The sequence below is a fragment of the Nodosilinea nodulosa PCC 7104 genome, assembly GCF_000309385.1.
Lineage (GTDB): Bacteria > Cyanobacteriota > Cyanobacteriia > Phormidesmidales > Phormidesmidaceae > Nodosilinea > Nodosilinea nodulosa.
The window spans coordinates 3,518,498-3,576,168 of the sequence record NZ_JH976537.1; the positions used below are offsets into that span (position 1 = coordinate 3,518,498).

General features: G+C 53.0%; 45 protein-coding genes, 1 tRNA gene and 4 pseudogenes (1 of these 50 cut by a window edge). 28 read left to right on the forward strand and 22 right to left on the reverse strand.

What is annotated here, in order from left to right:
- Positions 1-584: pseudogene (locus tag LEPTO7104_RS41705) on the forward strand (transposase); the annotation flags it as partial.
- A 249-nt stretch (positions 585-833) separates the two neighbouring features.
- Here LEPTO7104_RS41705 and LEPTO7104_RS34135 read toward each other — a convergent pair.
- Together LEPTO7104_RS34135 and LEPTO7104_RS0116200 are read right to left on the reverse strand one after the other, a co-directional pair.
- Positions 834-1,259, reverse strand: a pseudogene (locus tag LEPTO7104_RS34135) (Y-family DNA polymerase); the annotation flags it as partial.
- Positions 1,256-1,675, reverse strand: a complete 420-nt coding sequence (locus tag LEPTO7104_RS0116200; RefSeq protein ID WP_017299630.1) for a LexA family protein — start codon at positions 1,673-1,675, stop codon at positions 1,256-1,258. The gene LEPTO7104_RS0116200 and the pseudogene LEPTO7104_RS34135, both read right to left, overlap by 4 nt.
- Positions 1,676-2,761: 1,086 nt before the next feature.
- On the opposite strand from LEPTO7104_RS0116200, the gene LEPTO7104_RS0116205 reads away from it, so the two are divergent.
- The 3 genes and pseudogenes from LEPTO7104_RS0116205 to LEPTO7104_RS34140 all read left to right on the forward strand — a co-directional run bounded on the left by LEPTO7104_RS0116205 (position 2,762) and on the right by LEPTO7104_RS34140 (position 8,350).
- A complete protein-coding gene (locus LEPTO7104_RS0116205; RefSeq protein ID WP_155523661.1) occupies positions 2,762-3,640 on the forward strand; it encodes a hypothetical protein in 879 nt (292 codons plus the stop codon).
- Positions 3,641-4,591: 951 nt separating this feature from the next.
- Positions 4,592-7,204: a hypothetical protein gene (locus tag LEPTO7104_RS0116210; protein ID WP_017299632.1), complete on the forward strand. Its 2,613-nt coding sequence runs from the start codon at positions 4,592-4,594 to the stop codon at positions 7,202-7,204.
- Between the two features lie 47 nt (positions 7,205-7,251).
- A pseudogene (locus LEPTO7104_RS34140) lies at positions 7,252-8,350 on the forward strand (IS4 family transposase).
- Between the two features lie 421 nt (positions 8,351-8,771).
- On the opposite strand, the gene LEPTO7104_RS38355 reads toward LEPTO7104_RS34140, so the two are convergent.
- The 3 genes from LEPTO7104_RS38355 to LEPTO7104_RS0116245 are packed head-to-tail and all read right to left on the reverse strand — an operon-like array spanning position 8,772 to position 13,815.
- Entirely contained in the window at positions 8,772-9,791 is a 1,020-nt protein-coding gene (locus tag LEPTO7104_RS38355; RefSeq protein ID WP_071527256.1) for a hypothetical protein, read from the reverse strand.
- 10 nt (positions 9,792-9,801) lie between these two features.
- The gene (locus LEPTO7104_RS38360) at positions 9,802-11,973 is read right to left on the reverse strand and encodes a DUF1156 domain-containing protein (RefSeq protein ID WP_071527257.1); all 2,172 of its coding nucleotides are present in this window, start codon (positions 11,971-11,973) and stop codon (positions 9,802-9,804) included.
- A 42-nt stretch (positions 11,974-12,015) separates the two neighbouring features.
- Complete coding sequence (locus tag LEPTO7104_RS0116245; RefSeq protein WP_026072770.1) at positions 12,016-13,815, reverse strand: GmrSD restriction endonuclease domain-containing protein; 1,800 nt, start codon at positions 13,813-13,815, stop codon at positions 12,016-12,018.
- 405 nt (positions 13,816-14,220) lie between these two features.
- On the opposite strand from LEPTO7104_RS0116245, the pseudogene LEPTO7104_RS39410 reads away from it, so the two are divergent.
- A pseudogene (locus LEPTO7104_RS39410) lies at positions 14,221-14,973 on the forward strand (IS1 family transposase).
- A gap of 1,119 nt (positions 14,974-16,092) precedes the next feature.
- On the opposite strand, the gene LEPTO7104_RS38375 reads toward LEPTO7104_RS39410, so the two are convergent.
- A complete protein-coding gene (locus LEPTO7104_RS38375) occupies positions 16,093-16,338 on the reverse strand; it encodes a helix-turn-helix domain-containing protein (RefSeq protein WP_026072771.1) in 246 nt (81 codons plus the stop codon).
- A gap of 90 nt (positions 16,339-16,428) precedes the next feature.
- Positions 16,429-16,743 carry a hypothetical protein gene (locus tag LEPTO7104_RS40170; protein WP_155523662.1) on the reverse strand — a complete coding sequence of 105 codons (315 nt, stop codon included), beginning with the start codon at positions 16,741-16,743 and terminating at the stop codon, positions 16,429-16,431.
- 116 nt (positions 16,744-16,859) lie between these two features.
- Between LEPTO7104_RS40170 and LEPTO7104_RS40175 the strand changes: the two genes are divergently transcribed.
- From LEPTO7104_RS40175 to cas12k, 5 genes are all read left to right on the forward strand, one after another.
- Positions 16,860-17,228: a hypothetical protein gene (locus LEPTO7104_RS40175; RefSeq protein ID WP_155523663.1), complete on the forward strand. Its 369-nt coding sequence runs from the start codon at positions 16,860-16,862 to the stop codon at positions 17,226-17,228.
- A 1,048-nt stretch (positions 17,229-18,276) separates the two neighbouring features.
- A complete protein-coding gene (locus LEPTO7104_RS0116275) occupies positions 18,277-18,924 on the forward strand; it encodes a hypothetical protein (RefSeq protein ID WP_017299644.1) in 648 nt (215 codons plus the stop codon).
- Positions 18,925-19,500: 576 nt separating this feature from the next.
- Positions 19,501-19,899, forward strand: coding sequence for a Mu transposase C-terminal domain-containing protein (locus tag LEPTO7104_RS40180; RefSeq protein ID WP_155523664.1), 399 nt, complete (start codon positions 19,501-19,503; stop codon positions 19,897-19,899).
- A gap of 312 nt (positions 19,900-20,211) precedes the next feature.
- Complete coding sequence (locus LEPTO7104_RS0116280; RefSeq protein WP_017299645.1) at positions 20,212-20,730, forward strand: hypothetical protein; 519 nt, start codon at positions 20,212-20,214, stop codon at positions 20,728-20,730.
- A gap of 24 nt (positions 20,731-20,754) precedes the next feature.
- A complete protein-coding gene (cas12k, locus tag LEPTO7104_RS0116285) occupies positions 20,755-22,086 on the forward strand; it encodes a type V CRISPR-associated protein Cas12k (RefSeq protein ID WP_017299646.1) in 1,332 nt (443 codons plus the stop codon).
- Positions 22,087-23,221: 1,135 nt separating this feature from the next.
- On the opposite strand, the gene LEPTO7104_RS0116290 is transcribed toward cas12k, so the two are convergent.
- Positions 23,222-23,294 (reverse strand) — tRNA-Ala (locus LEPTO7104_RS0116290).
- A gap of 159 nt (positions 23,295-23,453) precedes the next feature.
- Here LEPTO7104_RS0116290 and LEPTO7104_RS0116295 point away from each other — a divergent pair.
- The 5 genes from LEPTO7104_RS0116295 (at position 23,454) to LEPTO7104_RS0116315 (ending at position 29,479) form a co-directional block, all read left to right on the forward strand.
- A complete protein-coding gene (locus LEPTO7104_RS0116295; protein ID WP_017299647.1) occupies positions 23,454-24,530 on the forward strand; it encodes a RuBisCO accumulation factor 1 in 1,077 nt (358 codons plus the stop codon).
- A gap of 9 nt (positions 24,531-24,539) precedes the next feature.
- Positions 24,540-24,749, forward strand: coding sequence for a hypothetical protein (locus LEPTO7104_RS0116300; RefSeq protein ID WP_017299648.1), 210 nt, complete (start codon positions 24,540-24,542; stop codon positions 24,747-24,749).
- A 210-nt stretch (positions 24,750-24,959) separates the two neighbouring features.
- Positions 24,960-26,696, forward strand: coding sequence for a potassium channel family protein (locus LEPTO7104_RS0116305; protein ID WP_017299649.1), 1,737 nt, complete (start codon positions 24,960-24,962; stop codon positions 26,694-26,696).
- A 94-nt stretch (positions 26,697-26,790) separates the two neighbouring features.
- Positions 26,791-28,296, forward strand: a complete 1,506-nt coding sequence (locus LEPTO7104_RS0116310) for a DEAD/DEAH box helicase (protein ID WP_017299650.1) — start codon at positions 26,791-26,793, stop codon at positions 28,294-28,296.
- A 481-nt stretch (positions 28,297-28,777) separates the two neighbouring features.
- Entirely contained in the window at positions 28,778-29,479 is a 702-nt protein-coding gene (locus tag LEPTO7104_RS0116315; RefSeq protein ID WP_017299651.1) for a hypothetical protein, read from the forward strand.
- Positions 29,480-29,633: 154 nt separating this feature from the next.
- Here LEPTO7104_RS0116315 and secG read toward each other — a convergent pair whose 3' ends face one another.
- The 4 genes from secG to LEPTO7104_RS0116335 all read right to left on the reverse strand — a co-directional run bounded on the left by secG (position 29,634) and on the right by LEPTO7104_RS0116335 (position 34,292).
- Complete coding sequence (gene secG / locus LEPTO7104_RS0116320) at positions 29,634-29,888, reverse strand: preprotein translocase subunit SecG (RefSeq protein WP_017299652.1); 255 nt, start codon at positions 29,886-29,888, stop codon at positions 29,634-29,636.
- A gap of 147 nt (positions 29,889-30,035) precedes the next feature.
- Positions 30,036-31,634, reverse strand: coding sequence for a 2,3-bisphosphoglycerate-independent phosphoglycerate mutase (gene gpmI, locus LEPTO7104_RS0116325; RefSeq protein WP_026072772.1), 1,599 nt, complete (start codon positions 31,632-31,634; stop codon positions 30,036-30,038).
- A 280-nt stretch (positions 31,635-31,914) separates the two neighbouring features.
- Positions 31,915-33,624, reverse strand: coding sequence for an ABC-F family ATP-binding cassette domain-containing protein (locus LEPTO7104_RS0116330; RefSeq protein ID WP_017299654.1), 1,710 nt, complete (start codon positions 33,622-33,624; stop codon positions 31,915-31,917).
- 251 nt (positions 33,625-33,875) lie between these two features.
- Entirely contained in the window at positions 33,876-34,292 is a 417-nt protein-coding gene (locus LEPTO7104_RS0116335; protein WP_017299655.1) for a hypothetical protein, read from the reverse strand.
- A 297-nt stretch (positions 34,293-34,589) separates the two neighbouring features.
- Between LEPTO7104_RS0116335 and hisIE the strand changes: the two genes are divergently transcribed.
- Positions 34,590-35,240 carry a bifunctional phosphoribosyl-AMP cyclohydrolase/phosphoribosyl-ATP diphosphatase HisIE gene (hisIE, locus tag LEPTO7104_RS0116340; protein ID WP_040695501.1) on the forward strand — a complete coding sequence of 217 codons (651 nt, stop codon included), beginning with the start codon at positions 34,590-34,592 and terminating at the stop codon, positions 35,238-35,240.
- A 98-nt stretch (positions 35,241-35,338) separates the two neighbouring features.
- Here the strand turns inward: hisIE and rsmG are convergent, their stop codons facing one another.
- Entirely contained in the window at positions 35,339-36,085 is a 747-nt protein-coding gene (gene rsmG / locus LEPTO7104_RS0116345; RefSeq protein ID WP_017299657.1) for a 16S rRNA (guanine(527)-N(7))-methyltransferase RsmG, read from the reverse strand.
- 9 nt (positions 36,086-36,094) lie between these two features.
- The gene (locus LEPTO7104_RS0116350; protein WP_017299658.1) at positions 36,095-36,751 is read right to left on the reverse strand and encodes an ABC transporter ATP-binding protein; all 657 of its coding nucleotides are present in this window, start codon (positions 36,749-36,751) and stop codon (positions 36,095-36,097) included.
- Between the two features lie 311 nt (positions 36,752-37,062).
- Between LEPTO7104_RS0116350 and LEPTO7104_RS34155 the strand changes: the two genes are divergently transcribed.
- On the forward strand, positions 37,063-37,998 hold the full coding sequence (locus LEPTO7104_RS34155; RefSeq protein WP_155523665.1) for a Sll0314/Alr1548 family TPR repeat-containing protein: 936 nt from the start codon (positions 37,063-37,065) through the stop codon (positions 37,996-37,998).
- A gap of 59 nt (positions 37,999-38,057) precedes the next feature.
- On the forward strand, positions 38,058-38,510 hold the full coding sequence (locus tag LEPTO7104_RS0116360) for a DUF3531 family protein (RefSeq protein WP_017299660.1): 453 nt from the start codon (positions 38,058-38,060) through the stop codon (positions 38,508-38,510).
- 237 nt (positions 38,511-38,747) lie between these two features.
- Here LEPTO7104_RS0116360 and LEPTO7104_RS0116365 read toward each other — a convergent pair whose 3' ends face one another.
- Entirely contained in the window at positions 38,748-39,767 is a 1,020-nt protein-coding gene (locus LEPTO7104_RS0116365; RefSeq protein ID WP_071527262.1) for a ribose-phosphate pyrophosphokinase, read from the reverse strand.
- Positions 39,768-39,942: 175 nt separating this feature from the next.
- Here LEPTO7104_RS0116365 and gloA2 point away from each other — a divergent pair, with 175 nt between their 5' ends.
- A complete protein-coding gene (gene gloA2, locus LEPTO7104_RS0116370) occupies positions 39,943-40,332 on the forward strand; it encodes an SMU1112c/YaeR family gloxylase I-like metalloprotein (RefSeq protein WP_017299662.1) in 390 nt (129 codons plus the stop codon).
- A 6-nt stretch (positions 40,333-40,338) separates the two neighbouring features.
- Here the strand turns inward: gloA2 and LEPTO7104_RS0116375 are convergent, their stop codons facing one another.
- Positions 40,339-40,656: a DUF3067 family protein gene (locus tag LEPTO7104_RS0116375; RefSeq protein WP_017299663.1), complete on the reverse strand. Its 318-nt coding sequence runs from the start codon at positions 40,654-40,656 to the stop codon at positions 40,339-40,341.
- Between the two features lie 452 nt (positions 40,657-41,108).
- On the opposite strand from LEPTO7104_RS0116375, the gene petC reads away from it, so the two are divergent.
- From petC to LEPTO7104_RS40185, 5 genes are all read left to right on the forward strand, one after another.
- The gene (petC, locus tag LEPTO7104_RS0116380) at positions 41,109-41,651 is read left to right on the forward strand and encodes a cytochrome b6-f complex iron-sulfur subunit (RefSeq protein ID WP_026072774.1); all 543 of its coding nucleotides are present in this window, start codon (positions 41,109-41,111) and stop codon (positions 41,649-41,651) included.
- A 75-nt stretch (positions 41,652-41,726) separates the two neighbouring features.
- Positions 41,727-42,692, forward strand: coding sequence for a cytochrome f (petA, locus tag LEPTO7104_RS0116385; RefSeq protein WP_017299665.1), 966 nt, complete (start codon positions 41,727-41,729; stop codon positions 42,690-42,692).
- Positions 42,693-42,964: 272 nt separating this feature from the next.
- Positions 42,965-44,755, forward strand: coding sequence for a translational GTPase TypA (typA, locus tag LEPTO7104_RS0116390; protein WP_017299666.1), 1,791 nt, complete (start codon positions 42,965-42,967; stop codon positions 44,753-44,755).
- A 234-nt stretch (positions 44,756-44,989) separates the two neighbouring features.
- Positions 44,990-46,165, forward strand: a complete 1,176-nt coding sequence (locus LEPTO7104_RS0116395) for a DUF58 domain-containing protein (protein WP_017299667.1) — start codon at positions 44,990-44,992, stop codon at positions 46,163-46,165.
- 70 nt (positions 46,166-46,235) lie between these two features.
- The gene (locus LEPTO7104_RS40185; RefSeq protein ID WP_017299668.1) at positions 46,236-46,388 is read left to right on the forward strand and encodes a hypothetical protein; all 153 of its coding nucleotides are present in this window, start codon (positions 46,236-46,238) and stop codon (positions 46,386-46,388) included.
- A 132-nt stretch (positions 46,389-46,520) separates the two neighbouring features.
- Here the strand turns inward: LEPTO7104_RS40185 and gatB are convergent, their stop codons facing one another.
- The 3 genes from gatB to LEPTO7104_RS0116415 all read right to left on the reverse strand — a co-directional run bounded on the left by gatB (position 46,521) and on the right by LEPTO7104_RS0116415 (position 50,202).
- Positions 46,521-48,008: an Asp-tRNA(Asn)/Glu-tRNA(Gln) amidotransferase subunit GatB gene (gene gatB / locus LEPTO7104_RS0116405; protein ID WP_017299669.1), complete on the reverse strand. Its 1,488-nt coding sequence runs from the start codon at positions 48,006-48,008 to the stop codon at positions 46,521-46,523.
- A gap of 245 nt (positions 48,009-48,253) precedes the next feature.
- Complete coding sequence (locus tag LEPTO7104_RS0116410) at positions 48,254-49,138, reverse strand: 4-hydroxybenzoate solanesyltransferase (RefSeq protein ID WP_026072775.1); 885 nt, start codon at positions 49,136-49,138, stop codon at positions 48,254-48,256.
- A 107-nt stretch (positions 49,139-49,245) separates the two neighbouring features.
- On the reverse strand, positions 49,246-50,202 hold the full coding sequence (locus tag LEPTO7104_RS0116415) for an RsmB/NOP family class I SAM-dependent RNA methyltransferase (protein ID WP_017299671.1): 957 nt from the start codon (positions 50,200-50,202) through the stop codon (positions 49,246-49,248).
- A gap of 476 nt (positions 50,203-50,678) precedes the next feature.
- Here LEPTO7104_RS0116415 and LEPTO7104_RS40195 point away from each other — a divergent pair, with 476 nt between their 5' ends.
- Positions 50,679-51,002 carry a hypothetical protein gene (locus LEPTO7104_RS40195; RefSeq protein WP_071527264.1) on the forward strand — a complete coding sequence of 108 codons (324 nt, stop codon included), beginning with the start codon at positions 50,679-50,681 and terminating at the stop codon, positions 51,000-51,002.
- 130 nt (positions 51,003-51,132) lie between these two features.
- Positions 51,133-52,119, forward strand: coding sequence for a putative 2-dehydropantoate 2-reductase (locus tag LEPTO7104_RS0116425; RefSeq protein WP_017299673.1), 987 nt, complete (start codon positions 51,133-51,135; stop codon positions 52,117-52,119).
- Positions 52,120-52,158: 39 nt separating this feature from the next.
- On the opposite strand, the gene LEPTO7104_RS0116430 is transcribed toward LEPTO7104_RS0116425, so the two are convergent.
- Positions 52,159-53,880 (reverse strand): IS1634 family transposase, encoded by a 1,722-nt coding sequence (locus tag LEPTO7104_RS0116430; RefSeq protein ID WP_017299674.1) that lies wholly within the window; start codon positions 53,878-53,880, stop codon positions 52,159-52,161.
- A 144-nt stretch (positions 53,881-54,024) separates the two neighbouring features.
- Here LEPTO7104_RS0116430 and LEPTO7104_RS0116435 point away from each other — a divergent pair, with 144 nt between their 5' ends.
- The gene (locus LEPTO7104_RS0116435) at positions 54,025-54,924 is read left to right on the forward strand and encodes a methylated-DNA--[protein]-cysteine S-methyltransferase (protein ID WP_040696855.1); all 900 of its coding nucleotides are present in this window, start codon (positions 54,025-54,027) and stop codon (positions 54,922-54,924) included.
- Entirely contained in the window at positions 54,921-55,805 is an 885-nt protein-coding gene (locus tag LEPTO7104_RS0116440) for a DMT family transporter (RefSeq protein WP_026072776.1), read from the forward strand. Before LEPTO7104_RS0116435 ends, LEPTO7104_RS0116440 begins: the two co-directional genes overlap by 4 nt.
- Positions 55,806-55,859: 54 nt before the next feature.
- Here LEPTO7104_RS0116440 and psb29 read toward each other — a convergent pair whose 3' ends face one another.
- A complete protein-coding gene (gene psb29, locus LEPTO7104_RS0116445; RefSeq protein WP_017299677.1) occupies positions 55,860-56,612 on the reverse strand; it encodes a photosystem II biogenesis protein Psp29 in 753 nt (250 codons plus the stop codon).
- A gap of 142 nt (positions 56,613-56,754) precedes the next feature.
- Positions 56,755-57,671: the 3' portion of a glycosyltransferase gene (locus LEPTO7104_RS0116450; protein WP_017299678.1), read on the reverse strand. Its footprint extends 79 nt past the window's final position; only the last 917 of its 996 coding nucleotides appear in the window; its start codon lies beyond the right edge, outside the window; the stop codon is at positions 56,755-56,757.

Genomic DNA, 57,671 nt, shown 5'->3' on the forward strand with positions numbered 1-57,671 from the left:
TTTCAGCTCTATGTGATTCTCGATGTCTTCAGTCGCTATGTCGTCGGCTGGATGGTGGCGCATCGCGAATCGGGCGCGTTGGCCGAGCGCTTGATTCGACTCACCTGTCAGAAGCAGGCCATTGAGCCGGGGCAGTTGACGCTCCATGCTGACCGGGGTACGTCAATGACCTCGAAGACGGTCGCGTTCCTGCTCTCTGATCTGGGCGTGACCAAGAGCCATAGCGTCCCCAGGTGTCCAATGACAATCCGTTTTCGGAGGCGCAATTCAAAACCTTGAAATATCAGCCCACGTTTCCCACACAGTTTGGCTGTATCGAAGATGCCAGGGCCTTTTGCCAACACTTCTTTGCCTGGTATAACCAAGTCCATCATCATGGGGGCATTGGTCTATTGACCCCTGAGGTGATGCATTCAGGCCAAGCTGACGTCGTCACTCAGCAACGACAAGCCGTTTTAAACACGGCTTATCTCGCCCATCCTGAGCGCTTTGTCCATCATCCGCCCACTCCACCCGTGGTGCCCAATGCCGTTTGGATCAATCCACCGATAGCAGCTCCTAACAGCCAGGCGGTTCCACACTAATTTGTTTTTAGTTTCTGTCTCATTTTTGTTGACACATTCCGCTCCGACCACACCCAGGATCTGCTTGATCAGGGGAATATCAGCTTCCCGCAGCTGCAACGCTGTCGTGATGCCCTGAGCCTCCAAGCGCTTGGTCAACTGTCGCCCAATGCCCCAGACTTCTGATACCGGCAACTGGGCTAAAACGGGCTCAGGCTCTCTCAGCACAAAGATCCCGTCCTGCTGTTTGGCAATATAGTTGGCGACTTTGGCCAAAGTCTTAGTGGCAGCCACCCCAATAGAGACTGGAATACCTGTCCACTTTTTAACCGTCCGCCTGATCTCCTGTGAGACTGCCTGAAAGCCCCGACCCGAGAGGTTCAGAAACGCCTCATCAATTGAATAGACTTCGATATCTGGGGTAAACATCCCCAGAGTCTCCATCACCCGCCGCGAGAGGTCGCCATACAGGGCATAGTTGCTGGAGAACACCTCGATAGGGTGCTCCTGAATCAAAGGACGCAGCTCAAAGGCGGGGGTACCCATCTTCACACCCAAAGCTTTGACCTCGTTCGACCGGGCCACCACACAGCTGTCGTTATTGGAGAGCACCACCACGGGCTTACCCTCCAGCATTGGGTTAAAGACCCGCTCACAGGACACATAGAAATTGTTGGCGTCTACTAAGGCGATCATGCGCCCTCCAGAAAGCGAATGGCTTTGGTAACAACGCCCCAGATCGCAAAATCGGTGTCGTGGTCAATCTCAATCGGATCGTAGGCTGGGTTCTCAGGCAGCAGCGCGAACCGCCCATGCGACATGTGAAACCGCTTTACTGTCAGGTCGCCATTGACGACGGCGATCACAATGCTGCCGTTAGTCGGGTCCAAGGCCCTATCCACAATCAGTAAGTCACCGGCAAAAATACCTACGCCAGTCATGGAGTTCCCTTTGACCCGCACGAAGAACGTAGCGGTCGGGTGAGGAACAAGATAACGATTTAAGTCAAGCGGCCCCTCAGCATAATCTTCTGCTGGCGAGGGGAAGCCAGCAGCAACAGTGACGATAAACAATTCAAAGATGTCCTTCAGCGCAACTGCGGTAGATAGCACCTGGGAATTGAAAGCCGCGTGTGCTGAGGGTTTGAACCTCTCTCGGAACTCGTTAGAGCAGTATAGTACAAGTGAACTGTATAGGCGAAAGGATTTGGTGCTCACAAAACCACCAAGGCCGAAGCGTTGGCCTGGTGGTTGGCTTCAAAGGGCATCTACAGTAAGGACGTTCAAGGAACTCGCTACTGGGCCTATAGTGCCCGCCACTCTGGGGTCAACTAAGAGGGCAGTGGCGCGATCCGCTAGATGGCTGAGTCGATAGCCTCCGCTTCAGCACCGACTGGAACATTGCCACACAGGCCGACAGTCTCCCTGATTGGTTGCACCGTTCTGAAGCTATTCAGCCCACAAGCCTCAGGCTAAGGCCATTGAACACAACAAGTAGGCTTTGCCGATGATGGACAAAGCGCTCAGGATGGGCAAGATGAGCAGTCTTTAGAACATGAGCCTTAGTCGTTAGCAAAAAAAGGTCTTTACAAATTCTAGAACTGCCACTCCAACTCAACCTACTGAATCAAAAAACTAAGTTCCCGATCATTAATTGAATATGAAATTTACGATGCATTTTTAAATTTTAAAATAAAATTAGAACAGAACCTTGTGCCGAAACAAAAAAGATAGCAAACAAAGAAACCTAAGAATTTTGTTGGCAGTTTCCCAAAGCCTAACAAGATGAGAAGATTTTGAGATTAAAAGAGGTATTATGCTGATATTGGCAGAAACACTGGCCGATAGACGTTATTATTTTTGTTGGGATAGCTCTTTCTGTAAAGTCATTTCTTGAATACTGCTGATCATGTTTCCGGTATTTTTCTTCTTCGTTGCAAGGATATATACATCGTATCGCAGCAGACAAGCCCAATGCTATCGGAATAATCAATGGTTATCTGGAGCTGCCAAAAATCTTTTATTTGTAAAAGAGCTATTGAATTTGCTAAAGACTACCGCTCATCGGCTAGATTAATCAAAGAAATATATGATTGTGATGTTAAAAGTATCCGAAGAAACTAAATCTTCAATGAAAACATTCCAAGAACTCAGATTCCTTGAAAATACTATTACTTGTAAAAATTCTGCAAAAGAATTTTGAAAATCAAAAGAAAAGAAAAATTTAGCCCTAAACATTTAGATCAAATGGACGTCTACAGAAAATTTGCACTCGAGATTATTAGTTTCTTATTTACGCTAGGTTTTTCCTATGTTGCTTATGTTATTGCTACACCGAGCGATGCCTATTTGGTCGGATCGTTAGGTGTGCTAAACACTCTGACTGTTGCGGGTCTGAAGAAGGAAGTCAAGGATTCTCTAGACAAAACATCAAAGGAGATTCATCACAAGCTAAAGGACTCTGAGAGACTTCTTACTGAACACATAGAGCTGTATAGAAAGTTTGGCGAAATAGATGATCCTGATTTAAAGAGGGAGGTTCTGTGGTTTATAGACGATATTTATGAAGGCAGATTGCCTGAACATATTGCAAGAAATAGAAGGATTCAACTTCTAGAAAGAACTAATCTGATTCGTGCTTCTGCCTATCATGAAACTCTCGAGAGTCTATACGACTGGAACAAAACCTGGCTCTCTCCTTGGTATAAGAATACCTTAGAGCTACTGGCTCGAGGAGGGAAAGTAGAACGAAATTTTATCATTAGCAAACATAGTGTTTTATCTAACGGAAAGTGGGATGGAGAAGCATATTTAATACTAAAGCGCCAATTCGAAGATGGAGTGGATATCAGAATTGTGTGGACTGAAGATATTGCACAAGAAATTCAACATCTCCATAGAGATATAATGAGAAACTTCACAATTTTTGACGATTGTGAGGTATTGGAAACTGATAGGACAGGTCAGCGTATGTATAGGCGACCGTCTAGACAAGTTGATCTTTGCCAAGAATTGTTCGATAAGCAAAGACGCTTTTCTAAAACTTTTAAAGAAGTATTTCCTGATGTAGAAACTTGAGTGCTTGTAATTGAATTATTAGCTATCAAAGGTCGTTGGTAGATTGAGTCATTATGGCTTCAGAGAAAAAGAAAAAATTATTGCTATGGGGTGCATTGACCTCGAGAATGCATCCCAGCCATGAAATAAGTCCTAATACTTAATCTTAACTGGCTCATGAACGTTCAGCTTTGAGCAGTTCAGTATAGGAACGTCACTTCCATAGATGCATCCAAAGAAGCCCATCTTAAAGCCCTGAGGCGGGAGCTAGCTGAATTGCTCCCCAAGAAACTGCCCCGAGACGTCAAGACCCTAGAAGGGATTGAGAACACCGTGCAGGGCTATTTGCTTGAGCACGTAGGCTCAGAACTCGGTTCATTTTTATCTGCACAAGCAACGGCACAACGCGAGTCCGCCAGCAAGGTGTTATCAGCATCATCGGCCATTTGAGCATCAGCGAACAGCAATAGCAGCGGCTAGGCCTGGAAGCCCCCACCCGTAGAGTCCGTAGTTAGAATAGTGTTGCTTGCTGTTAAGTGCTAATTGGTCCTAGAAAGATACAACCCAGAATATTGTAATGGCATCATCATGACCCTCGTCGGCAGGAGCAGAATTTGCGCGCGCTCTAATTTGGGGGCCGACAGAGTACCTTGACGCGTTAGGTAGTCGAGGTCATGACGTTCTACGGCAGTTAGGTTAACGGTGTAGTTGGTGGGAATAAGTAGATGAGCCTAATTAAACGTAGCTTTGGATCGATGGAAGCCTTGCTATGTCGTGATTGGGATGCTGATTACTTAGATCTATCTACTTAGGGCTATTGAGGTTTTTCTCAGTCTCTCATCCCTATCTCACCTGTCAATATCAGCTTGGCAAAGTACTAGGATGTACTTTAAGTTAGGCTAGAAAAACTGGTTTGTATTTTATATCAGCTTTACTTGTTCTCAAACCTCTCTACTATTGTTTGGAGAATTTATGGACATTCAGAACTCTAATGAATTTGACAACGGATTAGAAGATTATGAAGGGCAGCAAGTTCGCTATTGGCACAATCTTAAAAGTATGCTTGAACTTTATTGTCAAGACTACGGTGCTAGTGTAACTGAAATTGCTGAGGGTTTATGTATAAGCCGACAAAGGCTGTATGACTTTCTCAAGAAGCCAGAAGAAGGTCTTGCGGTAAACTGGTCAACTCTAATGAACTTATGGAAGAAAATAGCTCAGCCAAAAAATGAAATTTTGAAAAAGCTTAAATCAGAATACAAAACCAATAGAGAAAGCCTAATGAAATTGGGGCCTGATTCACTTCTTTCCACGGTTGGCTTCTCTGCAAAGATCCAGCCTGACATCAATAATGATGCCCGAAAAGACTCTTTAGAAATCAAAAACTTACAGGTTCGCAGGGCGATCATGCGATTGACTAGCGATTGGGTGCAAGACGACATAGTTAGAACCTATATAGCCAATGAAATTATTGATTCTGTTCTTACCAAAGGCAGGCCTGATCAATCATTTTATGTTGAGCTACTTTCTGATAGTGAGAAAATTAAAAATTGGCCAAGAGAAGCTCCGATTAGCAGTAGACATTCTGAAAGTCTAATAAAATACTCGGAAGAAATTCAAAAGCTGACGAGCTTTGGGAAAAAAGAGTTTGTTCCTTCTGAGCTCTATGAAATTTATCAAAGCATTTATGAGCATGAAGCATTGAATTCACGAATTCCTAACCATATTAATATTATTGACTGCCAATTTAGAATATTATCTAATTCAATTGGAAATATTGATGATGAAACAAGTTCTCAATTCATAAAAGCAGAGGAAGCCATGCTTTCTTTTTTGAGGGGTGATGGCTCGCATACAGGTAGTTCAACCAAAAATAATGGCAATAAATCTAGGCCTAGGCTTATAAACTTTAATTTAAATCCAGTCATTGAGGTTGCAGTAAAGGTGAATTTCTCTTATGGTGAAAGGGAGCACCCTGACATTATTTGGCGTTATAGTTCAACTGCTCCACACATCAGAAATATGTTTTCTGCTGTTAAGAATGGTTTGGGTTACCCTTTTCACATTATTGACTTTTCTAATCGTCAAATAGGTAGACTAGAAAGAAGTCTAGTCAGAAGTGAAGTAGTTTTAGCTGACCCTGAGCAGAAAGAGAAAATCTATCAGGGATGGTGGGTTGAATATAGTACAATTATAGGCTGTTTGCATGCAACGGTTGATGCAGTTAAAAGATGGCTTAATGATCAAAATATCGACATTTTGAGATACTATGAATCTTTTCAAAAACTAGCTGAGATTGATGAACAGCTCTTTATAAGTCGAGCCTCATTCTATTCTCACATCCCTGATCTTAATTATAAAATTGCAGATGGATGTGTTGAAGACATACAGCATGTAAAAAAACAGTTTTCTCAAGAGGAAAGGGAGGATAGATATTTTCAACGACACATAGAACTTCTAACTCAAAAAGCTCAGATTGCTCGTCTTACTCAGATGCATATTGCTTTATTAGAGGGTGACACAAAGCGAGCCAGTACATTCGTTTTTGAAGCAGAAGAAATTGCGCTCAGAGTACATGAAGGTCCCCTTGCCCTCAATGCATCTTCATGTGTAATGTTTTACAAGCTGATGATAGGAGAATTTAGCTTCTTGACTGAAAAAGCTTGGAGGAAGGGAGCCGCTTACAGTTTAGAATCTAATGCTGACAAGCTAGGAAGATATATAAAAGCAAATTGTTGCATTGACATTGATGCGTATCTATATGCTTCTCAATTCTGGGGTACTGTTAGTTATCTTGAGTTTTATACAGCTTCAGATCTGAAAGATATCTATTACTTGAACGAGGCAGCAAACAATTTTTTGGCTGCTGCCTATTATGCCTGCCGTATTGATCATATGAAGAGGGCGATTCACTGGCTAGCTTATGCTAGTCGTACATATTGCCGTTTAGGCAATATAGAAAGAGCAGCATATTATGCAGATTTAGCACAGCGCGAATCAGATATCAGATCGTCTCTAACTCAATTAGGTGATGTCGAGCCGTTAATGACTTATTCGGCCTTTGCAGACAAAGTTTATGACGTTGGTTTTGATTTAACTAGGAATTCGGATAATTGGATGGAATCTGTCACTCGCCATGAACATTGGGCAATGAGTAATTTATACCTTGCGCAGGGAGAAATAGCTTTCTATTTAGGAGATTATGAGAAAGCAGCTAGTGATTTTAGCCGCTCTCTAGAGATATCAATTTATACTGGGTTTGCAAGACTTGCTGCTGATAGCTTGTATAACCTTTCTAGAGTGGCCGAAAAGTTTTTATCTACAACCGAAAATCCTTTTATTCGACAATATACCAACTATGATGCATGGACTAGAAATTCATTTACTGAAGATTTATACAAATTTGTCAAAGGCTTGGGCAAAGACATAAATTGGCATCAGGCCTCGATAGGAATGGCTGAGTATTCTGCTTTAATTTGGGATAGATGGTCGTTGACAGCAACGAAGAATAGTAAAGACAGGCATCCTTTTAGTATTTCTATTGAGAACAAAGCTTTTATAAAATTGATTCAGGATCGATTATGATCATGTTAAATCTGCCATCTCAAGGCAAATCCGAGCACTTAAGGACAATAGCTTGTCGACTCCTCGAAGATTTCTCATGGTCAGTTTTTCTTCATTGTACAGTTCAAACCCATCTACCCTGACCCGGTGCCCGACTGAGGTTTCTAGCACTGCTCCTGGTGGCATTGTTTCGCGTCGAGCAGGTGAACCTGGATAAGTTAAGCGACAGGCTTTGCCAATCAGGCGCAAAGTGCGTCGAGCTATAAACCCCTGACCCACTTCCATCGCGGCTTCGCTGTGAATTTCAACGCCATCGCACGAGCGGTAGTGAGTTTGGAGTCAGAAATCTGACTCCAAGATGTTGAGTCAGAGCGCAAGAACTGGTGCTTCAGGATACTCAATATCAATATTTTGATGCTAGGCATTGTCCATGAAAGGGTAACCTTTCCGGTGATGTGGACGATGCTCGACAAACGCGGCAACAGCGATAGCGATAGTGACGAGCGAATAGAGCTGATGGACCGCTTTGAGCGAGTCTTTCCCGATGCCGAGATCCATTGTCTGACCGGCGACCGAGAGTTTGTGGGCAAGGAACGGTGTAGTTTCTTGCTGCTGCCAGAGGCGATCCCCTTTCGGCTGAGGCTCAGGCACAGTGACCGCATCACCTCTCACTGGGGCAAGCATCGACAGCGGGGCGAGCAAGTCTTTGCCAGTTTGAGGGTGGGTGAACAGCTTGTCCTCTCAAGCAAACGCTGGGTATGGGGCCGTCGGGTCTACGTCGTCGCCACTCGGCTTGAGGATGGCCAACTCCTGATTTTGGCCACCAACCACAGCCCCAAGACAGCTTTGGCAGATTACCGCTTGCGGTAGGGTATTGAAACCCTCTTTGCAGCACTGAAAAGCCAAGGCTTCAACCTCGAATCGACCCATTTCTGCCACGCCGAACGCCTCAGTAAGCTCATTGCGCTGCTGGCCTTAGCGTTTTGCTGGGCCATGCTCACCGGACTTTGGCAGCACCAGCAGCATGCGATTCCCCCAAAGGCGCATGGACGTCCAGCCAAAAGTCTGTTCCGCTTTGGCTGTGACTTCCTGCGCCGCTCCTGCTGCGACCTTACTTTGCGCCACTCTGAATTCAATCAGGCGCTTCAACTTTTGTTCTTGTACTGAGCTAGCAGTTATATTTATTGACATTTTAGTGGGACAGGACGCCTCAGCTTTCCACTGATTACTATTATTTCATCGATGCAACGGCTTGTTAAGCCTCTGTTAAATTAACAAGTCTCTATAAAAATTAAAAATGGCCTAAGCTTAGTAAGCTGTTAGGCATTCAAACTGCGCTAGCAAAATCTCCCCAAAAGCCCTGCCATAAGGGCTTCGCAGAAGTCACCATGCAATTTAAATGCTCGACAGCTTATCCTTAGTGGTGCTGAAAACTTTTTTGAGTCTCATGCTGGATGATCTGGACGGCCAAATCAGCGGCTGAAACCCATTGCCTTCGTTCGTTTGCCTGAAAAACTCCAAGATTGCTGTCTCGATGAGAATCCTTTATACATAAGGGTTTCAGGAGTTTTCTGCACCACCAAGCAGCTTATCTGACACGATACTCTCGGATACGAGTATTTTCGATCAATAAATGCATAGTAGAAAGCGTAAAAACTTTTCCATCAGTTGCTTGCAGTAATCTCCGCATATCCTCTCGTCGAACCTTGAAACCTCGACCAGCAATACATGCAATCACATCATAGTTTTGACCACTTTCGTCACGCAAGGTGCGGAGCCGCTGAACACGTGTTACTTTGTCACGGGCAGTACCGTCGTCTTCAGTAAGCTTTGCCTCTATCAGAGCTACCGGGTTAAATTCGTCCGGAATAATGAAATCGGGAGCTTGGTCAAAACCATTGATTCTCTCTGCACGCTTAGTTTCGCGGAAGCTAACCTTTGCAGCGTTAAGAACATCCTTAATAGCGCTTTCAACCACTTCACCAACCAGTTCACTGACAGAATCACGGTGAGATGCAAACGGACGACCAAGAAAGCGTTCATAGAGTACTACTGGGTAAGGTACACCTAGATCCGCGATAGGCTGAAGACTCTGCAAACCTTCTCGAGTATCGACCTTGTCCAGTCGGTGAAAAATAGTGGGCACTTCAGTATCAGCCCCTGTCACAAGGGTTTGAACCCCTGCACTAATAAGGGCACGAATTCGCTGGTCTGTTAGAGAATTGGTTAAGGGTCTTGAGGTTAAAGGTTGTAGACGAACTTTCCGATCAATGGAACGGGCTGCACCTTGACTTACAATGACGTCCGTCATTTCTGTAGTGATGTAAGCCCATTCTGGTGGTGTGAAGCCAAGAATAGCCCGAAATACAATTAACGAAATAGGGGTTGTGACAACAGCCAGCTCTACTGTTTCAGCAGTCACATCTTCAAAAGCATTAGTTGATCGCTTTAATGTTTGGTAGCCCTGCTCAAAAACACTGTAATCAATAAATCCGTTACCGCGCGGCATCTCTAAAAAACTAGATGTTAGCTCAGAGAAAACTTCATCAATTAACGGATCGTAGATAATAGTAGGGACTCGGTAGTTCACCTCAAAACGTGATGGCATCGAGGTCCTCCTAGGTATTTGGCACTACAAATAAGTTAGGGTTGAGTGCTAGCCGAGTTTGGTTAAGTAACTCTAGGGCAGCCTCCACATCCTTAATAGTTGAGACCTCATCCATCATTACCTGAATAAGTTCTAGTTTTCGACTCGTCGGTTGGCTGGTATTCCAGTCAGAGTGTAAGTTCCAGATGGTCATCCGAGTGAGATGCCCAAAGGCAATGCAGCGGATGTCTCCAGCGGTAGGCCTCATACCTGCAGCAACGAGTTCTACCAACTCATGATGAATGATTTGAGCTAAATCAGTAGCGTCTTTAAATGGCTTAGAACAGGGAGTTATACCCCGATTACGACAGACAAATACCGTATCTACGATGGATGAACCGGTACCATGAATATGTATAGAGCCACTCATTTCTGCAGGGCATGGTAGAGAAGCCGAACACGTTAACCCTGCATCTAGGATAGCCATCGCTACAGCTAGATAGGCTTCTTGACGATTATGGTGGTAGGTAAACACCAGAGGAGCACTTGGTTTAAGAGCTACAGCCATACGGCTATAGACCTCGGCTAGACCCTCAGCAAAATGCACAATACCCCTTTCTGCGGTATCATTACCAGTTAGCTCATCACGATGAAGTGTAGTTTTTAAGTCAAGTCCTGGAAAGTCATGTCCCATCAGCTTTCGGAGCCACACATAACAAAAGTGCATTAGCTCTCCATATTGCACCATGCCATAATAGGGCGGATCGGTGAAGACAGCATCGAGGCTATGTTTTGGTAGATTTAGTGTAGTTGCCGAACCACATCGCAAATCTAAAACACGAGCATGGGTTTGAGATTTTTGGGGAGGGTGTACCCCAATCCATTCGCCATCAATCAGCACAGTGCGTTTTTTCTTACCCTTAAAATAAACCTCAAAGGGAGCCGTACAGTAATGTTTGGCTTTGGTGTACTTCTCAATGATATTTACCCAACCACCAGAGCCCACTGGTAAGCCGTTATCTTTTCTAATACCCAGAAAATTAGATTCGACCTGAATATACCCAACCGGGAATCCGTGAACTGAAAAGATATCAAGAGACTTCAATGCCATAGTGTCATAGCGACACAGCAGATTTTGGTACCGTAGTAAGTCAGAAAAATTAGTTGCAAAAGCACGACGTAGTCTATGGTCTTGAATTTGGTCAATAAAGCCTGCAACTGTTTCTAGTGCTAATAACTGCCGAGGGTTAAACAGCTGATTGAACAGCTTATACCCCCAGCGATGTAACCGATTAGTTTCATCTCCTGCAGGAATATCGTCCTCAGGCAGGTATGAAGGAGAAAGGCTGAACCATTCATCCCGAGCTTTTTCAACCCTAGCGAGGTCATCGGCATCAGGCTTTTTAAACAGACGCCCTGATTGCCCCTTTATGTCAGAGTTATAGTACTCAATGGCAAAGAGGCGATGGGAGGGTGGCCCATTATCGTGGGAAGTAGCCTTGTTGATATGCCCACAGTGGGGACATGGACACTGGCTACGCTGGACGGGACCTTTAGCAGTTAAATTTTTTCCACAAGTACAAAAGCCTGGATGTTTAAGATCGGCAACTTCATTGAGATCACCACAAGCCGGACATATTAATACATATGTTGGATGTCGTACATCCCTAGCCAAAACATACCCAGGAAAAAGATCAAAACTTTGATGACATGCAGTACAGACTTTAGTCTTGACCCAAAGAAAGTACTTAACGTCTGCATTCTTACGGCCTGTAATAGGGCATCGCGTTTTGTAAAGTTCGCCAATCTCGTTGCTTAGATGTGCCAAAAGATAATCTGCTGTTTGCATGTAAGCCGTGAGATCAATCTCAGCTATTTCTTCTTGGACGATCCAGGTGGCCATAGGATTGATATCTGTACCAATTACGTTGCAGCCTAAGCGGTTGGCTTCGATTAAGGGAGTGCCACCACCCATAAAAGGATCAGCAATAATAAGCCCTTCGAGATTATGGGAATTATAGTAAGTTTGCTCAACAGGTTTATCAATGAATTCAGCGAGTATGAGGCTACGAAAAAGTGTGCCAGGTCGCCGGGCAAACCATTTATGAACGGCAATGATTGGTCGATAATTTTGCTGAACTTGCTTTTCACGCAATGCCAGTCTAGCGGTGAATTCAATATCAAAGTTCGTTTCTATTGGCATATCTAGATAGGTATAAGAGCTCGTATATAAAAAATCAAAAGATTACGAGCGATTAAATAACTCATGCACAGACATTATCTTTTTGCCTTTCGCTAATTCTGTAGACGAGCCATTTCGGTAAAAGGCATCATCTCCCACATAAGAAATTCCAGTTTGAGCAGGTATAGTTATTCGGACAACTGAGAAAACTTGATGAGCTTTTGCTATCTTGACAGTATCAAACTTTGTTAATACCTGGGTTTTAACAGGTTCAGAAAGCCCTGAATTTCTGATTGAATTAAGCAAAATGTCGATATATTGCTCAATACTAACACTAAGTGACTTAGCTTCTCTATCAATACCAACAATGTATCTGCCATTTATTTCATATGGTTCAATCTGGTCAAGCACCTTGACTCTCTCAGCGTCTTTTTTATTATCTGCAACGCCAACGAATAGATATCCATCTCCGTCAGGACCAACATTGGCAATACCACATATTGTTTGTAGAATTCTCTGTAAAAGGTCCTGATCTAAGTCTCTTTCGTTTGAAAGGCGTAATAAGCCCTGCTTACACTCGTAACGGGACGTTTCTATTAAGGATCGCCTAATAGAGTTTTCTAAGTCTAAAGCCAAGCTCGGTCCATGCCTGAGAATGGATGGCTCTTTTTTGACAAAGAATTCATCTACCAAGCCTTTGACCTTGTTGATGTTATTTTTCCTGTCTCTAACATTAACGGCTTTTGAAGTCTGCTTGAGGCTGGTATGCACATTATTTAGCGCTTCCATAATTCCTTGTGGATCAATAGGGGTTCTCTCCTGGTGAACAATTAAGTCGAAGAAGGCCATGAAAATAGCATAAAAAGCAGTTTTTATAGGGTTTCCTCCAGCATTAGGATGGACTACTCGACGCAAAATATTTGATTGATCGCTATATGTTTCTATGACTTCTCTCAGCACGGAAAAAGTTGCCTTTATGTCATACAGAAGACGATCGGATGTGTAGCGAGCAAGAGCATTCTCTAAATTTTTGAATTCAGCCGTGCTTAAGTCATATAGTTTATCTAATCGTTCACGACTATATGCTAAAGGCTCACCGAGTAAAATAGATGCACAAATATCAGCAATCATTTGCTCATCCTCACTGTCCCTTAACTGTGAGACAGTAAGAATTCCTTGTTTACACCACAAGATATCTTCTGCATTTAATCCGTATCCATGGTGTCTCTGCTTTGAGTCAATGCTAATCTCAGGCATGTTGACTAATAGCATTAATTCTTTGGAGGAATCACCTCGTAACTCAGAGGCAATTTTCCTTACAGTATCAGCGAAGGGCGCTACAACACCCGCCTGTCGTTTTTCCTGGAAACTCAACTGCTTGCCATTGGAATTAATTCTTCCAAAAACATCTGTGATTTCCTCTTCCGTTGTTGCCGGATAAATAGTAACAGCTAACTGATAATCAATTATCTTTGCACATTCGGCCAGAGATAGTAGTTTTTTCTCGCCATCCAATTCTTCTATAACGCCTGTTTCCAACAATTCTTTTGCATAAGAGAAGTGCTGAATGTCAAAGTAACGATCGTCATCTAGCGGGAAGAAATTTTCAATAAAAGTGAATATAGCATTAAACCTTTGCATCCCATCCATTATTTCGTAGACACCAGATTTATGAATCTGAGATCTTGAAGCGAGAAGAATCAATGGAATCGGATACCCTTTTAATATACTATCTAGAAGCTTCACTTTCTCGGCTTGAGTCCAGACCAGCTTTCTTTGATATCGGCGATTTACGAGAAGCTTCTGACTTCTGTAAAGACGATATGCTTCGCTGATCGGCATACCTCTTGGAGTAATGCTCATTAGTTGTACCTTTGAGAAAATATATCAAACTAAATAAACAGTCTAGAACAGTACAATGTTGGGCAACTATTCTCGCAGTATTTTGGTTTCGCCACAAGGTACTGGTACCGTTCAGACTCAAAACTCTAATTGTTTAATATAGCGGTTTACCCGAATTAGGTGTGGGTCATTTACCCAAATTATGGTTCTTAAGGCTTTTCATATCTACGGTATAACCATCTAGAGCTACGGACCTAACCGCCTGACAGAAGTGGGTGAAAGGCTTGAAACCTTGCGAAACGAGGGGGAAAAGGAGAGCTGGCATAAGACGCTGAAATGTGCGTCGGTAGTGCATTGGTGTGCGGGACAGAGGAACATTAGGCAGTGTCATGCGATGAACCGGGAGTCAAACCCATGACGATTGAGATGACCTGCCCGACCTGTGGGGCTCATGACGTCTCCAAGAACGGCACCACCCACCGGGGGGAGCAAAATTACAAGTGTCGGGACTGTGGGCGTCAATTCGTTGAAGATCCGCAATGGCAGGCGAAACCGAAGGAGACCAAGGCGCTGGTGAAGCGACTACTCCACGAGAAGATCTTGCTGGCGGGCATTGCCCGGGCCACGGGGGTATCGGAGAGTTGGCTACAAGGTCAGGCCAATGCCACCTATGAGGCGGTTTCTCCAACGGCGGAGGTCATCCCCAAGCCAAAAGGTCCGTTGAAGGTGCAGATGGATGAACTGTGGTCGTTCGTTGAACACAAAGGGAATAAACAATGGGTCTGGCTGGCCATGGATGCCGAGACCCGAGAAATCATTGGCTGTTACGTGGGAGACCGTTCTCGGGAATCCGCCATCGCCCTATGGTAATCCATCTCGGCGGTCTATCGCCAATGCGCCAAGGTCTACACAGACTTCTGGGAAGCTTATGTCACAGTCATTCCGCGCAAACGACATGAGGCGGTGGGCAAAGACAGCGGCTTGACCAGTACCATCGAGCGCCTGAACAACACCTTGAGACAGCGGGTTGCGCGGCTAGTCCGGAAGACCCTATCGTTCTCCAAAAAGATCGAGAACCACATCGGGGCGATCTGGCTATTCATCCATGACTACAATTGCGGCATCCGGCAGAAGTGGGCCGAGCCAGGCAACCCTGTCTTTCCCTCTAGCCTGCACTAAAATGCACTACCGAAGATTTTTCGTTGAATCGAAACCCTCTTGTCATAAGCGCACTGACTGCTGCTCCTGATCGCACTCTCCCGCTCTCCGGGCTCGACGTTTTGGCTCGCTTATAGCAGCTTGATACGCTTTAGCCTTAAATGCACCAGCTGAAGCCCTGACTTGCCCGTGGCACCCTTGCTTGCCACAAGAAAACACTCGCCCCTTTCGCAGAAATGCTAAGCACACGCTGGTCTCGCGGCCACACTTACACCTGGCACCAGCGCGAAACTCCCCAGACTCATCTCGCCACATCGACGTTACTCTTAGTAGACCAACCGGACTGACCGATTTCCAGTAGGCAAGTTTCTCCTGTAGACGTTGCTCTAGGGCCACCTTGTGCTTTTCAGCTCGCTGTTCGGCTCGAAGCGTCAGCGCCACTGGGTCTCGCTGCCGAACAGCCTCTTCCAGCGCAGATGCTGCCACTCGCATACTCTTAGCAATCTCTCTCAGGTCTTCAAAGTCATATAGACGACAAATCGCGTCAACAAGCTGCTTGTCCGCTACTGTACGGGACGCGCTTTTTACGCTTTTCAGGCCGTAGAAACTCAATACCTGCCGCACCCGCTCACGGGACACATCCATAGCGTCGGCAATCTCGCCATTGTTCCAGCCTTGCTGGTGCAGTTCGATATAGCGCTTGTGACCTGACAGCGCTTCTTCGATGGGCCTAACTCTACTGGGCATCACCACGAACTCACGCTCCTCCTTTTGTACTCTTTCCGTTACCGGATCATAGCTGCTGGCAACGAGGCCGATTTCTGAGTACCTGTTGTTTTATCGACTTGGCGTAGATTTCCCGTCACGAGCAGCGTGTGAGAGTGCAGGAATTTTTACACTACTTGTAGGATGGGCTTGAAAGCACTAAGCCCGGAATGGGGATCTCAGTGGTACTGCGCCTCTGCTGCTGAGACTCTTTAGGCAGCGGCTTAAGATCCTTCAGCGTCTACATGCGCCTTCAAAGCATCGTTACTAAGAACCGAGGCTGCGCCAATCCCTATCTTCCTTGACTGGAGCAACAATTCTCCTGACCCTGACCACTTGTAGATATGGGATCAGCTTGTCGCTTCAGAAGTGGGTTTACTCCGCATCCTCAATTCCATAATCAACAAACAGTCTTGAGACGGTAATATTCAAGGCTTTGGCAAATTGGTCAATCGATTCAAGCGTCGGATTGCGCTCTCCTCGCTCGACACTCGAAACATAGGTTCGATTCATACCAGCCCTTTCGGCCAGCGCTTCTTGAGAAATATCTAACTCTCTTCGGCGACGGCGAACGGCTTTGCCGAAAAGGATTTTGATGTCGGCTCGATTGCTGTTTTCCACAACTCAATGTTCATGAGTTGTATCTCATAAGTCTACATACATCTAGGTACATAATGTATCTTATGAGATACATTCGAAGTATAGTGTTGTCTATGCGAGGATTTTTAGCGTATCAAGAGGCGCTGGATGGGCTGCTGGAGCCATTTCCAGAGTCCTGGCGCGAAACGTATCCCAAGGAATGGCCTCAACAGCGGTTTGATCAAGGTGACAAGGTTTGTTGGAAAGCGCGGGATTCTGATGGGAGAGAAGTCCTTGACCACGGTGTTGTAAGGGGATACGGCATTCGTCCGGTGGAGCATTGTGGGCAATGGCGTTGGAATTACCTGATTGAGCTGGATGAAGCCAGTCCTTCATTTGAACGAATGCGGTACGTACTGCTATGGCAGGACGACATTCTTGGGCCATGGAGTGTCCTTGCCAGTGTTGAAGAGAGGAACTGTCTTCTCTGACTGTCCCCCTGAGCCTGTGCCAGTTACCTGAGTTATGACGATTAATCTTGGTAAATCACTCAAACCCAGACTATGACTGTATTTCGTGATTATGAAGCCGCAATTATTGCCTTTAGGCATCCTGCTGACTACCTGCCGCAAAGCGGAAAGACATCCAATTGTGATCAAAGGAAATTTGATGTGGGTGATCAGGTGTGCTGGTATACGGCTCAGCCACAGTCTGGAAGAGGAAGAAAGTGGGGACGGGTCATCCATTGGGGTTATATCCCTGAAAGCGAGGGGGGACAGGGTGATTGGTGCTACATCGTTGCGGTGCCGGAGAACAAGCCCTTCCAAAGGCAGGAGCGATACGCTGTCGTTTGGCAGGCTGATTTAGTCGATCCTCGGTTGATACGGCTCTCCAACTGGCGTGTTCGTCACCTGAAAGCAGCCGAGTCATGAGGCATCCACGGAGCCTTGGGGAGCAGGAACTCGCTTTACTGAAGTTCTACTCGAAATGCACGTTGAGAATGTCTCCTCAGGAGTTCTATAGCCGCTGGGCTGTCACTCATGCCCAAATGGCTCAGATTTGCGGATGTTCACTGCCGACTGTAGACAGGTGGTTTGCTCAGGGAGAAGGACGTAGGCAGGCAGAACCGTTATATCAGCGTCGGTTAGCGGAAATGCACTTCTTGTGGAAGCACTACGACAAACTGCCTCCTGGGTTCAGGCGGTACAAAGAGTTCCTATGTCCGCCAGTGGACCAGGGTGATGATCTATCACGGTGATAGTTAAAGGGGTTCAGATGCTGTAGACCTCAGTAACTTGAGGCTAATTCTATAGGGTCACTCCTGGTGATTAGCCTTTCAATTTCACGGCGACAGATTTCGCTATCTCCCACCCTGCAAGCCATTGCTAAAGCCTCCGCTAGTCGGCGGGGATTACAGTTACGCTTCCAGCAGCAACTCAGTCAATGCCTAGTAGACTACAGAGCCTCGGAGACCCTAGAGCTTCACGAGGATGTGTTGCGATGGTGTGTTTGGCGGTACTCCGAACAGGTTGTATTTGACCCGTTGGAGGAACTCAACATCTGGTTTAGCTATCGCGGCGGGCAATTCTTGGCACCGGGTTACCAGCCTCTTTTCTACAGTCGTAGTGAAAATCATTCTGTATCCCCAAGCAAGACAGCCGTGGCGGGCATTGGAGAAGGGGTTTCTGGATTTCTGGCTCAGCGGCTGTATCGCTGCCGTAAGTTAGCCCGGCCCATCCAAGACTATCCAGACATCGTGATGAACGCGACCGGTAGCGGCGCGATCTACCTGGTGGAGTCCAAAGCCTCTACAGGCTCTCCAGTGGCTCTCCATCGAACCATAGACGAAGAGGTAATCCGCTTGGCTTCTTACGCTTCTGCCTGCTCAGAGCTAAATACGCGCCCTATCAGGGGGCTTTTGGTGGCGACAGCGTGTCGGAGCACTAATGAGTATCAAGCCTACCTGACGGAGATTTTGTTATGAAATTTCTGTACTCCCCCAGTGGGGCTTACTTGTTCGAAAACTTGATTGACTTGCTACGCAACCAGGAGCGGCATAACAACTTGGTCGTTGATGCCACCTTCAACGAGCTAGTCAAAGAGACCATGCTGGAGAAGGCCCAGTTTGAGCGGCTGACAGATGTAGCGCTGCTCAGTACGTCCTTAGATCTGGTAATTCAGAGTCTAGACTCAGAGCTGAAGGCAAGGGGGGTAGATGTCGATTTCAGCTCTTACAGGAAGGATGCTCAGAATCGGCTAAAGTTTGCGGCTAAGGAGATGGCAAGCCTAGCTGCTGCTGCACATGAAGGCGAGAACCAGCGGCAGGTGCCTGAGCCCCTGGTAACGGCTCAGGGAATTCCGTTTCAGCTTACCTCCCTGAGAATGGGAAGCCAGTTTAATGGGCTGTATGCTTTTGCTGTAGAGACAGCGACATTCGACTTGGAAGCTCTTCAGAAGAAGTATCCAGTCGAAGGAGACTGGTTCCCCGTAACAATTTCTGAGAATGACTTCCTGTTTATCGTGGACTACAGCTCGGTTATGGTGAACCTGAGTCATTTATCGCATGACCACTGGGCTAGAGCGAAAAGTGAGTTGGTTGAAATGATGAACTGCTTAAGGCCTGCTTGATTGATGTTGAAGAGAGCTCTTCTGGGCTTGTGGCAGAGACTACACGCAAGAAACGCTTTCCTTCTGTCCAGAAACTAAAACTTTGCTACGCCTTGCCATAAGTTTTGCCTATCAGCGCATATCCATAAGAGCTGCCAAGAGTTGATTGTGGGTATCTGGCAAAGCGGCACCCTCAACTGTCGCTCAAACAAGCTCCTGCTCTCGATCTTAGGCCATCATGCCTACCTTAATTTCTTTAGCCAGTTATCCGATCTTGCCTGCCGATGGATGGTTAAAAGAGGCAGTTGGCTTAAGCCAGAATATACACTTCTATACAAACAAAGAAGCTAGCTTATATCAGAAGAATAGGCCCATTTAGACAGGTTCAATAGTCTTTTAATTTTGCTTACTTATCTATAGTCAATATCCTCTATTTATAGGCTTTTCAGGCTTTGGCTCAGGATAATTAAAGCAAATTGCTTAAGCCACTTCTCCTAAGAATTCTCCCCTAAGAATATCTTATGATTCCTGTAATTTCTGAGAATCGCTTGTTCAGCTAGTGTAGAATCCAGCAAAACTGCTGATTTAGGTTTTGCCATGAGTGAGCTACCGTCCGAGCCAACTCCAGATGAATTTGATAATGAATCTCAAGACGAAGTCCAACCCGACGTACCTAATAAGCAAAAGCTTGATTTATGCCTCCTGAAGCAACTATTGTGTAGAAAGATACAAAGATTTGGTACTGTGCAAGTTTTTCATCAAATTTATCAAGGAGATTGTCTATTGGATCCCCAAATAGACAGGGTAAGTATTCGCTACGACTCAAGCAACATAATCTATATTCTTGCTTACACAGAAGAAAAAGTAGATACACCTTCCCAGTTTTTGGGTGTCCTTAAAATTAGAGATAGAAAGAAGGACAAGCTGTCTTTGACAAATCTAAGACTAGAGCAAAGACTAATTCGTGAAAGATCTAAAACAATTGAACCTTATTAGAAATAACAGGAGCAATTGCTGACTCCAATTCTCTCCATAGACTTTTGAAGTTACATAAGAAATCAATAGCTTCGTTTTGCTATGGTCGATTCATTGTAAAGCGCAAGTTCTCTGAAGTGCATCAACCTGGCTCAGAACCGCTGCCAGCCCTTGCGACCATCGCCAAAGCAAAGAAACGTAGCCCTCATAACATTGGCCTTGCGGTCTCTTGTAGGCCTCGTGGCAGATACTACACTGCAAGCATTTTTGAGCAGGTAATGCACTCTTGAATTGGCCCAATTGAAAAACCGTTGGATTTAAGGGTTTGCTGTTATGAGCAATATGAGAACCTCTGAGTGCCGGTTGGTTTCTAGCTATTGGGAACGCCCCTCAAAAGCCAAACCTGACTCTATTGCGTTAGCCAGCGACGACACGAAGGCATACTTGTGGAGCTTATCTGTAGGAAGTACCCACCTTTGTCAAGAACTTAATAAGCGCATATCTAACCATGAGCTTTTTGAGGACTGGGTTCAGAACGCCGAAATACCTGATGCAGAAATCAAAAAGATCTGGAAGGAATTAAAAGAAGGAGAAATGTTCAAACATATTCCAGAAAGATTTTGTCGCTCTGGGTTGCTTACCATTCAGAATATTTATTCAAGCTGGCTTTCCGGCCGGAGAAAGCTGCAAGACAGATTAAAAGGCTTGGAGTATTGGCTCAGCATCGTCAAAAGCGATATTGAGCTAGTTTCAGAAAGTGGCCTAGATATAGAAGAGATACAAGTTAGGGCAGAAGAAATAATTAATGATTTACAAGCCGAAGCTCAAGCGAGTTCAGACTCCCAAAAATAGGCATCAAGTAGTCTCATCGGCTCCTTGTTCAAACTTTATGATGAAACCGAACAAAGTACGTCGCGAGATAAGGCAGCAATTATTTATCTAATTAAGAATGGGTGCAAGATTCCTTCTTGTCAGGAAAATCCAAAAAAGTTTGAAGAGAATCGTCTTAACAAACAAAAATCGATAGAACGAATAGAGAGAAAATTGGAAGGCAAGACGCCTAAAATCCGAAAATTTCCACTGTACCCAATTGCATTTTATAGCAGCGATGATCTGCGGTGGTCTCTTATAAAGCGAGAAGATCCTAAGACGAAGGATATCAAAGAGCGCATCTTTGTAACTTTTAAGGGTATGGGAAGAAACCGGATTTTTGAAATCTGCTGTGGTCGTCGCCAGCTTCCAATATTCCAAATCTTTCTTGAGGATTGGCAGCTTTATCAGGGAAATGAGAAAGAGTATTCCCTGGACATGGTTTTGTTAAGATCAGCCTCTTTAGTTTGGCGTAAGTGTAAAGAGAGCTCTTCTAAAGAGGCGGCCAATAGTTTAATGGATGCTTATGAACCTTATCTCAAAGTTACTATTGACATAGATAATCTGACTACTGAAGGGGCAGGGGTGATTCGTGATGAGAAGTTAAAAGACGTAGAGCGACGTATTCAAAACTACGGGAAATTAGCTGAAGATAAAGACTTAACCCCAAACCAAAAGACGAACTTGAAGCAGTTAAAGAGCAGAGAAACTGGCTTAGGCAATTGCTTTCCTCGCCCATCTAAGCCTGCCTATGAAGGGAATGCCAACATAGCCATAGGAATCAGCTTTTGCCGACAAAAAGTAATAGCCGCAGCTATAGTTGACCTTAAAAAGGGCAAAGCTATTGTTTATAGAACTGCTCAGCAGCTTCTCGGCAAGGATTACTCGCAAATTCCTGAATATCGCCACAGACAGCGAACTAATCGTAACAAACGACGTAAGCTTCAGTTGCAAGGAAAGAATGCTTCAATCACGGAAGCAGGCCAAGGAGTTCACCTGAATAGGGTTTTAGCCAAAGCTTTTGTCAGACTAGCTGAAGAGTACAACGCTGGAGTGATTGTTTTACCTAAAACTGATGGACTTCGAGAAATCATTCAAAGTGGGATTGAGGCTATGGCTGAACAGAAATATCCAAAGGACAAGTCACGCCAAAGGCAGTTTCTTAAGGAATACCGTATCAGTGTGCACAACTGGGATTATTTCCGTCTTAGGCGATCTATTGAAGAGCGTGCGGCTAAGGTCGGGATTCCTGTGAAGGTAGGCTGCCAGCCATCAAAGGGATATCTCCCGCAAAAAGCTCAACAAGTTGCTCTATCTGTCTTAGAGCGCGTGGTTTAGGTCGACAGCCCTAATCTTGTACCTTGAAAACCAAATATTGATTTATCGCGCCTCCGCTCATGCCCGAAGGAGCCTCTGAGCCGGAGGAAATGGACCTCTTTTCTACCGCAAGGTAGTTCTTTCCAGTCCTTGGTAGAAGTGCTTCCTTGTGAAGTCTGCCCGCCCCTGCTCTGCTGCCTCTTGTGGGTAAGGAAACTTACTGTCAAGGGGGATTAAGTCATGCTGGTGAAGTTGCTCTCATCTAGTATGGCGTAGGTCGCGCCCATGTACCAGGGGTAAAGCTCTAATTTTTTGGAGTGTATAGCTCTTCTTAGCGAGAGTGAGATTATCTCAGTGGCAGCTACCACCCAATGCTGAACTAGGCTTTGGTTCGCCTAAGCTTAGGGATTATCCACTACTTCCTTCACGTTCCTGGCAAACCCAAGCAGGCTCAAAAATCCCTAGAGGGTTTGCCAGGATTGTTAAAACTCTTATCTAGCAAGGGTTTACGGCTAGATGTGCTCAGGCTTGCTCTAACGCTTTCTTTGCGAAAGGCTCAAATCTTGAGTACCTGACTGACCTTTGCCAAAAGCTGTCCTGAAACGCAGGCAAAGCAGCCACTTGAGCCCTCAGGGGCTGCTTCTAGCTTTCCTCCCATGAGTGGATAGAAAGAGCACAACACACCCACTTCTAAGGACACAGACCCATGTTGCTTTTAGCTTTCCTCCTATGAGTGGATAGAAAGCTAGAGCGCCATCAGTTGCTCTATGTGGCCCTCACTGTTGCTTCTAGCTTCCCTCCCGAGAAGGATACAGAAAGGCGAAGGCTACGGGGCTCACGGGACTAGACATACGAGTTGCTTTTAGCTTCCTTATCGAGAGAGGATAAAAAACCTTGAGCTTAAGTTGCAAATAGTGGATAGAAAGGAGCACTTGTATGGCATATACGGCACAGTTGCGTGCTTACAGCCATAAAGTTGCTTATTTTGATACAGGATAGCTAAGCGGCATGCAGTATTTTTCTCTCACAAGAGCCATTTAATTAGCAAACGTTTTTAGTACATTTGACCTGACGAGGCTGAAACGTACAGAATTACGTGCCATCGCAGCATTAGTTGCTTAAACACAACAAATATCTGCTTAATGGACAAATTAAATGGAGCTAAGCGGGTTCGAACCGCTGACCCCTTGCATGCCATGCAAGTGCTCTACCAGCTGAGCTATAGCCCCGAGTGCGCCGACTATTGCGTTGAGCGCATCAACAATAGTGACCCAAGGAGGGGGCCACCGTCAACCCCAAACTTTGCCCCATTTTTATTCCCGGTTGCGATGAAGGGCAGTCATCCGCGATAGAGTCAGGGAGAATGTAGTGTTAACGTGGCAACGACAATGGTTTCCCCCGGTTCTTCTTCACCCCCCGATGCCGATGCGGTGCAGGCCATACTGCTCAAGCTGCGGCGCAAAGAGGGCACCTGGGTCGACTGGGCCCAGGGCTGCCAGGCGCTGCAAAAGGCTGGGCTAAACCCCCAGCAAATCTTTGAAGAAACGGGGTTTGAGCCGATTCAGCAAAACCAGATTGTGGTGGCAGAGCAGGTCTATCAGTCGGCGATTAAAGCGGGGGTGGCAGAACCGACTAAGGCCCACTTTACCCGCCAGGGAAGCGATACGCTCTACGAAATGCGGCTTCTCTCCCAGACCGACCGCGCCAGTATGGCTGACTTCGTCTTGCAGCATGGCCTGGATTCTGAACAGGTGCGGGATTTAGTCAAGCCGATTAAAGAATATTCCTACCGCAAAGAGAAGCCAACCGGCTTTGAGGATGGGCCAGGAGATGCGATCGCCTACCACTTTTGGAAGCTGGCCCGCCAAAAAGACGACCTGCAAGACCGCTCCCGGCTGATTGCCCAGGGGCTGCGCTTTGCCGAGAGTGCCGGCGCCCGCCAGCATATCGAAAAACTGCTGACCGACTTTACCGTGGTCAAAAGTCGGCCTGCCCCAACGCTGCCGCTGTACCGATTGGAAACCGAAAGCGAGCTACCGCGCATGATCCCCGTGGTGGGGCAAATGCCGCTGACGGTAGATGACCTGAAGGCGGTGCCTGTGGTGGTAGCCGAAGAACCGTTTAGCATGGTCAGCGCAACCGGGGCCAGCGCCTGGATTGCGGTACCGGGCTGGCAGGTGATCTTTCGGGCCGAGGATCCGGTGGGCGTGCTCACCCAGGCGCGCCAGCTGCCCAACTACCCCGCCGATGCCGCCGATGAGGCGGTACTGGTTGTGGTCGATCGCAGCGATCGCACCTGGGATGACGAGGGCTACTTTCTGACCGCCGAGGGAGACTCCCTGACCCTGGTCTGGTCTCCCAGCCCGCTAGAGACGCCCATTTTAGGCAAGATAATTTTGATTCTGCGGCCCAAGCGCGTTTTAGATGAAAACTACAACCGTGAACTCTGGCAGCTAGACGAATAGGAGGACAGGATGGCCATAGAACGACGCATGTCGCGCTCCATGTTTTTAAGTACCGAGGTGGTTGAGCTGCGGCAAATGTGCTTCACCCCCGGTCGTGTATTCGAGCCGGGTAAGTACCTGGCTGGGGATCTGCCCGATACCGCCTTCGAGATGGGGTTGGTAGACAAGCTCCCTCCGGTGCGGGGCAAGAGCGAGGAGATTGAGGACGGGCTGGATTGATGGGGCGTAGGGGCGTAGGGGCGTAGGGATCCTGTCGTCCCCTCACCCCCTCACCCCCTCACCCCCTCACCCTCCCTCCTCCCCCTCGTCACTCAAACTTTTAAAACAACGTGATCTAAGCTACAGCAGCCACTGCCCTCAGCCTCGACAACAGAACATAGCGTATGCCGTGGTTTCGCAATGGTGGCAACTTCCTTAAATACTCTGGAAATGCCTCGACCCCAGCGGCCCCAGATCATTGTCTGCGGGCTAGGGCGCACCGGACTGCGGATTTTTAATCTGCTCCGGCAGCAGGGGGCCAGGGTGGTGGGGGTGAGCTATCATCCCATGCCAGGGATCGGCGGTGAGGTGGTGATTGGAGAGCTGCGATCGCCCACGACCCTGATTCAGGCCGGCATCCATCAGGCCCAAACCCTGGTGCTGGCCACCTCCGACGATGCCCTTAATTTGGCTATTTTGACCCAGGCGCGCATCCTCAACCCCAACATTCGCATCATCAACCGGCTGTTTAATATCAGCCTCGGCGAGCGCCTCGACCACACCCTACCCCACCACGTCAGCCTCAGCTCTGCGGCCCTGGCCGCACCGCTGTTTGCCTTTGCGGCGCGGGGCAACCGAGCCATCGGCCAACTGCGCCTGTTCGACCTCACCTGGCCCATGTACGAAGAGGTCATTACCCCCCAGCACCCCTGGCACGGCAAGCCCCTCAAGGCGCTTTGGGACAACCGATCCCAGCTGCTCATTCACTACCACTCGGCGCGCCGCCCCATCGATCTGGTGACGGCGGTGGTAACGGGGGAGGTGTTGGAGGTGGGCGATCGCATTGTGGTGGCGACCCAGCCCCAGCAGCCCATGCTCAAATCGCGGCAGATCGCTCAGTTTTGGCAGCGCCTGGTCGTCACCCTCGACCACGGTCGTCGCCGCGCCCGCGCCACGCTGCTGGTAATTTTGGCGTTGCTCATCACCATCGGGCTGGCCACCTTTACCTACCTGTGGAACAGCCTCAATACCAGCTGGGTAGATGCCCTGTATTTCTCGGTGGGCATGATTACGGGAGCTGGGGGCCAAGAGCAGGTGGCCGAAAAAGGCTCTGCCGCCATCAAGGTGTTCACCGCCGTCATGATGCTGGTGGGAGCCGGGGTGATTGGCATCTGCTACGCCCTGCTCAATGATTTTATTTTGGGATCCCACTTTCAGAGCCTGTGGAGCGTGGCCCGCATGCCTCGCCAGCACCACTACATTGTCTGTGGCTTAGGGGGGGTGGGCTATCGCATCGCGACGCATTTACAATCCACCGGTCACCAGGTCGTCGTCATAGAGCAAGATGCCAACAACCGCTTTTTGCCCTCGGTCAAGGCGCTCAAAATTCCGACTATCATTGCCGATGCCAACATGACCTCTACCCTTGAGACCGTCAATCTGGCCTCGGCCCAGGCTCTGCTGGTGGTCACCAGTGACGACACCGTAAATCTGGAGATTGCCCTCACTGCGCGCAGCATTAGCCCCCAGGTCACCGCCGTGGTGCGCATCTACGACGCTGAGTTTGCCCAGCAGGTGCAGCAGGTCTTTGAGTTCGACCAGGTGCTCAGCCCCATGGATTTAGCCGCTCCTACCTTTGCCGCCGCCGCCCTGGGGGGCCGCATTCTCGGCAACGGCATGGCTGGGGATCTGCTGTGGGTGGCGATCGCCACCCTGATCACGCCCAACCACCCTTTTTACAATCAGCCAATCCAGGCCGTAGCCCAGAGCGCCCACCTGGTCCCTCTCTATATCGAGAGCCGCGACGGTCAAGGCACAACCCTCAAAGGACCTCGCCCGATCCACGGCCATGATTTGCTCAACGTAACCCTCGCCGACGGCGACGTGCTCTATCTAACTATGCCCGCCAATCGCCTCGACTGCCTGCAATACAGCCCTGCATCAGTGACAGAGGAGATGAGGGGATGAGGGGATGGGGAGATGGGGGGATGAGGGGCAGAACCAGGTTGAGAATGACTGCCGGGCTGGGGCGCTACAATACCCCCAGCAACTACCACACACCATGGGGCGTACACCCACCCTCACCTACGATCGCGGCACTCTCATTCTCCATCCGCCGCCGCGCGGCAAAACCTGGATCGACTTTGCCCACTGGGACGATCGCATTGAGAAATTTCGCATTCCTGCCCAGCAGTACCGTGACCTGGTTGAGACTCTGCGGGCCGATCGGGTTGCGTTTGAGGATAGGGTTCACGCCTTTAACCCCCTGGCGCTGGATCCCCGCGTTTCTCTGAACCCCTATCCCCACCAGCAGGAAGCGCTCCAGGCTTGGATTGACCAGGGCTGGCGTGGAGTGGTGGTGCTGCCCACCGCCAGCGGCAAAACCTACCTGGCCCAAATGGCCATGCAGACCACGCCTCGGCCCACGCTGATCACCGTGCCCACCCTGGATCTCATGCACCAGTGGTATGCCCATCTCACGGCGGCGTTTCCCGATGTGGAGGTGGGGCTGCTGGGCGGTGGCTCTAAGGATCGCAGCCCCATTTTGGTGGCCACCTACGACAGCGCCGCTATCCATGCCGAGAGCCTGGGCAACCAGTACGCCCTGCTGATCTGCGACGAGTGCCACCACCTGCCCAGCGACTTTAACCGGGTGATTGCCGAATATTCCATCGCCCCCTACCGGCTGGGCCTCACCGCCACCCCCGATCGCGCCGACGGTCGCCACAGCGATCTCACCCAGCTGCTGGGGCCTGTGGTCTACCAAAAGTCAGCGGCGGATCTCTCGGGGGATGCCCTGGCTCCGTTTCGGATCGTGCCGATTAGCGTCAAGCTCTCCCAGGCCGAACGGGAGCGCTACGATCGGCTGCTCGATCAGCGCAACCGCTTTTTGCAGGAGGCCAACATCTGGCTCAGTTCGGCCCAGGGGTGGCAGCGGTTTGTGCGGGCCAGCGCCCAATCGGCCGGGGGGCGACGAGCAATGCTGGCTCACCGAGAAGCGCGGGCGATCGCCCTGGGCACGGAGGGCAAGCTGCGGGTACTGGCCGATCTGCTGGCCCAGCACTACCCCGACCGCACCCTGATCTTTACCAACGACAACGCCACTGTTTACCAAATTTCCGAGACGTTTTTAATTCCCGCCATCACTCACCAAACGCCGGTCAAAGAGCGCCACGCCATTCTCCAGGCCTTTCGCAGCGGCGAGTACCCCACGCTGGTCGTCAGCCACGTGCTCAACGAAGGGGTCGATGTGCCCGAGGCGCGGGTGGCCATTTTGCTCTCGGGCAGCGGTTCAGTGCGCGAGTACGTGCAGCGGCTCGGACGCATCCTGCGCAAGGGCAGCGGTGACAAGCAGGCGGTACTCTACGAAGTGGTAGCCGAAGCAACCACCGAAGAAGCCATCTCTAGCCGCCGTCGCCAGGGGGTACAGCATCGAGGTGACCAGCCGCGTCAGCTGGAGCTGGTGCCAGTCAAGCCAGTTTATCCAACCGATTTGCCAACCTTACCCAGGGCTGCCGAACCTGAGGGAAGGTTGGGCTCAGCGGATCCCGCGATCGAATCCTCCTGACCGCAGTTAGGTGGCAGCCGATTGTGCCACCGGCCTCTAGATAACCGATTCCTCCGCAAATCTACGGAAGGCCGTTTGGCGAGCCTTTCATCGAACCGGAGCACCTTGCTTACCCACCCCATTCGCCCTCGGCTTAACAATTGTTCCTGCTTTGCGTATGATCCCAAAGAAGTGGCTATAGTTCCGTCCAGAAAGTCGCTCAGCCGCTATCTTAGTAATAGGTTAAGGTCTTGCTAGGTCAGGGCTGAGGGCGCTAGCGTCTAAGGCTGAAATCTGGGCTTTATCCACAGCTTATTGCCAGGCTTAGGTATCTTGGGCTTCCCCCCACAGCCCTTATATTCCTAATAATTGTTCTGGCTATCGCTAGGGAGCAGAGCCAATTGCTGAGCGTTTTTGGCCCTTCTGAGTCGGTTTTTCGCAGTTTGTGCGGCGATCGCGTCCTTGCCTACTGTATCCATTTTTACGTCCCTTGTCTTCGTCCATGAGTCAACTGTTTGCCACGGCCCTGCTACTTACCCTCGGTGCTGGTTCAGCGGGGTTGTTTGCCGTATCCAATCAGCCCACCCTGGCCAGATCCTCGGGCCCTGGCCCCATGCAGGCGGGTCTTTTACGGTCTGGTGCTGCGGTATCTGCCCTGGCTGGCTACCTGGCCCAGGTCGAGCCTGAAGCTACCTCGACTGACCAGCCCCAGGCGGGTGAGGCGATCGCGGCGAATATTTGCGCCAATCTGCCCGACTGGCAGCGCCCCTCCGACCTGGCCCAAATCAAGCAGCTAGAGTCTATGCCTGGCTATGGCGAAGCGCTCCAGAGCGATCCCCTGGCGGAACTGGCCAAAGCGTGGTGGAGCAACGAGTTCTTTTCATTCACCACCTACGGTCTCAGCGCCCGCACTGACCCCCTCTATCTGTCTGGGGTATGGACGGCCATGGATGATACCTGGGGCTGCTACAGTGCTGACCAGCCCGAACAAATCAACCGGGGAGAACTGGCGGAGCTGTGGCTGCTGCACCATCGCCTGGTCAACCTCGTCTGGCAAGATGAGCATTACCTGGCCACGGTAGAACCAACGGATACAGGCCTCCAGCTAGTCCAATTTCCTCGGCGAGAGCACAATCAGGGCTTGCCCCTCAGCATTGTGACTACAACCGGGCAGGCCCTCGCTGTCATGTCGGGAGACTGGTAGAGCTAAACAGCCCACAATGGGCTTCTACTAAAACACCCCTGGCGCTGTAAACCAGGGGTGTTATTTCATCAATAAATTCACAAATTCTGCGCAGTCCCGCGCAGCCCGGTAGATATAGCTGTTGAGAACTATACCCAGGGTGCGTGAGGAGGCGTTAGCCGACGGGAGGGGTTGCCGCCCCATATAGCCAGGGTGCGCTGAGCACCACGGTAAGGCCCATAAACAGCACGGTCAGCGTCCAGGTAACGCGATTGAGGGTTGTTTCGGCGCTTTTGGTGCTGGTAAACAGCTGAGCCTGGCCGCCTAACCCGCCCAAGCCGTCGCCCTTGGGGCTGTGCAGCAGCACCAGAGCCGTCAGACCAACGGCGGAAACCATCCAGATAACCTTCAAAATTGTGATAACTAGCATCGCGTTCTTAGACTAACCTGCTCAAGATAATGGGGAGGGCGGCGGGCCAACCTCAGCCAGTATGAATAGCCCAATCTTCACTATACCCTACGGGTTGGGGCATTAGCGCTGCCGGGCCTGCGGCTAGGCTTGCTACCCAGGGATCGCCTAGATGGACAGCTTTACCGGGGTGCGGTTGTTGCGAATCTCTACGTCGGCGGGAAGGAACATCGATCGCCCCGTCATCTCCTGGGGCTGGGGCAGCCCTAAAATTTGCAAAATAGTCGGGGCAATGTCAGATAGCCTGCCATCTTGCCGCAGATTGACGTCGCCGCCGTAGGCGGGCACCTTGAGCTTTTCCCCTTCGACCAGGATAAAGGGTACGGGGTTGGTGGTGTGGGCCGTCCAGGGCTTGTGGTTTTCGTCCCACATCAGCTCGGCGTTGCCGTGGTCGGCAATGATGATGGCCGTCCCCCCCGCCTTGCCAATGCTGTTGATCAGCTGACCCAGCTGGTGGTCAACGGCCTGGAGAGCGGTCACGGTGGCCTCCATCTGTCCGGTGTGGCCCACCATGTCGGGGTTGGCGTAGTTGATCACCACCAGGGAGTAGATGCCTTTTTCAATGGCGGCGATCGCGGTTTGGGTGACGGCCTCTGCCGACATCGCTGGGGCTCTGTCGTAGGTGGCTACCATGGGGCTAGACACCAGCTCCCGGTCTTCGCCTTCCAAGGGTTCTTCCAGACCGCCGTTAAAAAAGTAGGTGACGTGGGCGTACTTTTCGGTCTCGGCGGTGCGAAACTGCCTGAGCCCGTGGTTAGCCACCACTTCCCCCAAAATGTTGCTCAGGTTTTGGGGCTGAAACGCCACCTTTACCGGCATTTCCGGGTCGTACTGGGTCATGGTGACAAAGCTCAAAGGCGCCACAAGCTCCCGCTCAAAGCCCTTAAAGTTGGGATCGACCAGGGCCTGGGTGAGCTGCCGCGCCCGGTCGGGGCGAAAGTTAAAGAAGATAACGCCGTCTTCGGGCGCGATCGCCCCTGGGGCCAGCCGCACCGGCTCTACAAATTCATCGTTGATCTCCTGGTCGTAGGAGGCCAGGAGGGCTTCCATCGCCGTTTGGCCGCTGCCCTGGCCAGGATCGGTCATCACCCGGTAGGCCTTTTCCACCCGATCCCAGCGGTTGTCGCGATCCATGGCATAGTAGCGACCGCTGAGGGTAACCAGTCGGCCCAAGCCGAGCTTATCGACGAAATCCTGAATCTTTTGCACCGCCACCTTGCCCTCGGTAGGCTTGGTGTCGCGTCCGTCGGTGATGACGTGAATGCAGACCTGATCGATGTCCTGGGCTTTGGCCATCTCTAGGAGGCCGAAGAGGTGAGACAGGTGGGAGTGCACCCCGCCCTCGGAGCACAGCCCCACCAGGTGCAGCTTGCTGTTGCGGTAGCGGACTGCCTGGCAGACCTCTAGCAGAGCCTCATTTTCTTGCAGGGTACCGTCTTCCACCGCATCCGAAATGCGGACCAATTCCTGGGGCACAATGCGCCCGGCCCCGATGTTGAGGTGACCCACTTCAGAATTTCCCATCTGACCATCGGGTAGCCCCACATCTTTGCCCGATGTGCGAATTAGGGTGTGGGGATAGGCGGCCCACAGACTATCCATAACCGGAGTCTTTGCGGCAGCTACGGCATTGCCGTCGGCATTCTCCCGATATCCCCAGCCGTCGAGAATAATGAGCACCATCGGCGGGATTGACGCTTGACTCATGGGTGAAAATCCTTGGGATTTGGACTAACGTCTCGGCGATCATACCATCCGGAAAATTAGCCCCGATTCTGAGCCAGGGCAGCGCCAGGATGGCGATTGTGACAACTACGCAAGTCAAAAAGCTGCGCTACAGGAATATTTAAAACCTGATCAAATGAGGCAGAACCTCACCTGAAGATCCAACTACTGCGATCTAAACCCGCTTTTCAACCCGGCGGTAGAGCCACGAGATCCACTTAAGCAAGATTTTTTATAAAAGGCATATTACTCTACAACTGCGTCATTTTGTAGCACCGGCCTTGCGCTTGGTCTGCTGCTGTTTGCGTTTGGCCTCGGCCTTGGCTTTTTTCTCGGCCTCCAAGGCTGCCCGCTGGGCGGCTTCGGCCTCTTCGGCTACTTTGTCGAGATAGTAGTGGTAGTCGCCCCGGTACAGGCGCAGTTCGCCGTCGCGAATCTCGACAATTTTGGTGGCCACGCGGGAGATAAAGTAGCGATCGTGGGAGACCAGCAGCACGGTACCGTCGTAGTGCTGAAGGGCTTCTTCCAGCATTTCTTTGGCGGGAATATCCAGGTGGTTGGTGGGCTCGTCGAGCATCATTAGGTTGGCGGGGCGCAGCAACATTTTGGCCAGGGCCAGGCGGGCTTTTTCGCCACCGCTGAGGGCCTTGACCTGCTTAAAGGCCATGTCGCCAGTGAACAAAAACCGCCCTAGCAGGGTGCGGACTTCTTCGTTAGTCCAGTCGGGCACTTCGTCGTGGATGGTGGCAATCACGGTTTTCTCGAGATCGAGCGCCTCGGCCTGGTTCTGCTCGAAGTAGCTGGGGATCACGTTGTGGTTGCCCACCTCAACCTTGCCGTCGGTGGGGGGTTCTAGTCCGGCAATCATGCGCAGCAGGGTCGACTTGCCCGCGCCGTTGTGGCCCAAAAAGGCAATGCGATCGCCCCGCTCAATTAGCAGGTTGGCCCCCAGAAACAAGATCTTGTCGTCGTAGCTGTGGGTGAGATCTTCAATGGTGACCACCTCGCGCCCGCTGCGGGGGGCGGGGGGAAAGCGAAAGTGCAGAGTGCGCACGCTGCCGGTGGGGGCCTCAATGCGCTCGACTTTTTCGAGCTGCTTTTCGCGGCTTTTGGCCTGGGTGCTGCGGGTGGCGCTAGCCCGAAAGCGATCGACAAAGGCCTGCTGCTTGGCAATTTCCTTCTGCTGGCGCTCAAAGGTGCTGAGCTGGGCGGCTAGGCTTTCTTCTTTTTGGGTCAAATACGCGGTGTAGTTGCCCAGGTAGGTGGTCGAAACGCCCCGCTCGGTTTCGACAATCTGGGTGCAGAGGCGATCGAGAAACTCCCGGTCGTGGGAGACAATTACCATGGGGGTGGTGAGCTTTTTGAGGTAGCCCTCCAGCCACTCAATGGTGTCGAGGTCGAGGTGGTTGGTAGGCTCGTCGAGCAGCAGCACGTCGGGGGCTTGCAGCAATATTTTGCCCAGACCCATGCGCATCTGCCAGCCGCCGCTAAACTCGCTGACGTAGCGATCGCCGTCGGCCGCCTCAAACCCCATCTCGGGCAAAATTTTCTCGATTTGCGACTCCAGCCCGTAGCCGCCCAGGGCATCAAAGCGCCGCTGGAGCTTGTCTAACTCGTGGATTAGACGATCTAGCTCGTCGGGGTCGGCGGTCTCCATCAGAGTTGGAATGTGGTGCAGCTTGGACTGCACATCGTTGGCCTCTTTAAATACTGTCCAGAACTCGTCGCGCACGGTATGGCTGGGGTCGACCTCAAACTCCTGGGACAGGTAGGCGATCTTGAGGTCGGCGGGGCGAATGATGGTGCCCGTGGTGGGTTCGATTTTGCCCGTGATGATTTTGAGCTGGGTCGATTTGCCCGCGCCGTTGACGCCCACCAGGCCAATGCGATCGCCCGGCTTCACCTCCCAGTTCACGTCCTTGAGAACCTCCCCAGTGGGATAAATCTTGCTGATGTGCTCTAAACGCAGCATGGGCGGCTCCAAAGGCAGACTTCAACGGACGGGAAGTAAACGAATCTTTACCAAAGGTAACGAAAAATGGGGCCAGGTTGTTTACTTCTGCGCTATCTAGCTAATTCATCCCTCAGAGAAAAATTAGTTCCCAAGCCTCAACGAAACAGGAGCACAAAAAAGGACGCAGCACTGCTGCGTCCCGATTGATTCATTGGCGGGGCTTAAGGGCTGTCATCAACTAGTTGCTGATGGCCCAAAAATCACGTTGACTACTTCTTAATGTCCTTGGCCATTTTGCGGAACATGTCGAGGTTGGTATCAACCTTGCGACGCTCGGCGCTGGCATCCTTTTTGACGGCGGGTTGGGAGGAAACCTCAGAAGGGGCCAGCTTCTCCACAGAAAGGCCCTGATCCTGAAGCCGTTTGGCTTCTAAAGCCGAAATCTGCCGAATGCTTTCTTTTTCTCCGGTTTCGCCCCGCTTTTTGGCGTAGGTGCGCCGCACAGTCTTGGAGGATCGCATGTACTCTATGTTCCCATAGCTCTTGGCATCGTCCTCGTTCAGGAAGTACGCTCCTCCAACCTGCTTGATGGTGGGCTGCTGAGGCTTGGGCTGCCGCACGGAGCGGGCTGATTCCCCGGGATTCTTAGGTTTGCCGCCAAACAGCCCGCGAATAAATCCAGTCATGAAGCTCTCCTGCGTCTGTAGATAGTAGGGTCGAATAAACCAAGTCCGCAGGCAAAGCACCCTTGCACAGGGCAGATGGCCAGACTGGACTTAGCTGAAGGTTTGTTAACTACCATGTTAACTTTTGTTGGGAGAAAAGTAGGAGTCAGATTAGAAGGCCTGATTTTGCGGCAGGTTGCCCATTTATGAGAGCGGTCTGCCCGTCAAGTCGCCGTGACGTATTGTCGGTCGAGCATTCGAGCGGAGCAATGGCAAAGAAATACTAGAGTGGGTAAGAATCTTTTACGGCCTGTTTCCATGGTTACCCCCCCGTCTTCATTGTTTGCCGCCGCTGTGCCCGTCGATCGCATTCGCTACAACGATCAGGGTCTAGTGCCTGCGATCGTGCAGGATCACCTCGATGGCACCGTGCTGATGATGGCCTGGATGAACGCCGAATCGCTGCAAAAAACCCTAGACAGCGGCGAAACCTGGTTCTGGAGCCGATCGCGCCAGGAATTTTGGCACAAGGGGGCCACCTCGGGGCATGTGCAAAAGGTGCGGGCCATCCGCTACGACTGCGACAGCGACGCCCTGCTGGTCACGGTGGAGCAGATCGGGGATGTCGCCTGCCACACGGGCGAGCGCAGCTGCTTTCACCAGGTAGAGGACCACAAAATTGCGCCCCCCGCCGATACCCTGTCGCAGGTGTTTGGGGTAATCTGCGATCGCCGCGATCACCCCAACCCCGACTCCTACACCTGCAAGCTTTTGGCCGGGGGCGACAACAAAATTCTCAAAAAAATTGGCGAAGAATCCGCCGAAGTGGTGATGGCCTGCAAGGACGACGACGGCGACGCGATCGCCGGGGAAGCCGCCGACCTGATGTACCACACCCTGGTGGCCCTGGCCCACCACGGGGTCGATATTAAGGACGTTTACCGCAAGCTCCAGGAGCGGCGACGGTAGATAAGGCGATGGGGAAGATGAGGGAGATAGGGAAGGTGAGGGAGAGCAAATGCAGACCCTCCTTATCTTCCCCACCTTCCTCATCCCCCTCATCTTCCCTAAATCAGCGGCGTCTTCGACGGTATCCCCGGCAGGCGAGGAAACTTGTCGGGGGTGCGCTCGACCTTAGTGAGAATCACATTGTGGCGAACGCCCTGGGTCAGGGGCGTGGTCTGCGATCGCACCGACTGCAGCTTACCGCCCAAGCGCGGCAGAATAGCCGCCAGGCCAGCCTCCTCCTCTGTCGACCATTGGCCCCGGTAGAGCACAGCTTGTCCGCCCAGTTTCAGCAGCGGTAGAGCGTACTCAGCACAGGCATTCACGGAGCCAACGGCCCGCAGCAGGGCCAAATCGTAGGCCTCCCGGTGAACGGGCTGATGGGCTACCTGCTCAGCTCGCTGGGGCAGAAAGCTGACGTTAGCGATCCCCAAGCTGTCGCAGATGATTTCGAGCGCCGCAATTTTCTTGCGGGTGGCATCCATCAGGGCAATTGTCCAGTGGGGAAACACCAGGGCCACTGGCAGGCCAGGAAATCCGCCGCCGGTACCAACATCGACCACCTTCAGCCCTGGCTCCCTGGCCTCGGGATCGCTCAGTAAGGGAGCAACGCCCTGGAGCGAATCCCACAGGTGTTTTTCCCAGAAATCTTCGGGCGTTGTAATGCGGGTCAGATTGACCTGCTGGTTAGCGGCCAGAATTGCCCCGTAGAGCTGCTGAAAACGCTGCTGGTGAAGGCTGCTAGGCTGCCAGTGTAGGGTGCTCTGCCAGCGATCGCCGTGCGTCGGCAATAGGTCGATGGTCTCCATGGTGCTGCTTTAACCTGCCGCTGACGAAAGAGACGTTTGGGCTACCGGGGCAAGTCTGCCGTGGTCGAGCTGCCAGCAGCGATCGGCCAAATCAGCCAGTTCGTCGGCATCGTGGGAGACCACTAGCAGCGTCCAGTTTTGCTTGAGCTGCTTGAGCAACCCCAAGATCTGTCGCCGCATTGACCAATCTAGGCCCGCCGTGGGCTCATCGAGCAACAGCAGGTAGGGTTTGCGAATCAGCTGCACCGCTAAGGCCAGTCGGCGCTGCTGTCCACCGCTCAAATCCTGGGGAGAAGCCTTCAGGGAAAGCTGTTCCAGCCCCACCGCCTTTAACGCCTGATCAATCTGGTCGCGGGCCAGTTCTGGGTGCCCCAGGCGGAGTTCTTCGAGCAGCGTATGTCCACAGAAGTGGCGCTCTGGAAACTGAAACACCAGCCCCGCCAGCTGCCTCAACGCCTCAGCGTCTAGGTCCTGCTGCCGCCACTGGATAGCCCCCTCCGTGGGCTGAGCAAACCCCGCCATGATTTCTAGCAGGGTGCTCTTGCCCGAACCGCTAGGCCCGTAGATTAGCCCCAGCTGTTGGGGGGCAAGCTCTAGGGAAATGTTGCTCAAAATGGCCCTTGGGCTAGCCGGCGGATGGTAGGTAAGCTGGCGAAGATGGAGCATTCTGGCCGACAGTAAAACAGCAAACAGGAGCGCTAAGCTAAATGAGAATAAACGAGAACCGTTGATTTGATCTCCTCTACAGTGTGCCCTAGGACGTGGCCATTGATGGCGCTTTAGGGTCAGTTCGCCTAGAGCTAGGCCAGTGTAGCTTCTGTAACATTACTACCGCAAACCAAAGGGGAATTCGCCACAATTAGGCCATCAGGTTCCGCACCTACCGCTTAGGCACATAGCCCTCCCTTCAGAATCCAGTCTTTCGCGCCAAACGTTTTTTTCGCGCCAAATGTTTAGGTCGTAACGGATAATTCACCATGGTTTTTCCCGCCTGCATTGCCTCACCTCGCATCGGTTCGCGCTTCAAAGCACTGTCAGCAAGTGCTCTCACCACGGCTTTTTTGTCCTTAGCGCCCATGGCCGCCCAAGCGGCCGATCCGTTTCGCACCACCAATCCCCACGATATTGGTGACAAAACTGAGGCCGTGTTCAACGCCCTGTTTCGTGACGGCAACTATACAGAGGCCGAGACTCTGGTGGGACAAGCCATTGCCCAAGAGCCTGAGGAACCGATGAACTACGCCATCGCAGCGGCCCTAGGCTACCTCAACAACGATCTCGATGCCCTGGCCAAGCAGGCTCAGATGACCCAGGAAACCGCCGATGCGCTTAAGGCTACCGACCCCTTGCGTGGCCATCTCTACACCGCCGTAGGCTTATTTATGGAAGGGGCTCATGTACTGCAAACCCAGGGTATTGCCCGCGGCACCCCCAGCGCCCTGCGTCTGCTTCAGCGGGTCTTTAGCGAGCTAGATGAGGCAGAAAAGATTGACCGCGATGATCCAGAGCTGAGCTTACTCAAGGGTTTTATGGATTTGCTGCTGGCTGTAAATCTACCCTTTGCCAATCCTGACCAGGCGATCGCCCGCCTGCAAAACGGGCACCCTGACTACCTCACCTATCGCGGTATTGCCATTGGTCTGCGCGACCTAGGCCGCTACAGCGAGGCCCTCACCGAGGTCGATAAGGCCTTAGCGGCGGCCCCTGAAAACCCCGATCTTCTGTACCTGAAGGCCCAGATTCTCTTCCTCCAAAAGCAGTACGAGGCCAGCGTGCCCCTTTACCAGTCGGCCCTGTCCTACGCCGATCAGCTACCGGTGGCTACGGTGCAGCAGATCGCCTTTGAGGCCTGCCAAGCCGAAGGCGGCGAAGGAGAGGTCTGTTTCGCGCGATCGCGCGTCACCGATCGCTAGTTTGCGCTGGGTAAGCCCTGTTAAGCCCTATGCTGAGTAATGCAGCGTAGGGCTTTGTTATGCAGGTTGAATTTCGCGAGTGCGACTTCTTTAACCTATGGGTTTGGCTGAAGTTTGAGACCGTGCCCTCAACCATGGAGCAGCAGTACATCGACGAAGTGTTTTCATCGTGGTTTTTCTTGGGCAAGCTGGGAGGCTTCAATGCCGAGAACCTCCAGGTCCAGGATACCGGCCTAGATATCAGCTACATGCCCTATGACCAGGAGCAGTTGGGCAACAGCATGCTGTCGGTTATGCACAACATGGGCGAGGTGCAGTACCAGGGGCTGTGGGCCCGCTGCTGGCTTGATCTGGGCACCAGCGATGCCCTGGCCGTTGATGTGCTGATTAACGCCCTAGAGCAGTTTAGCCGCGAGTACGTGGCGATTGAAACCTGCTACATCGGCGGCGAAAACGCCGACTGGCCTATTCCCGGCAGCGGTCAACCTGAATTTGTTGACGAAGACGCGTGAGCGACATGTAGCCATAGTCATATTGGTTAGGACATCCAGAAACCCTATGAACGTTCAAACGTTTGAACGTTCACAGAAGACATGTTTTAACCAGACTGGCCAAAGCTATAGTCCAATTTGCCCCAGCCAAACTCAAGGATGGGGCTAGCTGATAAAACAAGGGGAGAGGTTGCCTGTTGCAACCTCTCCCCTTGGCCAAAACCGGAAAAGCATCAATCGGGCGGGGCAAACCGACGGCTAGCGAAACATGCTGCTAACCGAGCTCTCCTCATGGATGCGCCAGATCGCTTCTCCCAACAGGTTAGCCATGGACAGCACCGTCAGCTGCTCAAATTGACGGGCCGCCGTCATCGGAATCGTGTTGGTGACGATTACCTCCTCAAACAGCCCCGCCGACAGACGCTCTATCGCTGGGGGCGAGAACACCGGGTGGGTAGCGCAGGCATAGACCTGGCGGGCCCCTTCCTGCTTTAGCAACCGCGCCCCCTCGCAGATGGTACCAGCGGTATCAATCATGTCATCGACGAGCACGGCGGTTTTACCGTACACATCCCCTACCACATTCATCACCTCGGCCACGTTATGGGCCTGGCGGCGTTTATCGATAATGGCCAGGGGCGCATCGTTTAGCTTTTTGGCAAAGGCGCGGGCGCGGGCCACGCCGCCCACGTCGGGGGAGACTACCACCAGATCTTCCAGCTGTTTGCTGGCGATATAGTCGATGAGCACCGGAGTACCGTAGACGTGATCGCAGGGAATATCAAAGTAGCCCTGAATTTGAGCCGAGTGCAGATCAATGGCCAAGACGCGACTGGCCCCGGCCTTAGTCATCAGGTTGGCCACCAGCTTGGCGGTAATCGACTCGCGCCCAGCGGTCTTGCGGTCGGCCCGAGCATAGCCGTAGTAGGGAATTACAGCGGTAATCTGCCGGGCCGAGGCGCGCCGACAGGCGTCGATCATGATCAGCAGTTCCATCAGGTGATCGTTCACCGGCTGGCAGGTGGGCTGAATGAGATAGACGTCGCAGCCGCGAATCGACTCTTGAATCTGGATGTAAAGCTCGCCATCGGCAAAGCGTTTGCGCACCATTGGTCCGAGGTCTAGCCCCAGGTAGCGGGCCACTTCGCGCGCCAGATCAACGTTGGCTGAACCAGAAAAAAGTTTGAGGCGGTTATTCTCTCCGAAGTGCGGCAGCGACGGAGTTTGCATCGGCAAAGTGGCGGAACGGATCACATCAGGCCCTCTGAGCATGTTCACCTAGGAAATCCTAGCATTCCAACCTGAAAAGCTTTTGAGCATTTATCCTTAAAATGCGGCGATCGCTGCTAGGCCCTAGCACGTACAAAGCCAGCGTTCCCGCTCCGGCAAAGCAGCTACCGACCCACAATATATAACGTAGCAATTCCACCAATCGCTTAGTCGCTTAGTCGCTATGTCACCCTTTCAAGGCATTCACCACATTGCAATTATCTGTAGCGACTACGGTCGATCAAAGCAGTTTTACACCGAGGTCTTGGGCCTAGACGTGGTGCGCGAGACCTATCGGGCTGAGCGACAGTCCTACAAGCTCGATTTACGCTTGCGGGACGGCACGCAGATTGAGCTATTTTCCTTTCCGGCTCCACCGCCCCGCCCCTCTCGCCCAGAGGCCCAGGGGCTGAGGCATCTGGCGCTAGTAGTAGATGACCTAGAGGCAGCTATTCAACATCTTCAGAGCCACGGGGTAGCCACCGAAGCTATTCGCCTGGATGACCTGACCGGCAAGCGCTTCGTCTTTTTCCAAGATCCTGACCGGCTCCCCATCGAGCTGTACGAGCGCTGAGGCAGGTTAAAACTCGTCAGTCAGCCACTCCAGCGATCGCTCCCCCAGCGACAGGGGAATGCTAACGGCTTTGCCCAGCCGGGGACGATCGCGGGTTTGGGCAATCCACTGCTGCACATAGTCCACCTGCCCCCACTCGTGCAGATACAGCATCACCTGATTGAGGTGCGCCAAATACTCATCTTCGCTAAGGGGGAACGACACCTGCTCCAGGTAGCGCCACATGACCTGAAGAAAAATCTTGCCCTGGGTGCGTCGAAACTGAATATCAAAGGAATAGCCCCATTTCTCGATTAGAAGTGCCTGCAAGTCTTCCCCTGTCATTGCCTTCGTCCTACCATCGTCAGTCTCGATACATTTCTTTACGATACGTCCTGGGGGTTCAGCCCAGGCAGGTCGCTCCTTCAACTGCCAAAATCAGCCAAATACTCTGATAACTGAGTTTATCAAAGGATAAGTTGTCGTTCGTCCGGCTTCACTGCCGTTCAGGCCTTGCCAACGACCTTGATTGCCGTGTTTTCTGCCGCTTCCAGCCAAAAAACTGCGATCCTTCCGGCCTATTTACCTCCAGTAGAAATTTTCTGAGAACAGCAAGGTGCAATAATACGATTGGTGAAGCTAAAGGCGTGGTCAGCAACATCGGGACTGCTCCAATGGTTGCCCCGCTAAGGGTTTGCCTGGCTGCGATGGGGGCGATTAGCCCGCTATTGTAGGTAGGCTCAGCTACCGCCGTTGATAGCTGCTATTCATTTGAAACAGGTATACCAGTCTGGATTATGACTCAAGTTTCTGGAACCTCCGATGTCCCTGATTTGGGACGCCGCCAATTTATGAATCTGCTACTCCTAGGGGCCGCCAGTGGGGCCGTCGGGGGCATGCTCTATCCCGTTGTTAAATACTTTATTCCTCCCTCCAGCGGCAGTGCCGGAGGCGGGGTAACCGCCAAGAACGAGTTGGGCAACGATGTTATTGCCAGCCAGTTTGTGGAGACCCACAACCCCGGCGATCGCGTGCTGGTGCAGGGGCTCAAGGGTGACCCCACCTACCTAGTGATTCAAGAAAGCGGCTCCCTAGAGAGCTACGGCATCAGCTCTATCTGCACCCACTTGGGCTGCGTCGTACCCTGGAACGCCAGCGAAAACAAATTTAAGTGCCCCTGCCACGGCTCCCAATACGATGCCACTGGCAAGGTGGTGCGTGGCCCCGCGCCGCTTTCTTTGGCTCTGGCCCACGCCAACGTCACTGAAGACGACAAAGTTTCTCTGACCGATTGGACTGAGACCGACTTCCGAACCGGCGAATCTCCCTGGTGGACGTAGGCCTAGCCTGGATTTTGGCAAACTGCGACAAAACAACCCGTTGACATAACTCCAGTTGACATAACCTCTGAACGCATGAACAGATTCACTTCACTGATCCAGGGTTGGCACCCCATTGCCCTCACCTGCGCCGCTCTGCTGACGGTTTTGACAGGTTGGCTAGCGGTTCCCCAAACCGCTGCCGCATATCCCTTCTGGGCCCAGGAAAACTACGCAACTCCTCGGGAAGCCACCGGTCGGATTGTTTGCGCCAACTGTCACCTGGCGGAAAAAGCGACCAAGGTCGAGGTGCCCCAGGCGGTTTTACCCGACTCTGTATTTAAGCTCAAGGTCGAAGTGCCCTACGACCTCGACACCCAGCAGGTGCTGGGCGACGGCAGCCGAGGTGGCCTGAATGTAGGTGCGGTGGTGATTTTACCGGAAGGCTTCAAGATTGCGCCTCTCGATCGCATGTCTGAGGAGCTCAAGGAAGAAGTGGGTAGCACCTACTTCCTGCCCTACAGCGACACCCAGGAAAACATCGTGCTGGTTGGCCCTCTACCCGGCGAGCAGTACCAGGAAATCGTCTTCCCGGTGCTCTCTCCCGACCCCAGCCAAGATAAGTCGGTTTCCTTTGGAAAATACCAAATCCATGTGGGCGGCAACCGAGGCCGAGGCCAGGTATACCCCACTGGACAGGCCAGCAACAACACCGTCTACAATGCCACCGTGAACGGCACCGTAACCGATGTTGAGCCCCAGGCTGCCGGGGGCTATCTCGTCACTATCCAGCCCGAAGCTGGCGCTAGCGTCACCGAAACTATTCCAGCCGGCCCCGAACTTCTGGTGGCCGCAGGCGATGTGGTAGAAGCCGGTAAACCCCTAACCAGCAACCCCAACGTGGGCGGCTTTGGCCAAATGGATACCGAAATCGTCCTGCAAAGCCCCAACCGGATTAAGGGCCTCGTCGCCTTCCTGGCGGCTGTCATGCTAACCCAGATTATGCTGGTGCTGAAGAAGAAGCAGGTGGAGAAAGTCCAGGCCGCTGGGATGACCATGTAGGCGACCCGCCGAAGGTCTATATGACCTATGGTTCACCGATAGAAAAGGGGTGCTGGTAGGCATCCCTTTTTTGCTGTCTGGGCCTGGGCAAGGTTTCCTGGGCGAGGTTGAAATATAAGATTCGCAGCTTTTGTCAGGGGTCTGTTTAGTGAGCTACAATTGTTAAGTCTTTTTGCTTTTTGTCTACTCGGAACTTGTCTTGAGCTTCCTACCGTTTGGCGCTCTGGGGTAGTTTCGTTGCCCAATTATTGTCGCCCAGGTTTTACACAGTTATGACGCTTCCCATTCGCAACGTTGCAATCATTGCTCACGTTGACCACGGCAAAACCACTCTGGTTGATGCCCTGCTAAGGCAGTCCGGCATTTTTCGCGAAGGGGAAGACGTACCCGACTGCGTCATGGACTCTAACGACCTGGAGCGGGAGCGTGGCATTACCATTTTGTCGAAGAACACCGCCGTCCGCTACGGAGAGACGTTAATCAATATCATCGATACCCCTGGTCACGCCGACTTTGGCGGCGAGGTAGAGCGGGTACTGGGCATGGTCGATGGCTGCATCCTGATTGTGGATGCCAACGAAGGCCCCATGCCCCAGACCCGATTTGTGCTCAAAAAAGCTCTGGAAAAGGGGCTACGTCCCATTGTGGTGGTCAATAAGATCGATCGCCCCCAGGCCGATCCCCATGGATCGGTAGATAAGGTGCTCGATCTATTCATTGAGCTAGGGGCCGATGATGACCAGTGCGAGTTTCCCTACCTATTTGCATCGGGTTTGGCGGGCTATGCCAAAGCCAAGCTCGAGGATGAAGGGATCGATATGAAACCCATGTTCGAGGCTATTCTCGACCATGTACCACCTCCGGTCGGCGATCCTGAAAAGCCTCTGCAAATTCAGGTGACGACCCTCGACTATTCTGAGTATTTAGGCCGCATTGTGATCGGTAAGATCCACAACGGAGTGATCAACGCTGGCCAGCAGGCGGCTTTGGTTAGAGAAGACGGCAGCCTGGTTAAATCTAAGATCTCGAAACTGCTGGGCTTTGATGGCTTGAAGCGCATTGAGATTGAGCAGGCCTCGGCAGGCCACATCGTAGCGGTAGCGGGCTTTGCCGATGCCAACATTGGTGAAACAATTACTTGCCCCACCAACCCCCAGGCGCTGCCCCTGATCAAGGTAGACGAACCAACCTTGCAGATGACCTTTGTGGTCAACGACTCGCCCTTTGCGGGCCAAGAGGGCAGCTTTGTCACGTCGCGCCAGCTGCGCGATCGCCTCATGCGCGAGCTTGAGACCAACGTAGCTTTGCGGGTCGAACCCACCGATTCCCCCGATCGCTTCTCCGTGTCGGGCCGAGGTGAGCTGCACCTGGGTATTTTGATTGAGACTATGCGGCGGGAAGGTTATGAGTTTCAGGTCACCCAGCCTCAGGTCATCTATCGCGAAGTCAACGGTCAACCCTGTGAGCCCTACGAGCTGCTAGCGCTCGATGTCCCCGAAGAGGGCGTGGGTGGCTGTATGGAGCGCATTGGCCAGCGCCGGGGCGAACTGCAAGATATGCGGATCATGGGCGACGGTCGCGCCACCCTGGAATTTGTGATTCCCGCTCGGGGGCTGATTGGTTTTCGGGGTGAGTTTATGCGGCTGACCCGCGGCGAGGGCATCATGAACCACAGCTTCTCAGACTACCGCCCCCTCTGTGGCGAAATTGAGGCCCGCCGCAACGGTGTGCTGATTGCCTTTGAAGAAGGGGTAGCCACCTTCTATGCCCTCAAAAATGCCGAAGACCGGGGAGTCTTCTTCATTGCCCCTGGCACCAAGGTCTATAAGGGCATGATTGTGGGAGAGCACAACCGCAACCAGGATTTGGACCTCAATATCTGCAAGACGAAACAACTCACCAACCACCGCGCCGCTGGCGGGGATGAATTGGTACAGCTACAAACCCCTGTGGATATGAGCTTAGAGCGCGCTCTAGAATATATTGGCCCGGATGAACTGGTGGAGGTTACCCCGGAGTCCATTCGCCTGCGCAAGCTTTCTAAAAAGCTGGTCAAGCGATAGACAGGGCCAACCGCAGAAATTGCCCATTGTTTGAGCTGGATTCCCCTGTCACTGCGAACAGAGGAATCCAGTTTTGTTTGGGTATGCTCTGCTATAGCTGCTGCCCCAGCCTAGGACCGCTGCGGATAGATTCGATCCCGGCGGTTTGCCCGTCAGTGTTCGCATTTATGCTGGACGGGCGGCACCTGGGCCGGTGCGATCGCGCCTCCAATACAGGTAGAGTAAGGCAATCCCATGAGATTTGCGGCCCGCTTCACTAACTGGCTAGAGCACCGCTGGGTCAACCCTGCCTATGTGGGTTGGGTGCTGCTGGGGCTTGCGCTGTTCTTTTTTGCGGCGGCGACCAATACCCTGGCAGGCTGGCTCTACGTGATTAGCGGCGTCATGCTGGCGCTGCTGATGGTGGCGGCCCTGCTGCCGCCCCGCAATCTACAGGGGCTGGTGGTGACGCGATCGCCCATTCAGCCCGTTACAGCCAGCACCCCCCTAGCAATTGAGCTTCGTGTTCACAATCCTCAGCGACAGCCCAGGGGGCTGTTTCAGATTATCGATTCCCTGCCCGCCAGTTTGGGGGCCGTTCAGGCAACGGCCATTAGCACTTTGCCCCCTGGCCAAACTTACACCTGGCAATACTCAGTGCCCACCGAGCGCCGAGGCATCTACCACTGGCCCCAGGTCGATCTGCGAACGGCCGCTCCTCTGGGGCTGTTTTGGTGCCGCCGCTCTACGGAAGCACCGGCCACTGCCGTGGTGTATCCCCAGGTATTGCCCCTAAAGCGCTGCCCGCTGCTGGATACTGTTGGCCCTCGCAACGGGCAGCACTGGCGCTATAGCCCCTTGACCCAGGCCGATACCCAGGGGGTGACGCGATCGCTGCGGCCCTACCGCTGGGGCGACCCCACCCGGCTGATTCACTGGCGTACCAGCGCCCGCTACGGTGAACTCCGGGTGCGCGAGCTAGAAAACATGACCGCCAGCCGCGAAGTGATTATTGCCCTCAACACCAGCGCCCGTTGGGATGTGCCCAGCTTTGAGCAGGCTGTAGTGGCGGCGGCTTCGCTCTATACCTATGCCGTCAAGCAGGGCTTTACCGCTGCCCTTTGGCTGCCCAACTTGGCCGCAGGAAACAATCTGCTGAGAGAGAGCAGCCGGGTGATGTATTCTTTAGCGGGGATCAATCCCGCTCCAACGGCTCAGAGCGCCACGGCACTGCCGCCGAGGGCCACAATCTGGCTGACGGCGGCAGGTGCTCCGTCGATGGCCCTGCCAGCGGGCAGCCGCCAGGTAGTGTGGGGAAATGGCTCGGGGTCCGATGCCCAAGATAGGGGCATCGGTACCCTACAAATTGATGCCAGTGAGCCCCTAGAAACCCAGCTGCAGGCCAAGGTTGCTGATATAGCCAGGTTTTGACGAGTTTTGGGCTAGGCCAAGGGGGCAGCCGCCAGACTCTATCTCGGCTTTGGCGATCGCGTTTAGTGCGATGAGCCCAGAGTCTGCCGGTGCGATCGCCTCAACCCAGCTGAGCAGGATTTCCCTGGGCGTAGGGGCTGACCCCGAGGCAATTTTTCGGCTAGTGAACGCCATTCTGCCCCTGCCCATCGGGGTAGGCAGAATAGCTTTGGCACAGAGCTAAAAAAGGGCAAAAAAAAGGAGAGCCTAAAATAGCTCTCCCTACCATCAGGGTGCATCTGAGTACCATATTAACCCAAAAAAAGCATGGGGGGTGAGACCCCTTATTGAATTTTTTCAATGGATTTAATGGCTATCATGTATTTAGCTTTTGGCTCAGGAGCTGGTTGCTCAACTTGGGGTCAACCCGACCTCCACTGCGCTTCATGAGCTGGCCGACAAAAAAGCCCTGGAGCTTTTTCTTACCGCCGCGATAGGCTTCAAGCTCCTCGGGATGGGCCGCTAGCACCTCGTCGATCAGCGCCTCAATCTGAGCGGGGTCGGAAATTTGGCTCAGCCCCCGCGTCTCGACCAGAGCCTTGGGCGAACCGCCCTGGGTCAGCAGTTCGGGTAGCAAATCCTTGCCAATTTTGTTGCTGATAGTGCCCGCTTCAATCAGCTGCACCAGCTCCGCCAGACTGGCCGGAGTCAAGGGCAGCGCGTCAATCGACAGCTTTTCGTTGTTTAAGTAAGCGGCAATGTCCTGGGTAATCCAGTTGGAGGTGAGTTTGGCATCGGCCCCGGCGGCTACTGTAGCCTCAAAGTATTCGGTAATCGCGCGCTCGTCGCTGAGCACCCGCGCATCGTAGGGGGAGAGGCCAAAGTCTTCTTCGTAGCGGGCCCGCTTTTGGGCCGGCAGCTCGGGCAATTCGGCCAGCCAGCCTTCCCTCTGCTCCACCGACACCACAATGGGAGGCAGGTCAGGTTCTGGGAAGTAGCGGTAGTCGCTGGAGCCTTCCTTGGAGCGCATACTCTGGGTGCGCTGGCTGCTTTCATCCCACAGGCGGGTTTCTTGAACGATTCTTTCGCCCGCTTGATTGGCTTTGATCTGCCGCTCAATCTCGTACTCGATCGCTTTTTGGATGGCGCTGAAGGAGTTCATATTTTTGATCTCCACCTTGGTGCCAAATTCCGCCTGGCCCACCGGGCGAACGGAAATGTTCACGTCGCAGCGCAGGGATCCCTCCTGCATGTTGCCGTCGCTGATGCCCAAATAGCGAACAATGCGGCGCAGCTCCTGGGCGTATTCGGCGGCCTCCTGCCCGGTGCGAATATCGGGTTCTGAGACGATCTCAATCAGCGGTACCCCGGCTCGGTTGTAGTCCACCAGGGAGTAGGTGGACCCGGCCAGTCTGTCGCTGCCCGCGTGCACCAGCTTGCCCGCGTCTTCTTCCATGTGCAGGCGGGTGATGCCAATGCGCTTGCGGGTGGCTTGCTTGGTTTTCTTGTCGATTAGCTCGATCTCTAGCCAACCGTGCTCGGCAATGGGCAGATCGTACTGGGAGATTTGATAGTTCTTGGGCAGGTCAGGGTAGAAGTACTGCTTGCGATCGAACTTGGAGTAGGGAGCGATCTGACAATTTAAGGCCAATCCCGCTTTGACAGCGTACTCCAGCACCCGCTGATTGAGCACCGGCAGCACCCCAGGCATGCCCACCACGATGGGGTCAATGTAGGTGTTGGGATCTGCCCCAAACGCGGTAGACGCCGGGGAGAAAATTTTGGTTTCGGTGCACAGCTGACAGTGGGTTTCGAGACCAATGATGGCTTCGTACTGGGTTTTGGCGGGGGCCGCAGTGGTCATAAACCGCTCCAACGGGGAATGGGGTCAATTTAACTATTGTAGCTGGGTGGGAGGTGGGGGAGTGATGGGGTGGGGAGTGATGGGGTCGGGAGTGATGGGGTCGGGAGTGATGGGGTCGGGAGTGATGGGGTCGGGAGTGATGGGGTCGGGAGTGATGGGGTCGGGAGTGATGGGGTGGGGAGTGATGGAGTGGGGAGTGATGGAGTGGGGAGGATTGTTAACGGGACTTACCCCTGCGGGCTGCGCTAGAGCAGCGAGCCTAAGATCATGCCGAGGAGGAGCACAAAGCCGAGCTGGACGTTCTGCCGAAAAATCTGCCCGTAGAGCTGGAGCGGGGGCTTGTAAAGACTGAGCTGGTAGGACTGACGCGACCAGACAATTAAGGCCGCGGCCAGGCTCAGCCAGTAGGGAAACGCCAAGAACAGCAGCAGCCCCAGCCAAATCAGGAGCAGCCAGGTGCCCAATAGGCAAAAGCCAATGAATTGAGCGCTGTAGTCGCCAAAGAACAGAGCCGATGAGTTGACCCCCAGACGGCGATCGTCGTTGCGATCGGGAATGGCGTAGACGGTGTCGAAGGCGAGGGTCCACAGCACTACGGCCAGCCACAAAATCCACGTGGGCAGCTCGAGGGTGTTGGTTACAGCCGCCCAGGGAATGAGTACGGCAAATCCCCAGGCCAGCGATAGCACTAGCTGGGGCACTGGAAATATTCGCTTGGCCAGGGGATAGAGCAAAATAACGGGCACCGCCAGGACGCACAGCCAAAAGCTCAGGGGGTTGAGGTAGCGCGATAGGCCATAGGCGCAGAGCAGCGATACCAGCAGCACACCGATCCCGACCTGTACCGAGAGATGGCGGGCGGCCAGGGGACGGGTGCGGGTGCGATCGACGTGGGGGTCAATGTTGCGATCCCACAGGTCGTTGACCACACAGCCAGCGGCACTGGTGGCTAAGGTGCCCAAGATAATGACACCTACCAGGGGAAGCGGCGGGCTACCCTGGGCCGCCAGCACGACTGACCAGAGGGCAGGCAGCATTAAAATGAGCCGTCCGGTGGGTTTGTCCCAGCGCAGCAGACGAAGGATGGCACTCAGCGTAGAGGGTTGGGGACGGGTGGAAGGACTCGCCATGGTTGCTGGCACACTACATCGCTACAGCCTTCAGCATAGCGGCCCCAGGGCCAGGTCAAAAGCGCTGGAGCGAGGGCACCGCCCGACTCCTTCCCTGGCTGCGGCTATCAGTCTGAGCTGTAGATTTTCAGCCCCTTTGCGGTTAGGAGGTCTAAATTGACAGCAGCGGCGGTGTCTGCTCGATTGTGAAGGAGTACGGTAAAGCCTCCTGCCCCCAGCCCGGACTGGGGCCATAGTCGATAGCAGGGAAAGGAAACTAAGGGTGAGGCATAATCTGCCAGGGCTGGAACCTCAACGGCTGTGAACTGGGGAAACTTTTTGATCAGCCAGGCGGCCACCTGTTCGTTTTCCTCGGGGGAAAAGGTACAGGTCATGTAGGCCAGGTAGCCGTTACCCGCTACGGTTTGGGCCGCGCTGGCGAGGATGCGTTTTTGACGACCAGCATTTTTTTTGATATTCACGGGGTGAAAGCAGCCCAGGGCAGCGTCACCTTTTGCCAGCAGCGACTGCCCGCTGCACGGGGCGTCAACAATGACGATGGAGGCCCCATGGGCAAGCTGTTCGGCAAAGACTTGAGGGTCGAGGTTGAACACCAGGGCTTCGGTGAGTCCGCAGCGCTTGAGGTTAGAGATTAAGATTCTCACCCGCTTGTGGATGACTTCGTTACACCAAAGCTGCGTTGGAGCCAATGTCTTCCAGGCCAGTAAGCTTTTGCCCCCTGGGGCGGCGCAGAGATCGAGCACTGATTCTACCGGCGCTGCGATCGCGCCCAAAACCGCCGCCGAGAACACCGAGGCCATATCCAGACAGTAGTAGGCCCCGGCCTGGTGGAGAGGGTGTCGTCCGGGCCGCTGATCGCCGCTGAGGCGATCGACCCAGGCGGGCTGCCAGGCGAGCGGCGGGGCGATCGCAAAGGGAACTACCTGCGGGCGGGGCTGAACCCACAAAAGGGCGGAGGGAAACGCCTGAGGGGTGGTCAGAGCTGCCACGAAGGCATCGCGATCGCGTTCCTCCGAGAATAGCCGACGGCTCAGTTTTAGCAGCAGATTAGACGGTTGGCCCATAGGGCAGGATTATGCCACAACCGTTACCTGAGCCGCAGGGCAAAGCCCCACAGCTATAGCTGGCCCCGTTGCTGCCTGGGTGAATCTATCACCCGCTGCCTGAGCTATATCTCAAGCAGGATGTGGCCTCGGAAAAAATAATCTCTAGGGCAATTCAATATTGATAAATTCAGTATTTGGTATTTTGTATACAGAACCATATTGATAAAATCTAGCGCGATCGCTCGCTGTCAACCGTAATACCGCTGCCGTTTTAAATGATCCCCATCAAGTTTACGTTCGTTAAAGTTTTGAGAATTGGTAATTCATAAAATGTGAATAGGCCTAAAGTAAACATAAAGAAAACATAAAGCGAGTTTGGCGATTCCATCGGCTGTAGTCTTTTACTACCCAGGTGTCTGGGACTTAGGATAGATGATCCCCAATTTTTTAAGCGTGAAAATGTAGGGGTTATGAGCAGCTTTTAGGAAGCCATTATGAAATCAGCGCAGTGCCGGGTGTCATCTTGTAGCCGCTGCCGTTTTTATGCTCCAGAGGGTCGCCGGGGTGGCCAATGTAGCCAGCTCGGGGTGCCGGTGGAGAGCCGTTGGGCATCCTGCTCTCTAGCTGTTCCGGTGTTTTCGGCTCCCCTCGCCGAGCTAGAGCCTCTGAATTTTTTGCCCCAGCCCATTGAGCTAACTTTCCCTGAGGTTTTCCTGGAGGCTGCACTGCTAGAGGCTGCGCTGGAGGCTCCTTCGGTGCCTGGCCACGAGTCAGCCGTCAGTTCTCCGCAGCCTGCTCCTGCCAGGATACGCCGCTGAAAGAATTCGCCTCGGGTTCTAAAATGCTAGGCATGTGGGCTATTCCTAATCTGTATCTGTGCGATAGGTTGCCAAAAGGTTGCGGCATCAGGAATAACCCAGTCGCCCTCTACCTAGCGATAGGATTTCGATGACATCACTGCGCTACGCCATTGTTGGGGCTGGAGCGGTAGGCGGCTACTACGGAGCCTGCCTACAGCGCGGTGGGGTCGAGGTGCATTTCCTCCTTCACAGTGACTATGAGCATGTGGTGACCCATGGCCTGGCGGTAGAGTCGATCGCAGGAAACTTTACCCTGCCCGTGGTGCGTGCTCACCACACCACTGCCACCATGCCCGCCGTTGATGTCGTGATTGTCAGCCTTAAGACAACGCAGAATTTTCTGCTGCCGGAGCTGCTGCCGCCTATTTTGGGTCCTGAAACGGCAATTTTGACTCTGCAAAACGGCTTTGGCCTGGAGGCTGAGCTGGCCAAATGGGTGGGCGATCGCCCCATTTTGGGCGGGCTGTGCATTATTTGCGCCAATAAAACTGGCCCTGGCCACATTCGCCACATCGATTACGGCAGCCTGCTGCTGGGCCAGCACAGCGCCGACCAGCAGCCTGCCGGGGTTTCGCCACTGATAGAGCAGATTGGGCAAGACTTCCGGGTCGGGCAGGTAGATGTGGAGCTGGTGGATGACCTGCGCCTGGCCCGATGGCGAAAGCTGATGTGGAATATTCCCTTTAACGGCCTTTCGGTGGTGATGAACGCCACGACGACCGAGATGATGGCCGACCCCAACATTCGCCAGCTAGCGGAACAGCTGATGGCCGAAGTGCTGGAAGCTGCCCGGCGGGATGGGGAAGCGCTTTCCCCTGGGCAAGGGCGGCACCTGCCTGCGGCCCTGATGGCCCAAATGCTGGCCCACACAGAGCACATGGCCCCCTACCGCACCAGCATGAAGGTTGACTTTGACGAGGGGCGATCGCTGGAGGTCGAAGCCATGTACGGCAACCTCCTGCGGGCCGCTCAGGCGGCAGGGGCGGCGGTCCCTAAAATTGAGATGCTGTACCACCAGCTCAAGGCGATCGACCGTCGGCAGGGAAAAGGCAGCAGGGAGCAAGGGAACCGATAGAGCGTTTACAGAGCACTTTAGCTCCCGGTTCGCTCATTTCTAAGGTGGTTCGTCAGATACGGGCCCCAGCAGGGTGTAAATACTTACCGGGAAGTTGAGAGCCTTTAAGATCTGCTGCTGTAAAGGCGTCAGCTCCGTCAGATGGGCATAGGTCTGCCCTCGTGCATTCACCATGACTAGAGTAATGTCGCGAAAACTGGCCAACAGTAATTCGGCTGTCGGACGTGCCGTCGCCCGCTTGGGATTACCGATATATAGCCCTGAGAGGGTTTCTTGGTGACCAGCTAAGGCTTGACGCATCTGAAACTCCACCAGCGTTAACAGCCGCAACCCCATCGAGAGTAAGCGAATTAATCCCTTGATATGGTCTTCACGCTGTAAGTACATCGGGGAGAGGGAGAGGGGATGCCCTTTGAGTCGGCTAAAGCTGTGCTCCACCAGATATTCTTGGCGGTAGACCGTCACGGCTTGAGGCAACGATAATGCCGCTGCGGGATGATTGGTGACATAGACCCGCCAGCCCAAGGTTTGCATCTGCTGGTTGATGGCCTCAGTTTCTAGGGTGCCATTCACCTGGAATCGACGGTGCTCCACCATCCGAGCCGGGCGGTCCCGGTAGCGACGCACAGCGTGTTGCTCCACCTGTTGTGAGTAGGTGAGTTGAACGTAGGCCTTGACCCGGTAGCGGGTGAGAATCGCCTCGGCGGCTTGCGCTAAGGCGACCTCATCGGGAAAGGCTTTCTGGCCGCGCCCCGATTGGTTGAGCGCCGCTAAGGCCGTCTGGGCGTGCTCAAGTCGAGCTTGGAAGGCCTGCTGGGCGGATTGAGCATAAGCCAAGGAGTACACGACCAATTGCCGCTCTGACCACGTCCAGGTGTGTCCGTCCCATTCTCCTGTGCGGGTCTGGGTCTGCTCATAGCCTCGGGCAATCAGCGCGGTGTGACCGTCGGCATAGTCGTAGTGAATCTCCTGCAACTCAACGGCCCCTTGCTCCACTGGGTCTAGGTAGGCCCGCATCGCCTCCGCCTTGAGTTGAGTCCCACCGAGCGGACAGAGATAGTAATCGCCTGTGGCCTGGAGAAAGCAACGGGTCGCTAGACTGGCCATCTTGCTGTCACCCACGTAGAGCAACCCAGACTGACTGAGGGTCTGACGCACCTGCCCGATGGCCGGAATGTAGAGCGGGTCGTCGGCGCGCTGCCCGGAGACAATCTCGGTCGCTATCGGTAGCCCCAGCGGATCTAGCGTCGCCAGCATCAGCTTCAGTTGGGGCAGGTCGGGGCGATGGTCTTTGCTATGGCCATATTGGAACAGCCCTGACTCATTGACCGTCCAATCCCCGCTGACGCTGGTACTATCCAGACGCAGCCGTTTGGGGTGCAGGTCATACACCTGAATCTGACGCTGATTCAACGCCGGTTCAAACAACGCCCATTGGGCATCATCACTGAGATATCGCAACACGCTTTCTAGGCGGTCGTCACTCAGGTCAAGGGCGCGAACCGGTTGCTGCAAGCCCTGTTGCAAGGTTTCCTGATGTCGCTCTACCCAGGCCTGCACGGGGTTTAACCGGTGATCCGCTTGGGACAAAATGTGGCTCAGCCAAACTATCACCACATGGCCTAAGCTGAGCCCCTGCCAGTTCCCATGGGTCGGAAAGTAGTCGTCGAGCAGGGGTTGCACGTCCATCCGCTGCAGTTGGGCCAGCAACAGGGGAATATCGTCAACCCGTTCGGTGATAACGGTTAGGGAGGTATCCATAGCCCAAACCTAACCCAATTGGCTGACCTCATTTAAAAATGAGCGAACCGTGAGCTTTAGGACTGGGCCGCAAGAAACGGGTGGCAAGGCTTTTGGGCTGTCGGTAGATTGGGGACTGTAGTTGAATTGGGCAATGCTGATCCCATGAAGCCTTTGACGGAAGCTGTACCGGACAACGATGAGACCTACAGGCAAATTGCTGAGGCGATCGCATTTTTGCGCCAAAACCATCTAGAACAGCCTGATTTGGCCACCGTAGCCCGCCATGTGCACCTGAGCGAGTACCACTTCCAGCGCCTGTTTACGCAGTGGGCGGGCATTAGCCCGAAGCGATTTTTGCAGAATCTGACGGCGGACTATGCCAAGGCCAAAATTGCTGCGACCAAGAGCCTGCTGGAGCTGGCCGATGACGTTGGTCTGTCGGGGCCGGGGCGTTTGCACGACTTGTTTGTCACCCTGGAGGCAATGTCGCCCGGCGAGTTTAAGGCTGGTGGGGCGGGCCTAGAAATTCGCTACGGCGTTCACAGCACCCCGTTTGGGCCGTGTCTGCTGGCCCAGACCGCTCGGGGCATTTGCAATCTGCACTTTTTGGAGCAGGCGGACATGGCGGCGGCGGCGCATTTGCTAGAGACAGAGTGGCCAGGGGCAACGCTGGTAGCCGATCAAGGGGGCACAGCGGCAGCCTGCGGTTCCCTAAGGGAGCGCTTTGCGAACCCCAGTTTTGCCGCTGACGCCGCTCACCCTCTGGTGCTAGCGGTCAAAGGCACCAATTTTCAAATTCAGGTGTGGCGGGCGCTGCTGAGAATTCCCCTGGGCGGCCTGACAACCTACCAGGGCTTAGCAGCGGCGATCGGTCGCCCCACGGCGGCGCGGGCGGTGGGCAACGCCGTCGGGCGCAACCCGGTGGGCTACCTGATTCCCTGCCATCGGGTGATTCGGGAATCGGGCGAGTGGGGCGGCTACCGCTGGGGGCTGGAGCGCAAGACGCTGCTGCTGGGCTGGGAAGCGGGTCAGCAGCAGCGCCAAGGGCAGGCGTCACTATGAGAAAAACAGATATGGCGGAATTTTTGCTGCTGGCGGCGCTGTGGGGCGGATCATTTTTATTCATGCGCGTGGCGGCGCCGGTGTTTGGCCCGCTGTGGCTGATTGCCATGCGCGTGGTATTGGCGGGGTTTGCCCTGCTGCCTCTCGTTGTGCACCTGAAACTGGGGCCGCAGCTGCGTCGCCACTGGCGATCGCTCCTGGTGGTGGGCGGCATTAATTCTGCCATTCCCTTCGTGCTGCTGGCCTACGCTTCCCTATCGCTACCGGCGGGGTTTACGTCCATTTTGAATGGCACAGCGCCCCTATTCGGTACGGTGATCGCCGCGGTGTGGCTTCAGGAGCAAGTGACCCCGCTTCGCAAGATCGGCTTTGGGCTGGGCTTCGTCGGAGTCGTGGTGCTGGTGGGGTGGCGGGGGATTGATCCGACCCCGGGGTTTGGCCTGGCGGTGGCGGCGGGGTTGTTAGCGGCATTGATGTATGCGATCGCGGCTCCCTACGTTCGGCAAAACCTGGCGGGGGTGTCGTCGCTGACCGTAACCACAGGCAGCCAGCTGGGAGCCACCCTGTGGCTGCTGCCGGCCCTGCCCTTCACCGTGCCGCACCAAATGCCCACGCCAATAGCGGCCACGGCGGTAGTGGCCCTGGCGCTGCTGTCAACCACCTGCGCCTATCTGCTCTATTTTCGGCTGATTCAAAACGTAGGCTCTACCAAGGCCCTGACGGTGGGCTACCTGATTCCGTTATTTGCCATGCTCTGGGGCGCCATACTGCTGGCTGAGCCGATCACGCTGTCGATGGTGGTGGGGTGTGGCCTGATTTTGCTGGGCACCGCGATCGCCAACGACCTATTTAGAACTCTCATGCAGGGCAGAGCTGCTTAAGCCATTCGCCACCAGCCCCGGCAGCCAGGAGCCTATCTGACCCCGGGCGGCGTGTTATTCCGCCGCCTCGCCCGACTCGGCCACTTTGGGGGCGGTATCCACCGACTCAGCAATGGTTTCAGCGGCGGCTTCAGCAGCTTTTTGACGCTCCTCGCGCTTTTTGCGATCGGCGATCAGCATGTCTTTCATCACTTCCTGGGCCTGGGCGAACTTCTCCAGGTTGCTGCGGTAGAGCTCAACGTCTTTTTGCAGCTTGTCGGGAGAGATGCTGAGTTTGTCGGCCAGGTCTTTGAACAACGCTTCAACGGCGTCTTTTTCTTTGAGCGCCTCGGCAGGGGCCACGGCCTCAACCAGAGTATAGAGGCCGATGCCAAAGGGGCGGCTGTACTTAAATTTTTCTTTGTTGGCCACCGAGGCCAGCGTGCCCCGCAGGCCCTCGCCACCGTGCTCTAGGTTTTCAAACTGGCCTTTCAGGTCGTCAAGGGACATCCCGCTGACTGAGTTTTTGACCGCATCGGCATCGCCCCGGTAGTGCTCGGGGGTGCTGTTGATGGAGCGACACAGGGCATTGAAGATGGAGGCTTTGTCGTTCTCGGGCTGGTAACCCTCCATGAAGCGATCGAAGGTGGTGACGATGCCCAGGGCGTAGATGGGGTCGTAGGCAAAGTCAACGTTGACCGAGAGCAGATGCATTTCTACCATCAGCTCGTCTACCACGCGCCGGTAGATGGAGTTGATGGGACGAGTGTGGTGGGAGTAAAAGTCGCGCTTGGCGTCAGATACCGTGCGTACAGAAGCGTTGTTCACAGCCTAGGGTTCAAATATTACAGTTCTTATATTGTCTCGTGTGACTGTGCCTTTGCCAACCTACCGCCTTGAAGGTGGGGATCGTGGTGCGTGGTGCGTTCGTGGGGAGTGGGGTATTCCCTTCCCGTGGCCCCGTACTCCTTCATCGTCCCAGCTTCTTGCGCACTTTGGCGGCGGTGCGCTGTAACCAGAGACCGGCCAAGCGAGGTTTAGTGAGGTCGGGGATATCGGCGCTGTGCTTGGCGCGGTAATCAAAAAAGTGGTTGATTTCGGTCAGGATCACCGCCAGCCGGGGCAGCAGGGCAGCGGCACGGTAGGGTTCGAGATCGGCTGGGGACATGGCCAGGGGGTTGGTGGTTTGCAGGGCGGCGAGAATGCGATCGCAGTCGTACCCCGCTGAATAAACCCCAACCTTGTAGCAGTTAAACCCCGGATCTAAATAGTCCGCCAGCGCCCCGTTGACGCTGGTAAACACCTGGCAGCCGCAGGCCATTGCCTCCATGGGCGGCAGGCCAAACCCCTCGCTCACGCGGCTCAGCGCCCAGTACTCTGCGGAGTCGTAGAGAAAGATTTTGCTGCGGTTGAACAAAATCGACAGATCATCGACAAACCCGGTCAGAGTCACCACGTTGCAGCAGGGCTCCAGGGCCGGTACAAGCTGGTTCAGCAGATAGCTCGACGACTTGCGCACCTGCACCAGCACGTCGATATCCCTAGGCTGCTGCCGGTTGGTAAACTCGGGTGAAATGTGATTGGGCAGGTGAAATATCAATCCACTGGGCCGCTTCTGGCCCCAGTAGCCCATCGAGTTGCGGCTGACCGTGATAATCGGAATATCACCCGGCAGGCTAAACCCGTAGCCGCTGCTGTGGGCGTGATAGACCACCGGGTAGCCCCGCAGCCGCTTGACCAAACGGGGGATGTGAAAGCCCCAGCTGATCACAAAAATGCTGTTGTCCAGGTTGGCCTGCTGGAGCAAGTCATCTAAAAAGAGGGTGTCGGGTTCGCGCTGGTCGTAGGTGACCACTTCGGCAGAGCAAATCTGCTGGGCCAGTCTCA

What these genes read in the sequence shown, in the direction of transcription:
- LEPTO7104_RS0116210 (WP_017299632.1), top strand. Translation starts at nt 4,592, where the DNA reads ATGGACATTCAGAACTCTAATGAATTTGACAACGGATTAGAAGATTAT.
- LEPTO7104_RS38355 (WP_071527256.1), bottom strand. Translation starts at nt 9,791, where the DNA reads ATGCCATCACGTTTTGAGGTGAACTACCGAGTCCCTACTATTATCTAC.
- LEPTO7104_RS38360 (WP_071527257.1), bottom strand. Translation starts at nt 11,973, where the DNA reads ATGCCAATAGAAACGAACTTTGATATTGAATTCACCGCTAGACTGGCA.
- LEPTO7104_RS0116245 (WP_026072770.1), bottom strand. Translation starts at nt 13,815, where the DNA reads ATGAGCATTACTCCAAGAGGTATGCCGATCAGCGAAGCATATCGTCTT.
- LEPTO7104_RS40170 (WP_155523662.1), bottom strand. Translation starts at nt 16,743, where the DNA reads ATGGCCCAAGAATGTCGTCCTGCCATAGCAGTACGTACCGCATTCGTT.
- LEPTO7104_RS40175 (WP_155523663.1), top strand. Translation starts at nt 16,860, where the DNA reads ATGACTGTATTTCGTGATTATGAAGCCGCAATTATTGCCTTTAGGCAT.
- LEPTO7104_RS0116275 (WP_017299644.1), top strand. Translation starts at nt 18,277, where the DNA reads ATGAAATTTCTGTACTCCCCCAGTGGGGCTTACTTGTTCGAAAACTTG.
- LEPTO7104_RS40180 (WP_155523664.1), top strand. Translation starts at nt 19,501, where the DNA reads ATGAGTGAGCTACCGTCCGAGCCAACTCCAGATGAATTTGATAATGAA.
- LEPTO7104_RS0116280 (WP_017299645.1), top strand. Translation starts at nt 20,212, where the DNA reads ATGAGCAATATGAGAACCTCTGAGTGCCGGTTGGTTTCTAGCTATTGG.
- LEPTO7104_RS0116295 (WP_017299647.1), top strand. Translation starts at nt 23,454, where the DNA reads ATGGTTTCCCCCGGTTCTTCTTCACCCCCCGATGCCGATGCGGTGCAG.
- LEPTO7104_RS0116300 (WP_017299648.1), top strand. Translation starts at nt 24,540, where the DNA reads ATGGCCATAGAACGACGCATGTCGCGCTCCATGTTTTTAAGTACCGAG.
- LEPTO7104_RS0116305 (WP_017299649.1), top strand. Translation starts at nt 24,960, where the DNA reads ATGCCTCGACCCCAGCGGCCCCAGATCATTGTCTGCGGGCTAGGGCGC.
- LEPTO7104_RS0116310 (WP_017299650.1), top strand. Translation starts at nt 26,791, where the DNA reads ATGGGGCGTACACCCACCCTCACCTACGATCGCGGCACTCTCATTCTC.
- LEPTO7104_RS0116315 (WP_017299651.1), top strand. Translation starts at nt 28,778, where the DNA reads ATGAGTCAACTGTTTGCCACGGCCCTGCTACTTACCCTCGGTGCTGGT.
- secG (WP_017299652.1), bottom strand. Translation starts at nt 29,888, where the DNA reads ATGCTAGTTATCACAATTTTGAAGGTTATCTGGATGGTTTCCGCCGTT.
- gpmI (WP_026072772.1), bottom strand. Translation starts at nt 31,634, where the DNA reads ATGAGTCAAGCGTCAATCCCGCCGATGGTGCTCATTATTCTCGACGGC.
- LEPTO7104_RS0116330 (WP_017299654.1), bottom strand. Translation starts at nt 33,624, where the DNA reads ATGCTGCGTTTAGAGCACATCAGCAAGATTTATCCCACTGGGGAGGTT.
- LEPTO7104_RS0116335 (WP_017299655.1), bottom strand. Translation starts at nt 34,292, where the DNA reads ATGACTGGATTTATTCGCGGGCTGTTTGGCGGCAAACCTAAGAATCCC.
- hisIE (WP_040695501.1), top strand. Translation starts at nt 34,590, where the DNA reads ATGGTTACCCCCCCGTCTTCATTGTTTGCCGCCGCTGTGCCCGTCGAT.
- rsmG (WP_017299657.1), bottom strand. Translation starts at nt 36,085, where the DNA reads ATGGAGACCATCGACCTATTGCCGACGCACGGCGATCGCTGGCAGAGC.
- LEPTO7104_RS0116350 (WP_017299658.1), bottom strand. Translation starts at nt 36,751, where the DNA reads ATGCTCCATCTTCGCCAGCTTACCTACCATCCGCCGGCTAGCCCAAGG.
- LEPTO7104_RS34155 (WP_155523665.1), top strand. Translation starts at nt 37,063, where the DNA reads ATGGTTTTTCCCGCCTGCATTGCCTCACCTCGCATCGGTTCGCGCTTC.
- LEPTO7104_RS0116360 (WP_017299660.1), top strand. Translation starts at nt 38,058, where the DNA reads ATGCAGGTTGAATTTCGCGAGTGCGACTTCTTTAACCTATGGGTTTGG.
- gloA2 (WP_017299662.1), top strand. Translation starts at nt 39,943, where the DNA reads ATGTCACCCTTTCAAGGCATTCACCACATTGCAATTATCTGTAGCGAC.
- LEPTO7104_RS0116375 (WP_017299663.1), bottom strand. Translation starts at nt 40,656, where the DNA reads ATGACAGGGGAAGACTTGCAGGCACTTCTAATCGAGAAATGGGGCTAT.
- petC (WP_026072774.1), top strand. Translation starts at nt 41,109, where the DNA reads ATGACTCAAGTTTCTGGAACCTCCGATGTCCCTGATTTGGGACGCCGC.
- petA (WP_017299665.1), top strand. Translation starts at nt 41,727, where the DNA reads ATGAACAGATTCACTTCACTGATCCAGGGTTGGCACCCCATTGCCCTC.
- typA (WP_017299666.1), top strand. Translation starts at nt 42,965, where the DNA reads ATGACGCTTCCCATTCGCAACGTTGCAATCATTGCTCACGTTGACCAC.
- LEPTO7104_RS0116395 (WP_017299667.1), top strand. Translation starts at nt 44,990, where the DNA reads ATGAGATTTGCGGCCCGCTTCACTAACTGGCTAGAGCACCGCTGGGTC.
- LEPTO7104_RS40185 (WP_017299668.1), top strand. Translation starts at nt 46,236, where the DNA reads ATGAGCCCAGAGTCTGCCGGTGCGATCGCCTCAACCCAGCTGAGCAGG.
- gatB (WP_017299669.1), bottom strand. Translation starts at nt 48,008, where the DNA reads ATGACCACTGCGGCCCCCGCCAAAACCCAGTACGAAGCCATCATTGGT.
- LEPTO7104_RS0116410 (WP_026072775.1), bottom strand. Translation starts at nt 49,138, where the DNA reads ATGGCGAGTCCTTCCACCCGTCCCCAACCCTCTACGCTGAGTGCCATC.
- LEPTO7104_RS0116415 (WP_017299671.1), bottom strand. Translation starts at nt 50,202, where the DNA reads ATGGGCCAACCGTCTAATCTGCTGCTAAAACTGAGCCGTCGGCTATTC.
- LEPTO7104_RS40195 (WP_071527264.1), top strand. Translation starts at nt 50,679, where the DNA reads ATGAAATCAGCGCAGTGCCGGGTGTCATCTTGTAGCCGCTGCCGTTTT.
- LEPTO7104_RS0116425 (WP_017299673.1), top strand. Translation starts at nt 51,133, where the DNA reads ATGACATCACTGCGCTACGCCATTGTTGGGGCTGGAGCGGTAGGCGGC.
- LEPTO7104_RS0116430 (WP_017299674.1), bottom strand. Translation starts at nt 53,880, where the DNA reads ATGGATACCTCCCTAACCGTTATCACCGAACGGGTTGACGATATTCCC.
- LEPTO7104_RS0116435 (WP_040696855.1), top strand. Translation starts at nt 54,025, where the DNA reads ATGAAGCCTTTGACGGAAGCTGTACCGGACAACGATGAGACCTACAGG.
- LEPTO7104_RS0116440 (WP_026072776.1), top strand. Translation starts at nt 54,921, where the DNA reads ATGAGAAAAACAGATATGGCGGAATTTTTGCTGCTGGCGGCGCTGTGG.